Annotated in this window: 49 protein-coding genes and 3 pseudogenes (1 of these 52 running past the window's edge); 27 read left to right on the top strand and 25 right to left on the bottom strand. The window is 74.4% G+C overall.

Translation table 11 applies throughout. The features are described from left to right. Positions 1–122: 122 nt before the first annotated feature. Together ACH4T9_RS26115 and ACH4T9_RS26110 are read left to right on the top strand one after the other, a co-directional pair. Positions 123–530 (top strand): annotated as a pseudogene (locus ACH4T9_RS26115) (snapalysin family zinc-dependent metalloprotease); the annotation flags it as partial. Between the two features lie 3 nt (positions 531–533). Beyond that, a complete protein-coding gene (locus tag ACH4T9_RS26110) occupies positions 534–1,256 on the top strand; it encodes a S1 family peptidase (RefSeq protein WP_396674070.1) in 723 nt (240 codons plus the stop codon). A gap of 815 nt (positions 1,257–2,071) precedes the next feature. On the opposite strand, the gene ACH4T9_RS26105 is transcribed toward ACH4T9_RS26110, so the two are convergent. After that, complete coding sequence (locus tag ACH4T9_RS26105; protein WP_396673976.1) at positions 2,072–4,693, bottom strand: glycoside hydrolase family 9 protein; 2,622 nt, start codon at positions 4,691–4,693, stop codon at positions 2,072–2,074. Positions 4,694–4,913: 220 nt separating this feature from the next. Between ACH4T9_RS26105 and ACH4T9_RS26100 the strand changes: the two genes are divergently transcribed. Then, on the top strand, positions 4,914–5,642 hold the full coding sequence (locus ACH4T9_RS26100; RefSeq protein WP_396673975.1) for a PP2C family protein-serine/threonine phosphatase: 729 nt from the start codon (positions 4,914–4,916) through the stop codon (positions 5,640–5,642). Between the two features lie 15 nt (positions 5,643–5,657). Here the strand turns inward: ACH4T9_RS26100 and hrpB are convergent, their stop codons facing one another. Beyond that, positions 5,658–8,192, bottom strand: coding sequence for an ATP-dependent helicase HrpB (gene hrpB / locus ACH4T9_RS26095; protein ID WP_396673974.1), 2,535 nt, complete (start codon positions 8,190–8,192; stop codon positions 5,658–5,660). Between the two features lie 305 nt (positions 8,193–8,497). Between hrpB and ACH4T9_RS26090 the strand changes: the two genes are divergently transcribed. The 3 genes from ACH4T9_RS26090 to ACH4T9_RS26080 are packed head-to-tail and all read left to right on the top strand — an operon-like array spanning position 8,498 to position 11,282. Continuing rightward, complete coding sequence (locus ACH4T9_RS26090) at positions 8,498–9,124, top strand: GPP34 family phosphoprotein (RefSeq protein WP_396673973.1); 627 nt, start codon at positions 8,498–8,500, stop codon at positions 9,122–9,124. A gap of 41 nt (positions 9,125–9,165) precedes the next feature. Continuing rightward, positions 9,166–10,692: an APC family permease gene (locus ACH4T9_RS26085; protein WP_396673972.1), complete on the top strand. Its 1,527-nt coding sequence runs from the start codon at positions 9,166–9,168 to the stop codon at positions 10,690–10,692. Continuing rightward, positions 10,689–11,282: a GNAT family N-acetyltransferase gene (locus ACH4T9_RS26080; RefSeq protein ID WP_396673971.1), complete on the top strand. Its 594-nt coding sequence runs from the start codon at positions 10,689–10,691 to the stop codon at positions 11,280–11,282. Before ACH4T9_RS26085 ends, ACH4T9_RS26080 begins: the two co-directional genes overlap by 4 nt. Positions 11,283–11,391: 109 nt before the next feature. Here ACH4T9_RS26080 and ACH4T9_RS26075 read toward each other — a convergent pair whose 3' ends face one another. After that, positions 11,392–12,219 carry a SigB/SigF/SigG family RNA polymerase sigma factor gene (locus ACH4T9_RS26075; RefSeq protein ID WP_396673970.1) on the bottom strand — a complete coding sequence of 276 codons (828 nt, stop codon included), beginning with the start codon at positions 12,217–12,219 and terminating at the stop codon, positions 11,392–11,394. Positions 12,220–12,676: 457 nt separating this feature from the next. On the opposite strand from ACH4T9_RS26075, the gene ACH4T9_RS26070 reads away from it, so the two are divergent. Further along, complete coding sequence (locus tag ACH4T9_RS26070; RefSeq protein ID WP_396673969.1) at positions 12,677–13,444, top strand: hypothetical protein; 768 nt, start codon at positions 12,677–12,679, stop codon at positions 13,442–13,444. On the opposite strand, the gene ACH4T9_RS26065 is transcribed toward ACH4T9_RS26070, so the two are convergent. After that, complete coding sequence (locus tag ACH4T9_RS26065; RefSeq protein WP_396673968.1) at positions 13,393–14,982, bottom strand: phospholipase D family protein; 1,590 nt, start codon at positions 14,980–14,982, stop codon at positions 13,393–13,395. The two genes, ACH4T9_RS26070 and ACH4T9_RS26065, sit on opposite strands and share 52 nt — an antisense overlap. A gap of 144 nt (positions 14,983–15,126) precedes the next feature. Here ACH4T9_RS26065 and ACH4T9_RS26060 point away from each other — a divergent pair, with 144 nt between their 5' ends. Continuing rightward, a complete protein-coding gene (locus ACH4T9_RS26060) occupies positions 15,127–15,255 on the top strand; it encodes a hypothetical protein (protein WP_396673967.1) in 129 nt (42 codons plus the stop codon). Between the two features lie 52 nt (positions 15,256–15,307). On the opposite strand, the gene ACH4T9_RS26055 is transcribed toward ACH4T9_RS26060, so the two are convergent. Together ACH4T9_RS26055 and ACH4T9_RS26050 are read right to left on the bottom strand one after the other, a co-directional pair. Beyond that, complete coding sequence (locus tag ACH4T9_RS26055) at positions 15,308–16,294, bottom strand: pirin family protein (protein WP_396673966.1); 987 nt, start codon at positions 16,292–16,294, stop codon at positions 15,308–15,310. 10 nt (positions 16,295–16,304) lie between these two features. After that, complete coding sequence (locus tag ACH4T9_RS26050) at positions 16,305–16,784, bottom strand: MarR family winged helix-turn-helix transcriptional regulator (protein WP_387018878.1); 480 nt, start codon at positions 16,782–16,784, stop codon at positions 16,305–16,307. Positions 16,785–16,938: 154 nt separating this feature from the next. On the opposite strand from ACH4T9_RS26050, the gene ACH4T9_RS26045 reads away from it, so the two are divergent. Next, entirely contained in the window at positions 16,939–17,469 is a 531-nt protein-coding gene (locus ACH4T9_RS26045) for a GNAT family N-acetyltransferase (protein WP_396673965.1), read from the top strand. Between the two features lie 221 nt (positions 17,470–17,690). Here ACH4T9_RS26045 and ACH4T9_RS26040 read toward each other — a convergent pair whose 3' ends face one another. Then, complete coding sequence (locus ACH4T9_RS26040; protein ID WP_396673964.1) at positions 17,691–18,278, bottom strand: general stress protein; 588 nt, start codon at positions 18,276–18,278, stop codon at positions 17,691–17,693. 227 nt (positions 18,279–18,505) lie between these two features. Between ACH4T9_RS26040 and ACH4T9_RS26035 the strand changes: the two genes are divergently transcribed. Together ACH4T9_RS26035 and ACH4T9_RS26030 are read left to right on the top strand one after the other, a co-directional pair. Then, positions 18,506–20,350, top strand: coding sequence for a glycoside hydrolase family 15 protein (locus tag ACH4T9_RS26035; RefSeq protein WP_396673963.1), 1,845 nt, complete (start codon positions 18,506–18,508; stop codon positions 20,348–20,350). Further along, complete coding sequence (locus ACH4T9_RS26030) at positions 20,350–21,129, top strand: glucose 1-dehydrogenase (protein WP_396673962.1); 780 nt, start codon at positions 20,350–20,352, stop codon at positions 21,127–21,129. The genes ACH4T9_RS26035 and ACH4T9_RS26030 overlap by 1 nt, the downstream gene beginning before the upstream one ends. A gap of 120 nt (positions 21,130–21,249) precedes the next feature. On the opposite strand, the gene ACH4T9_RS26025 is transcribed toward ACH4T9_RS26030, so the two are convergent. Continuing rightward, positions 21,250–22,656 (bottom strand): glycoside hydrolase family 6 protein, encoded by a 1,407-nt coding sequence (locus tag ACH4T9_RS26025; RefSeq protein WP_396673961.1) that lies wholly within the window; start codon positions 22,654–22,656, stop codon positions 21,250–21,252. Positions 22,657–22,784: 128 nt separating this feature from the next. Between ACH4T9_RS26025 and ACH4T9_RS26020 the strand changes: the two genes are divergently transcribed. Next, the gene (locus ACH4T9_RS26020; RefSeq protein WP_396673960.1) at positions 22,785–23,297 is read left to right on the top strand and encodes a metallophosphoesterase family protein; all 513 of its coding nucleotides are present in this window, start codon (positions 22,785–22,787) and stop codon (positions 23,295–23,297) included. A gap of 123 nt (positions 23,298–23,420) precedes the next feature. Here ACH4T9_RS26020 and ACH4T9_RS26015 read toward each other — a convergent pair whose 3' ends face one another. Continuing rightward, on the bottom strand, positions 23,421–24,020 hold the full coding sequence (locus ACH4T9_RS26015; protein ID WP_396673959.1) for a helix-turn-helix domain-containing protein: 600 nt from the start codon (positions 24,018–24,020) through the stop codon (positions 23,421–23,423). 282 nt (positions 24,021–24,302) lie between these two features. On the opposite strand from ACH4T9_RS26015, the gene ACH4T9_RS26010 reads away from it, so the two are divergent. Continuing rightward, positions 24,303–25,268 carry an NAD(P)/FAD-dependent oxidoreductase gene (locus ACH4T9_RS26010; RefSeq protein WP_396673958.1) on the top strand — a complete coding sequence of 322 codons (966 nt, stop codon included), beginning with the start codon at positions 24,303–24,305 and terminating at the stop codon, positions 25,266–25,268. 289 nt (positions 25,269–25,557) lie between these two features. On the opposite strand, the gene ACH4T9_RS26005 is transcribed toward ACH4T9_RS26010, so the two are convergent. Further along, positions 25,558–26,835, bottom strand: coding sequence for a cation:proton antiporter (locus ACH4T9_RS26005; protein ID WP_396673957.1), 1,278 nt, complete (start codon positions 26,833–26,835; stop codon positions 25,558–25,560). A 558-nt stretch (positions 26,836–27,393) separates the two neighbouring features. On the opposite strand from ACH4T9_RS26005, the pseudogene ACH4T9_RS26000 reads away from it, so the two are divergent. After that, a pseudogene (locus ACH4T9_RS26000) lies at positions 27,394–27,573 on the top strand (DUF397 domain-containing protein); the annotation flags it as partial. Positions 27,574–27,631: 58 nt separating this feature from the next. On the opposite strand, the gene ACH4T9_RS25995 reads toward ACH4T9_RS26000, so the two are convergent. Beyond that, complete coding sequence (locus ACH4T9_RS25995; RefSeq protein WP_396673956.1) at positions 27,632–29,758, bottom strand: SpoIIE family protein phosphatase; 2,127 nt, start codon at positions 29,756–29,758, stop codon at positions 27,632–27,634. Between the two features lie 211 nt (positions 29,759–29,969). Between ACH4T9_RS25995 and ACH4T9_RS25990 the strand changes: the two genes are divergently transcribed. Then, positions 29,970–30,857 carry a hypothetical protein gene (locus tag ACH4T9_RS25990; RefSeq protein WP_396673955.1) on the top strand — a complete coding sequence of 296 codons (888 nt, stop codon included), beginning with the start codon at positions 29,970–29,972 and terminating at the stop codon, positions 30,855–30,857. Positions 30,858–30,911: 54 nt separating this feature from the next. Here the strand turns inward: ACH4T9_RS25990 and ACH4T9_RS25985 are convergent, their stop codons facing one another. Next, positions 30,912–31,286 carry a DUF6401 family natural product biosynthesis protein gene (locus tag ACH4T9_RS25985; RefSeq protein ID WP_396673954.1) on the bottom strand — a complete coding sequence of 125 codons (375 nt, stop codon included), beginning with the start codon at positions 31,284–31,286 and terminating at the stop codon, positions 30,912–30,914. 164 nt (positions 31,287–31,450) lie between these two features. Here ACH4T9_RS25985 and ACH4T9_RS25980 point away from each other — a divergent pair, with 164 nt between their 5' ends. Further along, positions 31,451–31,897, top strand: a complete 447-nt coding sequence (locus ACH4T9_RS25980; RefSeq protein ID WP_396673953.1) for a hypothetical protein — start codon at positions 31,451–31,453, stop codon at positions 31,895–31,897. A gap of 37 nt (positions 31,898–31,934) precedes the next feature. Here ACH4T9_RS25980 and ACH4T9_RS25975 read toward each other — a convergent pair whose 3' ends face one another. After that, positions 31,935–32,147 carry a hypothetical protein gene (locus ACH4T9_RS25975; protein ID WP_396673952.1) on the bottom strand — a complete coding sequence of 71 codons (213 nt, stop codon included), beginning with the start codon at positions 32,145–32,147 and terminating at the stop codon, positions 31,935–31,937. A 199-nt stretch (positions 32,148–32,346) separates the two neighbouring features. On the opposite strand from ACH4T9_RS25975, the gene ACH4T9_RS25970 reads away from it, so the two are divergent. After that, a complete protein-coding gene (locus tag ACH4T9_RS25970) occupies positions 32,347–33,543 on the top strand; it encodes an MFS transporter (protein ID WP_396673951.1) in 1,197 nt (398 codons plus the stop codon). A 193-nt stretch (positions 33,544–33,736) separates the two neighbouring features. Here the strand turns inward: ACH4T9_RS25970 and ACH4T9_RS25965 are convergent, their stop codons facing one another. The 4 genes from ACH4T9_RS25965 to ACH4T9_RS25950 all read right to left on the bottom strand — a co-directional run bounded on the left by ACH4T9_RS25965 (position 33,737) and on the right by ACH4T9_RS25950 (position 36,107). Continuing rightward, positions 33,737–34,000, bottom strand: a complete 264-nt coding sequence (locus ACH4T9_RS25965) for a hypothetical protein (RefSeq protein WP_396673950.1) — start codon at positions 33,998–34,000, stop codon at positions 33,737–33,739. 111 nt (positions 34,001–34,111) lie between these two features. After that, positions 34,112–34,573 carry an SRPBCC family protein gene (locus ACH4T9_RS25960; protein ID WP_350882248.1) on the bottom strand — a complete coding sequence of 154 codons (462 nt, stop codon included), beginning with the start codon at positions 34,571–34,573 and terminating at the stop codon, positions 34,112–34,114. A 52-nt stretch (positions 34,574–34,625) separates the two neighbouring features. Beyond that, complete coding sequence (locus ACH4T9_RS25955) at positions 34,626–35,042, bottom strand: DUF2795 domain-containing protein (RefSeq protein ID WP_396674069.1); 417 nt, start codon at positions 35,040–35,042, stop codon at positions 34,626–34,628. 84 nt (positions 35,043–35,126) lie between these two features. Then, entirely contained in the window at positions 35,127–36,107 is a 981-nt protein-coding gene (locus tag ACH4T9_RS25950; protein ID WP_396673949.1) for a YihY/virulence factor BrkB family protein, read from the bottom strand. A gap of 251 nt (positions 36,108–36,358) precedes the next feature. Between ACH4T9_RS25950 and ACH4T9_RS25945 the strand changes: the two genes are divergently transcribed. Beyond that, positions 36,359–36,760, top strand: a complete 402-nt coding sequence (locus tag ACH4T9_RS25945) for a ChaB family protein (protein ID WP_396673948.1) — start codon at positions 36,359–36,361, stop codon at positions 36,758–36,760. A gap of 81 nt (positions 36,761–36,841) precedes the next feature. On the opposite strand, the gene ACH4T9_RS25940 is transcribed toward ACH4T9_RS25945, so the two are convergent. Then, positions 36,842–38,275 (bottom strand): aldehyde dehydrogenase family protein, encoded by a 1,434-nt coding sequence (locus ACH4T9_RS25940; protein WP_396673947.1) that lies wholly within the window; start codon positions 38,273–38,275, stop codon positions 36,842–36,844. Between the two features lie 72 nt (positions 38,276–38,347). On the opposite strand from ACH4T9_RS25940, the gene ACH4T9_RS25935 reads away from it, so the two are divergent. Continuing rightward, positions 38,348–39,952 (top strand): phytoene desaturase family protein, encoded by a 1,605-nt coding sequence (locus ACH4T9_RS25935; RefSeq protein WP_396673946.1) that lies wholly within the window; start codon positions 38,348–38,350, stop codon positions 39,950–39,952. Between the two features lie 93 nt (positions 39,953–40,045). Here the strand turns inward: ACH4T9_RS25935 and ACH4T9_RS25930 are convergent, their stop codons facing one another. Together ACH4T9_RS25930 and ACH4T9_RS25925 are read right to left on the bottom strand one after the other, a co-directional pair. Continuing rightward, positions 40,046–40,813 carry a polyprenol monophosphomannose synthase gene (locus tag ACH4T9_RS25930; RefSeq protein WP_350882260.1) on the bottom strand — a complete coding sequence of 256 codons (768 nt, stop codon included), beginning with the start codon at positions 40,811–40,813 and terminating at the stop codon, positions 40,046–40,048. Positions 40,814–40,933: 120 nt separating this feature from the next. After that, on the bottom strand, positions 40,934–41,362 hold the full coding sequence (locus ACH4T9_RS25925) for an SRPBCC family protein (protein WP_396673945.1): 429 nt from the start codon (positions 41,360–41,362) through the stop codon (positions 40,934–40,936). 154 nt (positions 41,363–41,516) lie between these two features. On the opposite strand from ACH4T9_RS25925, the pseudogene ACH4T9_RS25920 reads away from it, so the two are divergent. The 8 genes and pseudogenes from ACH4T9_RS25920 to ACH4T9_RS25885 all read left to right on the top strand — a co-directional run. Next, positions 41,517–43,187: pseudogene (locus ACH4T9_RS25920) on the top strand (HAD-IIIA family hydrolase); the annotation flags it as partial. Positions 43,188–43,267: 80 nt separating this feature from the next. Then, on the top strand, positions 43,268–44,242 hold the full coding sequence (locus tag ACH4T9_RS25915; protein ID WP_396673944.1) for a glycosyltransferase: 975 nt from the start codon (positions 43,268–43,270) through the stop codon (positions 44,240–44,242). Then, positions 44,227–45,444 (top strand): glycosyltransferase, encoded by a 1,218-nt coding sequence (locus ACH4T9_RS25910; RefSeq protein WP_396673943.1) that lies wholly within the window; start codon positions 44,227–44,229, stop codon positions 45,442–45,444. Before ACH4T9_RS25915 ends, ACH4T9_RS25910 begins: the two co-directional genes overlap by 16 nt. Next, positions 45,444–46,202, top strand: coding sequence for an SIS domain-containing protein (locus ACH4T9_RS25905; protein ID WP_396673942.1), 759 nt, complete (start codon positions 45,444–45,446; stop codon positions 46,200–46,202). Before ACH4T9_RS25910 ends, ACH4T9_RS25905 begins: the two co-directional genes overlap by 1 nt. Positions 46,203–46,214: 12 nt before the next feature. Continuing rightward, the gene (locus ACH4T9_RS25900) at positions 46,215–47,717 is read left to right on the top strand and encodes a PfkB family carbohydrate kinase (RefSeq protein ID WP_396673941.1); all 1,503 of its coding nucleotides are present in this window, start codon (positions 46,215–46,217) and stop codon (positions 47,715–47,717) included. Between the two features lie 11 nt (positions 47,718–47,728). Then, positions 47,729–48,415, top strand: a complete 687-nt coding sequence (locus ACH4T9_RS25895; RefSeq protein ID WP_396674068.1) for an SDR family oxidoreductase — start codon at positions 47,729–47,731, stop codon at positions 48,413–48,415. Then, positions 48,412–49,410: a glycosyltransferase family 9 protein gene (locus tag ACH4T9_RS25890; protein ID WP_396673940.1), complete on the top strand. Its 999-nt coding sequence runs from the start codon at positions 48,412–48,414 to the stop codon at positions 49,408–49,410. The genes ACH4T9_RS25895 and ACH4T9_RS25890 overlap by 4 nt, the downstream gene beginning before the upstream one ends. Next, on the top strand, positions 49,394–50,377 hold the full coding sequence (locus ACH4T9_RS25885) for a DNA topoisomerase IB (RefSeq protein ID WP_396673939.1): 984 nt from the start codon (positions 49,394–49,396) through the stop codon (positions 50,375–50,377). Before ACH4T9_RS25890 ends, ACH4T9_RS25885 begins: the two co-directional genes overlap by 17 nt. 306 nt (positions 50,378–50,683) lie before the next feature. Here the strand turns inward: ACH4T9_RS25885 and ACH4T9_RS25880 are convergent, their stop codons facing one another. From ACH4T9_RS25880 to ACH4T9_RS25860, 5 genes are all read right to left on the bottom strand, one after another. After that, on the bottom strand, positions 50,684–51,721 hold the full coding sequence (locus ACH4T9_RS25880) for a helix-turn-helix domain-containing protein (RefSeq protein WP_396673938.1): 1,038 nt from the start codon (positions 51,719–51,721) through the stop codon (positions 50,684–50,686). Between the two features lie 643 nt (positions 51,722–52,364). Then, positions 52,365–53,531, bottom strand: a complete 1,167-nt coding sequence (locus ACH4T9_RS25875; RefSeq protein ID WP_396674067.1) for an RNA polymerase sigma factor — start codon at positions 53,529–53,531, stop codon at positions 52,365–52,367. Positions 53,532–53,539: 8 nt separating this feature from the next. After that, on the bottom strand, positions 53,540–53,947 hold the full coding sequence (locus ACH4T9_RS25870; RefSeq protein WP_396673937.1) for a YciI family protein: 408 nt from the start codon (positions 53,945–53,947) through the stop codon (positions 53,540–53,542). A 282-nt stretch (positions 53,948–54,229) separates the two neighbouring features. Then, the gene (locus tag ACH4T9_RS25865; RefSeq protein ID WP_396673936.1) at positions 54,230–55,447 is read right to left on the bottom strand and encodes a sensor histidine kinase; all 1,218 of its coding nucleotides are present in this window, start codon (positions 55,445–55,447) and stop codon (positions 54,230–54,232) included. Positions 55,448–55,491: 44 nt separating this feature from the next. Beyond that, positions 55,492–55,687, bottom strand: partial view of a response regulator transcription factor gene (locus ACH4T9_RS25860; RefSeq protein ID WP_396673935.1) — the end only. 467 nt of this gene lie beyond the right edge of the window; only the last 196 of its 663 coding nucleotides appear in the window; its start codon lies off the right edge, out of view; its stop codon occupies positions 55,492–55,494.

Below are 55,687 nucleotides of genomic sequence, written 5' to 3'. Positions count from 1 at the left end.
ATTGTCGACGCACATCGATGGAGGCGGCAGCGCCGCCGTGATCCAGAGGAGTGCGTGTGATCCGACGACACCTGCTGCGCACGGTGGGAGCCGTAGCCGCGGTGGTCCTGTCCGCGGCCGGCATGCTGGCCGCGACCGGCACCAGCGCGTCCGCCGTCCGCACCGTCTACTACGACGCGAGCCGGGCCGGCGAGTTCCGTACCAACTTCGACCAGGCCGCCCAGATCTGGAACGGCAAGGTCAGCACCGTCCGGCTGCTGCCGGCCACCCCGGGCAACATCACCATCTACGTCGACGCCGGCTGGCCCCGGGCGCAGACGACCTCGCTCGGCAACGGCCGGGTGTGGATGGGCTGGCAGGCGGTGAACCAGGGGTACAACCGGACCCGGATCGCCACCCATGAGATCGGCCACATCCTCGGCCTGCCCGACAACCGTACCGGGCTCTGCACCGACCTGATGTCCGGCAGCAGCGCGCCGGTCTCCTGCGCCAACGCGAACCCCAGCGCCGCCGAGGCGTCCCGGGTCAACTCGCTGTTCGCCGGCAGCCTCGCCGCCGGGTCGACCGCCGAGAAGACGTACGTCTGGAACGGCGAGGAGGCCGACGGGGACATCTCGCCGAACGTCGTCGGCGGCGTCACCGCCTCGGAGAACTACTCCTTCCTGGTGTACAGCTCCGGCTGCACCGCCTCGCTGATCAAGGCCAACTGGGTGGTCACCGCGAAGCACTGCCCGACGCCGGCCTCGGTGCGGGTGGGCAGCACCAACCGCACCAGCGGCGGCACCGTCGCCGCGGTGAGCAGGGCGGTCAACCACCCGTCGATCGACGTCAAGCTGTTCCAGCTCGCCAGCTCGGTCAGCCACGCGCCGGCCACGATCCCGACCACCTCGGGAGCGGTGGGCACCGCCACCCGGATCATCGGCTGGGGCCAGACCTGCCCGACGTCCGGCTGCGGCTCCGCGCCGACCGTGGCCCGGGAACTGGACACCTCGATCGTGGCCGACAGCCGGTGCAGCGGCATCAACGCCACGTACGAGATCTGCACCAACAACACCGGCGGCGTCGCCGGCGCCTGCTACGGCGACTCCGGCGGTCCCCAGGTCCGCAAGGTCAACGGCGTGTGGAACCTGATCGGCGCGACCAGCCGGGCAGGCAACAACAACCCCACCTGCGCCACCGGCCCGTCCATCTACGGTGACCTGCCGTCGATCCGCACCTGGATCAACACCCAGGTCGGCGGCCTCCCCGTCGCCTGACCCGCACCGCGCCACCGGTCAGCACCGGGGCGCCCGCTCCTGCCGGGAGCGGGCGCCCCACCGCATGCACGGCGAAAACCCGTTGTCGCCGCCGGGGGCGGTGCTGGGGTGTCGGGCATGGATACGGTGCGGGCCGCGACGGCGGGGGAACTGGTTGCGCTCCAGCGGATCGAGGTGGCCTCGGGGGATACGCGCGCTGCCGACACCATCGGCCCTGCCGGGTCGGCCTTTGCCGGGTCGGCCTGCCCTGCGTTGGTCCCTATGGAGCTGCCCCGTTTGTGCTGTCGATGGAGCGGGAGCGTGGACGGGGCAGCTCCATAGGGGCCGAAGGGCAGGTTCCCCGGCCGGGGGGGCATTCGTCAGGCCGCCGCCCGACTGTCCGCTGTGCGGGGCGGCGTAGCGGCGACCTCCCGGGGCATGTGCGGGAGAAAGGACATAACGCAGGACCGGCCAGACCGAGGCCCTAACCAGGGCCTCGGGTCACCCCCCACCCGCCGCTTCCGAGAGCCGCCGCGCCGAATGATCCGCGCAAATACACGGAATTCGTGGCCCTGCAGGGCGGAAAGGCCACTAATTCCGTGAACTTGCGCGGACCGGCGCCTGCGCCGACGAAGGCTGGCAGTTCTCCGTATCCGGGGCACCGTCGCCGTACTGGACGCCTTTACCGCAGCCGCCGACTTCCGCAGCCGTCCGCCAGCATCCGCACGGCGACCCTGGTTGGCCACTGTGAAGCGCAATGTACGAGCCTCTTCCAGTTCTCGGAGCGGGCCGGGCCGGCGCGGCGGTCGCGCCGCGCCGGCCCGGGGTGGGGTGGGTCAGGACAGGGTGCAGGGGGAGCCGTTGACCGTTACCAGGCCGGGGGCGGGGTTGGCGCCGCCGGCGGTGGTCGCGTTGAAGCCGAACATCGCGGTGGCGCCCGGGGCGATCCGGGCGTTGTACGACTCGTTCTTCGCGGTCACCGTGGCCCCGGACTGGGTCACCCTCGCCATCCACGCCTCGCGCACCCGCTGGTCGCCGGTGAACGCGAACCGGGCGGTCCAGCCGTTCACCGCGGCGGGGCCCGTGTTACGGATGGTCACCTGGGCGGTGAACCCGGTGCCGCCGGACCAGGCGCCGTGGTTGGTGTACGACACGGCGCAGGTCGGGGCCGGCACGGCCGCCGCGTCGTCCTGGTCGGCGAGGAACGAGGCCAGCCAGGCCAGCGCCGAGTTCCAGTTGATCGCCACCTCGTTCGTCGAGTACGAGTTGATGTCGTCGATGTAGCAGAACTGCGGCTCGCAGCCGGCCAGCAGGTTCGCCGAGAACGGGTCCTGGAGGGCGGCGTTCGCGCCACCGGCCAGCGAGCCGGCCGGCGGGTTCGGCAGGGTCGGGTCGAACTGGTTGCCGAACATCCGGCTGTGCTGGTTCCGCGCGGCGTGCTCGCCCCACCCGGTCACGTACGAGATGTTGAGCGCGTTTCGGCCGAACAGGTAGTCCGCCGCCTGCACCGCCCCGTCCCGGTACTTCGCGTCCCGGGTCAGGTCGAAGGCGGTGCCCAGCACGACCGCGTTGTTGGCGATGTTGCCGTTGCCGCCCCAGAAGTAGCTGGCCGCGTCGCCGGGCATCGGCAGCCCGTACGCCTGGCCGCGCAGGATCTCCAGGTAGCGGTCGGCGGCGGCGGTCACCGAGGCGCGCACCCGGTTCCGGTCGGCGGTGGGCAGGCCGCTCGGCACGGTGGCCAGGTCGAGCCGGCCCAGCGCGGCGACGCCCTGCCAGCCGAAGCCCTGGTCGCCGAAGACCGCGCCGGTGTGGTGCCTGGAGGCGGTCACGTCGGTCAGGTACGTCGGCTGGCCGGTGGTCAGGTACAGCTCCGCAGCGGCCCAGTAGAACTCGTCGCTGACGTCGGTGTCGTCGTACGCGCCGCCGCCGGTGGAGTCGGCCGGGCTGGCGTACACCGCCGGGTGGGCCCTGGCCGCCGCGTACGCGGTCCTCGCGGCGGTGCCGCAGCGGGTGGCGAACGCCGCGTCGTACGGGGCGAACAGCCGGGCGCACTGGGCGGCGACGGCGGCCAGGTTGAGGGTGGCGGCCGTGGACGGCGGGTGCAGTTCGCGCGGCTGTGGGTCGGCGGCCGGGTCGAGCGGCAGGCCGGTCCAGTTCCTGTCGTGGATCTTGTGGTGGGCCATCCCGGCCAGCGGCTTGCCGGCCGGCACCTGCATGCGCAGCAGGAACTCCAACTCCCAGCGGGCCTCGTCGAGGACGTCCGGCACGCCGTTGCCGCGCTCGGGCACCCGCAGCGAACCGTCGGCCAGACCCGCGCCGGCGTCGGCCGTGGCCGCCGTCTTGGTCCGCTCGAAGGTGTTCAGGAGCTGGTAGGTGGCTATGCCGCCGTTGACCACGTACTTGCCGTGGTCGCCCGCGTCGTACCAGCCGCCGCGCACGTCGAGGGAGTAGTCACAGACCCCCGGCTGGCAGGGCACGCTGGTGTCGCCCTGGTTGGGGGCGACGCCGAGGTGGCCGGCGGGGCGGGCGTACTCGTCGCCGACCAGGTCGCCGTCGATGGCGATGCCGCTGCGCTGGACGTAGAAGAACTGGAGGGCGTCGGCGCGCAGCTTGTCGTAGAGCGTGCCGGAGATGTCGAACGGGTGGCTGGTCTCGCCGTCGGCGACCAGGGTGTAGCCGGTGCCCGGGGTGCGGTAGGCGGAGAATTCGACCGTCTGCACGTTCTGGCCGGACGCCTCGTCGACCCCGCGCGGGGTGCTTCGCCCGCCGGCCACCACGACGCCGGAGGCGGAGCGGAGCTGCCAGTCGAGGGGGCCGGTGGCCTCGGTGACCACGGTGGCGTTCTTGGGGCCGCCGGGCAGGTAGCCGACCTGGTTCACCCGTACCCGGGGGCCGGTGTCCGGCTCGTACGGCTCGGGCGGCTCGCCGCCGCGTAGCGAGACGTTGTCCAGGCAGACCGTCTGCTCGGCGGCGGCACCGCCGACCTGGAAGATGAGCTGCGCGCCCGGGTTGTCCTCGCCGGCGGTGAAGGTCTTGGTGAAGTGCTGGCTGCCGCTGGTGGCGGCGGCGTCCACACTGGCGTACTGCGTGTAGGGGGCGGCGCCGAGCTGGAGGACGGCCTTGACGTTCGCCCCGGGGGTGGCGGAGATGTCGAAGGCCAACTCGTACTCGGCGCCGGCTTTCAGCGGCACGGCGTCCTGGCCGATGCCGGCGTCCCAGGGGTTGGCCAGCCCGCCGGGGACGGTGGCGCAGAGCCGGCCGTCGGTGACGCCGAGCGGGCCGGTGCCGTAGGAGAACCAGGGGGCGACGCCCGCGCCGAAGTCGCCGTTCTTCAGCTGCTCGGGGGCGTCCGGTGGGACCTCGGCGTGGGCCGTGCCGGCGGTGGTGCCGGTGAGGGCCAGGGTGGTCGCCGCGGCGAGTGCCGCGAGGCGGCGTCGGTGGCGTCGGGGTGGCGTCACGGGGGTTCCTTCCGGGGGACGGGCTGCGCCGGCTCTGGGAGCGCTCCCAGTATCGCTCCGATATTTCCAGCGGGTGTCCGCCGTGTCAATTGAGGATGCTGAATAAACTGGACCCGTTCACACCCCTGGTCCGGTCCGCCACGTGAGATTCGCCGCGCCACGCGACGTCGTGGCGATCTCCTAGAGACAACTGCGCCCTCCAACTGGCAGGCTGCCTCCCATGACCCTGAAGCTGCGTTCCGTAGGGGTGAGTGACCGCGGGCTGATTCGCAGCGGCAACCAGGACGCCCTGCACTCCGGCACCTGGCTCGTCGCCGTCGCCGACGGCATGGGCGGGATGGCAGCCGGCGACCTGGCCAGCCGGATCGCGATCGACGCGATCGGGCCGCTGGACCTGGCGACCCCGGAGGACGCCCTGGTCGCCGCCCTGCAGAGCGGGATCGAGCTGGCGACCGCGGGGATCCGCGAGGCGGTGCGGGAGGACCCGGAGCGGCAGGGCATGGGCACCACCCTGACCGCCCTGCTCTTCGCCCGAACCGGAAGCTGCCTCGCCCTTGCCCACGTCGGGGACTCCCGCGCCTACCTCTACCGGGAGGGGGTGCTCAAGCAGATCACCCGGGACGACACCTTCGTGCAGATGCTCGTCGACCAGGGCGTGATCACCGCCGACCAGGCCGCGAGCCATCCCCGCCGGGCCGTGGTCACCCAGGCGTTGCAGGGCGAGCAGGTCTCCCCGGCGTACGCGACGATGGTGCCCCGGGCCGGCGACCGGTGGCTGCTGTGCAGCGACGGGTTGTCCAACGTGGTCCGCCCGGACACCCTCGCCGAGGTGCTCGGCGCCCACCCGGACCGGGACGGGTGCGCCCGGCGGCTGATCGATCTGGCGTTACACGCCGGCGGCCCCGACAACATCACCGTCGTCGTCGCCGACGTGGTCGACGAGGACTGACCCGGGTGCGGCGGCTCAGCGGCGGCGCGGGGCGGCCCGGCGGGTGGGCTCGGCCGTGGTCGGGTCCTCCGGCCAGGGGTGCCGGGGGTAGCGCCCGCGCAGCTCGGCACGGACCTGCGGATAGCCGGTACGCCAGAACGACGCCAGGTCCGCGGTGACCGCCACCGGCCGGCCGGCGGGGGAGAGCAGGTGCAGCAGCACCGGCACCCGACCGTCGGCGATCCGGGGCGCCTCGGCCCAGCCGAAGGTCTCCTGGAGCTTCACCGCCAGGACCGGGGCGGCCGGGTCGGCGTAGTCCACCCGGACCCGGGAGCCGCTGGGCACGGCGAGCCGCTCCGGGGCCAGCTCGTCGAGCCGGGCGGCCTGCTTCCAGGGCAGCAGCCTACGCAGGGCGGCGGTCACGTCGACCCGGGCCAGGTCGGCCCGGCGTCGGGCGGCGGCCAGCTCCGGGCCGAGCCAGGCTTCCACCCCGGCGAGCAGCGCCTCGTCGCCCACGTCCGGCCAGTCCGGGCCGAGGGCATGCCGGCAGAACGCCATCCGCTCGCGCAGCGCCCGCGCGGCCGGAGTCCAGGTCAGCAGCGTCAGGCCGCCGCGGCGCAGCCCGTCGCGCAGCGCCGCGGCCACCAGCGCCGGCTCCGGCCGGACCAGCGCCCGGGCGACCAGCTCGATCGCGCCGAGCCGGACCACCTCCCGGGCCACCACGTCGCCGCCGGACCAGGTCACCTCCCGCGCGGAACGTAGCAGCGGGCCGCCGGCCTCGCGGGCGGTCGCCTCGTCCAGGCCGGTGGCCAGCCGGACCCGGGCGGTCGGCGCGCCGGGGGAGCGATCGGCCACCGCGATGGCCAGCCACGTCGCGCCGGCCAGCCCCGAGCCCGGCGCCAGCTCCGCCTCGGTTCCGCCCGCCATCAGGTACGCCGACCCGCCGGCCCGGCGCACCCGGGCCAGCCGCTCCGGGTACGCCAGCCCGACCAGCAGCCCGGCGGCGAGATCGTCGGGCAGCCGGCCCTCCCCACGTTCCCGGGCGGACGCGCGGCCGTCCTTCCCGGGGGGCAGGGCGGTGCGGAGCCGGCGTACCTCGGCACGCCAGCGGGCCGTGGCACCCGGGTCGGCACCCGAGCGCAGCCGGCGCCACCCGGCGGTCAGGTCGTCGCCCGGCCCGGCGGCGGTGTCCTCGGCGAGCAGCGCCACCACCTCGGCGGCCCGGTCGGCACCGACCACCGCTGCTCCGTCCAGCAGGGCCCGGGCCAGCCGGGGATGCGCCCCCGCGCCGGCGATCGCCCGCCCCCGGGCGGTGATCCGGCCGGCCGCGTCCAGCGCGCCGAGGGTGGTCAGGGTCTCCCGGGCGACCGTCATCGCGGCGGCCGGCGGGGGGTCGGGCAGGGCCAGTCCGCTGCCGTCCGGCTCGCCCCAGGCGGCCAGCTCCAGGGCGAACCCGGTGAGGTCGGCGGTGGCGATCTCCGGCTCCGGCTGCGCGGCGAGCCGGGCATGGGTGGCCTCCGACCAGCACCGGTACACGTGCCCGGGGGCCTCCCGGCCGGCCCGGCCGGCCCGCTGGGTGGCGGCGGCCCGGGACACCGGCACCGTGACCAGCGCGCCCAGCCCTCGGGCCAGGTCCACCCGGGGCACCCGGGCGAGCCCGGCGTCGACCACCGTCCGGACCCCGGGGACGGTGAGGCTGCTCTCCGCCACGGCGGTGGCCAGCACCACCCGTCGCCGATCGGCGGGACGCAGCGCGGCGTCCTGCTCCGCCCCGCGCAGCCGGCCGTGCAGCGGCAGCAGGGCGACGGAGCCACGCAGGTCGGCCAGTCGGCGGGTCACGGCCGCGATCTCGCCCACCCCGGGCAGGAAGACCAGCACGTCCCCGTCCCGCTCGGCCAGGGCCCGGCGTACGGTCGCCGCGACGTGGTCCAGCAGCGCCGGGTCGACGCGGCCGGCCCCGGAAGGGGTGACCGGCCGGGGCGGCGGGGCCCAGACCCGGGTCACCGGGTGCAGGGCCGAGGCGGCCCGGACCACCGGGGCCGGCGTGCCGTCGGCACCGAGTAGCTCGGCGAACCGGTCCGCGTCCGGGGTGGCCGACATGGCGGCCAGCCACAGGTCGGGGCGCAGTGTCGCCCGCGCCTGGACGGTGAACGCCAGCGCCAGGTCGGCGTCGAGCTGCCGCTCGTGGCACTCGTCCAGCAGCACCGCGCCGACCCCGGGCAGCTCCGGGTCATGGTGCAGCCGGCGTACCAGCAGGCCGGTGGTGACCACCTCGACCCGGGTGGCGGGGCCGACCCGGCGCTCGCCGCGCACCGCGTACCCGATCCGGTCGCCGACCCGCTCGCCGAGCAGGGCGGCCATCCGGTGCGCCGCCGCGCGGGCGGCCACCCGGCGGGGCTGGGCGATCACCACCCGGCCGGCGACCGCCCCGGCCACGGCCAGCGGGGCGAGGGTGGTCTTCCCGGTGCCCGGGGGCGCCACGAGGACCGCGCCGCCGGCCGCGCGCAGCGCGTCGAGCAGCGCCGGCAGCACGGGCCGGACCGGCAGGTCGAGGGGTACGTCGTCGAGCACCTACCTACTGTCGCACCGACGGCGCGGGCGTCCGTCGGGGCGTACCGCGTCGAGGCCGGCGGGTGGGTGCGCCGCGTGGCGCTCTCGATCAAGGCCTCGGCGTCGTCCCCGGCGACCCGGTGGAGCGCCGGCGCGGCGCGGACGATCGGGTCGGCGGTCACCCTCCGAGTCGGTCCCGACAAGATCCGCAGGTCGCATGTGCACGGAGTGCAACTGCCAAGACCGGGAGTTGCGTTGCAAACAGAGGGCGTGCATCCTTTCACCCGGCGTTGATCTGTTGTGGACAATCCGTTCGGGAGGCTCGTTTGCTCACCGCCGACGAGTTCTATCTGATCGCCCACAACGACAGCCGGGGCCGGGCGAAGCTGCACCCCAGCGCGGTGGGCATCTGCCTGGCGGCCGGTCTCCTCGGCGAGCTGGTCCTGTCCGGCCGGATCACCGTCAGCGCCGGCAACGTGACGGTGATGGACCGCCGCCCGCCGGCCGACGCCTTGGCGCACACCGTTCTGGACCAGCTGATCGGCGAGTCCCAGCACCAGGCGGTCCGCACCTGGCTGAGCTTCCTCGGGCAGTCCGCGGCAACGTCGGTGGCGGAGCGGCTGGCCCGGGCCGGGGTGCTGCACCGGCAGGAGAACCGCCGTCTGCTGCGCACCACCATCGGCTACGTACCGATCGACCTGAACGCGGTGGCCTGGCCGGCCACCCGGCTGCGGGCCCTGCTGGACCGGCCGGAGCCGCCGGCCGTGCCGGACGCGCTGCTCTTCGGCCTGGTTTCGGCCGCCGGGCTCACCCGCGAGGTGCTGTGGAGCGCGAACCCCCGCGCCCACCACCGGCTCGGCGTCCTCATCCCCGCGTTGCCCCCGCCGCTGAAGGAGCTCGTCGCGCACGCCGAGGCCGCCGTGGGCGCGTCGGTGCTGCGCGGCATGCCCTGACCGGCCGGGCCCTCACCCCTCCCTGGAACCGGAGCACCCCAATGTCCCCAACAGCGACCGTCCAACGACCGAGCAACGTCTCCGACGCGTTGGCCCGCGGTCGGCTCGGTGTGCCGTCGGTGATCTTCTTCGTGCTGTCCGCGGCCGCCCCGCTGACCGTGGTGGCCGGCGTGGTCACCACCGGGTACGCCGTCACCGGCGTCACCGGCATGCCGCTGGCCTTCCTGGTGGTCGGGGCGGTGCTCGCCCTGTTCTCCGTCGGCTACGTGGCGATGGCCCGCCGGGTGGAGAACGCCGGTGCGTTCTACGCGTACGTCTCCCGGGGGCTGGGCCGGCCGGCCGGCGTCGGCGCGGCCTGGATCGCCATGATGTCGTACAACGCCCTCCAGGTCGGGCTGTACGGCGCGATCGGAGCGGCGGCCTCCCCGGTGCTGCAACGGCTCTTCGACGTCGATCCGGCCTGGTGGGTGGTGGCGCTGGCCGCCTGGGCCATGGTCGCCGTGCTCGGCCTGCTCCGGATCGACGTCAACGGCATGGTGCTCGCGGTGCTGCTGGTCGCCGAGATCGTGGTGATCCTCGTGTTCGACCTGGGGCAGCTCAGCCACCCGGCGGGCGGCTCGGCCAGCTTCGCCGCCCTCTCCCCGGAGAGCCTGTTCGTCCCGGGCGCGGGCGCGCTGCTGGTGATCGCCGCGACCGGCTTCGTCGGCTTCGAGTCCGCGGTGGTGTTCAGCGAGGAGAGCAAGGACCCGAAGCGCACCGTCCCGAGGGCCACCTACCTGTCGGTGGCCGTCATCGCCGGGATCTACGCCCTGTCGTCGTGGACCATGACCGTGGCCACCGGCCCGGACCAGGTCTCCGCGCAGGCCGGCGAGCAGAGCGTCGAGCTGATCTTCAACCTGGCCGGGGCGCACCTCGGCGACACCGCCGTCGCCATCGGCCAGGCGCTGTTCATGACCTCCGTCCTGGCCGCGATGATCTCGTTCCACAACACCACCGCCCGGTACATCTTCGCGCTCGGCCGGGAGCGGGTGCTGCCGGAGGCGTTCGGGCGGACCTCGCCGCGCACCGGGTCGCCCCGGGTGGCCTCGCTCGCGCAGAGCGTCCTCGGCCTGCTGGTGATCCTGCTGTACGCGATCAACGGCTGGGACCCGGTGCGCCAGCTCTTCTACTACACCGGCGTCGGCGGCGGCTTCGGCGTGCTGCTGCTGATCGCCACCACCTCCATCGCGGTGATGGTGTACTTCGCCCGCACCCGCGTCGAGGAGAGCCTGTGGCGGCGGTTGATCGCCCCCGGGCTGGCCGCCGTGGCGCTGGTCGCCATCATCGTCGTGGCGTTGGACAACTTCGCTGTCCTGCTCGGCGTGGCGCCCGACTCACCGTTGCGCTGGGCGGTTCCGGCGGCGTTCCCGGTGGTGGCGCTGCTCGGCCTGCACTGGGCGCTGGTGCTGCGTGGCAGACGGCCGGACGCCTACGCCCGGATCGGAATGGGCGCGGAGAGCGCGGCCATGCTGGTCACGCCGGATCCCGCCGGTGAGCAGGCCCCGGTGGGGGCGGGGAGTCGGCGGTGAGCGACGTGCGCGTCGACCGCCTCGGCGCGGCCGGGACCCGGCTGGTGGCCGAGCGGATCGCCCGGGCGTTCCTGGTGCTCCCGGCGACCCGGTGGCTGGTGCCGGACGACTCCGAGCGGGAGGCCGTGCTGGCCGACAACTTCGAGATCCTCGTCGGGCACGCGATGGTGCACGGCCACGTGTACGCCACCGCGGACCGGGCGGCGGTGGCCGTGTGGTTTGCGCAGGTCGGCGACGAGGTCCCGCCGCCGGTGGACTACGACGCCCGGCTGGCCGCCGCCTGCGGGAAGTGGGTCGAGCGGTTCCGGCACCTCGACATGCTGTTCGCCGCCAACCACCCGCACGCCGACCACCACCACCTGGCCTTCCTCGCCGTCGCGCCGGACCGGCAGGGGCAGGGGCTCGGCTCCGCATTGCTGCGGCACCACCATGCCAGGCTGGATGCCGACGGGGTGCCGGGCTACCTGGAGGCGAGCAGCGAGATCGGCCGGGACCTGTACGCCCGGCACGGCTATCGGGCGCGGGAGAGCTTCCGGCTGCCGGACGGCACCCCGTTCTACCCGATGTGGCGGGAGCCGGCGGGGGCCTGACCCGGCGCGGGAAGGGCCGGCACGAGGAAGGCCCGGTCGGCGCATCGCCGACCGGGCCTTCCGGGCTCACCGGTGGTCGGGCCTGCCGACCGGACCACCGGTGGTGCCCCTAGTACGTGCCGTCGAGCTGCCCGCGCAGCTTGGTCAGCGCCCGGGCCAGCAGCCGGGACACGTGCATCTGCGAGACGCCGATCTGATCGGCGATCTGCGACTGGGTCAGGTTGCCGTAGAAGCGCAGGGTGAGGATCTTCTGCTCGCGCTCGTCCAGCGTGGCGAGCGCCGGGCCCAGGGCCACCCGCAGCTCGGCCAGCTCGAACTCGCCGTCCTCGCCGCCGAGCATGTCGCCCAGTTCGGTGGCCCGGTCGCCGTCGCCGGTCGGGGTGGACAGCGACACCGCGTTGTACGCGCGGGCGCCCTCCAGGCCCTCCAGGACCTCTTCCTCGGTGACCTTGAGGTGGGCGGCGATGTCGGCGACCGTCGGGGAGCGACCCAGCGTCTGCAGCAGCGAGCTGTTGGCGTCGGAGATGGCCAGCCGCAGCTCCTGGAGGCGACGCGGCACGCGGATGTCCCAGGTGCGGTCGCGGAAGTGGCGCTTGAGCTCGCCGATGATGGTGGGGATGGCGTAGCCGGCGAAGTCGACGCCGCGGGACGGGTCGAACTTGTCGATGGCCTTGATCAGGCCGATGGCGGCCGTCTGCGCCAGGTCGTCGGTGGGCTCCCCCCGGCCGCTGTAGCGGTGGGCGAGGTGGTTGGCGAGCGGCAGCCAGGCTTCGATCGCCCTGTCCCGCAGTGCGGGGCGCGACGGGTGGTTGGCGGGCAGCGCTGCCATCGCGTTGAGGACGTCGGCCGCGCTGTCGGTGAGCGCTCGCGGGTCCAGCTTCTTGGTGGCGACGGCCGGCGCTGTCTTCGTCTGCTCGCTGATCGTTGGCGCGGTCATTCGGTGGTCCTCCCTGCACCTCGTCCGCGGATAAAGACGTGACGCTGTGGTTTAGATTCAGATCGTCCGTTCGGGACTCACCTTAACCTGATCGGCTCCCTGAAATCTAGCCGAAAGTACGATGTACTTAAGGTATTTCTGGGAACAAACCCCGTGAAAGGTGCGTAGAGACCGGAAGATGTGATCGTGATTACTGGTTCGCTGGCCGATCGGCTAGTCCGGGGGTGGGCCGGACGGCTCGCGCCTCGCAGCCGTCCGGCGGTCACCCCCGCCCTATGGCGAGGGGCGCGCGGCAGGTCGGGGACTGCGCGCGGCTGGCCCGCCCGGTCGCGGTGTCCGATCGGCCGATGTGCACGTGGCTCCCGTCAACACGAAAGCCGACAGACGGGCGTGCCTGTCGGCTTTCCGTCCTTGTCCCGCCCGAGGGGCCGCCCGTAGCGTCGCGGGGAAATCCCCCTTGCCCGGAGGCAGCGTGCTCGACCCCGCCGATCCGCACCTCGTCGTGCACAGCCGGATGATCTATTTGAGCTGGCTGCCGGCGGACCCGGACGTGATCGCCGCCCTGCTGCCGGCAGGTCTGCGCGCCGGGGAGGACCGCCGGGTCTTCATGAACCAGTATGTGGTCGACGACGAGACCCAGACCTCCGGGTTCGGCGCGTACTCGCTGACCTATCTCGGCGTGTCAGTCGCCGGCCTCGACGCCCCGGACCGTCCCCTGGCGGGCGGCTGGTGGACGCATTACCTGTGCTCCAGCCCCCGGGTGCGCGGTTACGCCGCCGCGCGTGGCGCCCCGGTCGCCGCCGGCCGCACCTGGCTGGAGCAACGGGGCGCCACGCTGGTGGCGCAGACCGAGGTCGACGGGGTGCCCCTGATCCGCACCCGGGCCCGGGTCGGCGACACCGGGCACGTCATCCGCAGCGGCCACCACCGCTACCTCACGGGCCGGGGCGATGCCCTGGTCAGCGGCGTCTATCCGTACCTGGCCGAGCCGGTGGCCCCGTTCGAGGTCGAGTCGGTGGACTTCTTCGACCCGGACCACCCGGTCTACCCGCTCCGCCCGGCCAACCCGCTGGTCATCACCGCCGGCTTCTACTCACCGCGAGCGTCGTTCGCGTACCCCGGCGGGGAGAGCGTGCTCGCCCGCAGCCCGGCGGCGACGGTCGGCCGGGCCGGTCACCAGGTGCCGGCCAGCCGGGCCCGCAGCGGCCTGCCGTCCGGGTCGTAGACCAGCCGGTACGCGGGCAGCGCCCACGCCCGGGTGTACCAGGGCAGCCGCTCCGGGCGGTGCGGGCGCAGCCGGCCCGGCGGCCGGGGACCGACCCGCCCCGAGTCGTGCCACAGTTGTAGCGCGTCGGCCGTGGCCACCATCGTCTCGACCGCCGACCCCGGGTCCAGCAGGCCGTCGTCCGAGCCGCCGTCCGGGTCCCGGTCCAGGTGCTCGCGCCACAGCCGCAGCCGCAGCTCCCGGGCGAACAGCCGGGCCCCGTCGCCGAGGCCGCCCGGGTCCAGCGGGGCCCGCTCGTCCCGGGTGTCGTCGAGCACCGCGCAGGAGAGCTCGCTGTCGTGGGTCCACGAGCGGCGGTTGAAGTTGTCGCTGCCCACGCTGGCCCACGCGTCGTCGACCACGCACACCTTGGCGTGCACGTACACCGGGTCGCCCGCGTGGTTCTCCACGTCGAAGACGTGCACCCGGCCCGGGGCCGCCCTGCCGCACAGCGACAGCGCCTGCTCCCGGCCGACCATGTTCGGCGGCAGTGCGAACCGGCCGTCCACGTCGGGGTGCCGCGGGACGACGGCCACCAGGTGCAGGTCGGGGTTGTCGCGCAGCGCCCGGGCGAACAGGTCGGCCACCTCGGTCGACCAGAGGTACTGGTCCTCCAGGTAGATCAGCCGGCGGGCCCGACGTACGGCCTTGGTGTAGCCGCGCGCCACCGTGCGCTCGCCGTCGGGGGCGAAGGAGTAGCGCGGGCGTACCGCCGGGTAGGTGCGCAGCACCTGGATCCGGTGCGGGCCGCACGGCTGAGGGTCGGCCGGCTTCTCGGGCAGCGGGTCCGGGCTCAGGTCCGAGCCGCGCAGCCGGTCCCGCAGGTACGCCAGCGGGTTCTCCGAGTCCAGCGGCATCGGGTCGGTCCACCGTTCCCGGAAGACCGTGTCCAGCGCGCCGACCACCGGCCCGCGCAGGGCGAGCTGCACGTCGTGCCAGGGCGGGGTGTCGCCGTACCGGGGGGACATCCCGACCGCCTGCGGGTCGCCGTGGTGCTCGGCGTCGTCCCGGCGGCTGTGGCACAGGTCGATCCCGCCGGCGAAGGCGACATCCCGCTCGGGGGCGGCGGGATGGCGCAGCACCACCAGTTTCTGGTGGTGCGAGCCGCCGCGGCGGACCCGCTGGTCGAGCAGCACCTCTCCGCCGGCCGCGCAGATCGTCTCGCTGAGGCTGCGGTTCTCGGCCTCGCTGAACGACAACGAGTCCAGGTGCGAGCGCCAGAGCAGGCCCTTGACCACCACGCCGCGCTGGGCGGCACGGCTGAAGAGCTGGGCCACGGTCGGCCCGTCAGGGCGCATCCGCTCGTCGGGGTCGCCGCGCCAGTCGGTGAAGAAGAGGTGGTCGCCCTCCTGGAGCGCCTCCACCTCGCTGACCAGCCGGTCGAAGTAGGCCGCGCCGTGAATCAGCGGCTCGGCGAGGTTTCCGGTCGTCCAGACGGGTAACTCGGAGGCTGGGTTGGCGCGTTCCTGCGCGGTGAGGAACCAGTCCCGCATCGGCACGCTCCATCCTCCCGAGGTCGACAACGTCCTCACGGTAGGCCGCCCGCGCCGGGTCTGCACGCCCGGCGGGCACCCCCGGTGACCTGGCCGACGTTTCCCGCGCGACGCCCGACGACCCTGACCGAACACCGAGGAGGCCACACGATGCCCGCCGAGACGACCGACGCCGTGACCGAGGACCGCGAACAGCCGGTGGAGAGTGAACGCGGGGCCCTGGTGGCCGTGTTGGTGATGGTGCTGCTGGGGGTGGCGGGGATCTTCGCGGTCTCCTGAACCCGCCGGCGGGCGCCACCGGGGCACCCGGTGACGCCCGTCACGTCCGCGGTCAGGGGCGGTCGCCCTGGCCGCCGGTGTGCGGCAGCCGTTCGGCCGGGACCACCCCGAGCCGGCCGGCCTGGAAGTCCTCGAACGCCTGGATCAGCTCGTCCCGGGTGTTCATCACGAACGGGCCGTAGTGCGCCACGGGCTCCCGGATCGGCTGCCCGCCCATCACGTAGAGCTCCAGGGCGGGGGTGTTCGAGTCCTGCCTCGCGTCGGCGGTGACCCGCAGCGCGTCGCCCGGACCGTGGGTGGCGAGCTGGCCGGTGTGGAAGGGCCGGCGGTCGGTGCCTACCGTGCCGCGCCCGGCGAGCACGTAGACCAGCGCGTTGAAGTCCGGCTGCCAGGGCAGGCTCAGCTCGGCGCCGGGCTGCACCGTCACGTGGGCGATGCTGATCGGGGTGTGGGTCGAGCCCGGCCCCCGGTGCCCGGCCACCTCGCCGGAGATGACCCGGATCAGCGCGCCGCCGTCCGGGGTGGTGAGCAGCGCCGACTCCCGGCCGCGGATGTCCTGGTACCGCGGCGGCATCATCTTCGCCACCCTCGGCAGGTTCACCCAGAGCTGGAGGCCGTGGAAGAGGCCCCCGCTGGCCACCAGCTGCTCCGGCGGCGCCTCGATGTGCAGCAGGCCGCTGCCGGCCGTCATCCACTGGGTGTCGCCGTCGGTGATGGTGCCGCCGCCGCCCTGCGAGTCCTGGTGGTCCATGATCCCGTCGATCATGTAGGTCACCGTCTCGAAGCCGCGGTGCGGGTGCCACGAGGTGCCCTTCGGCTCGCCCGGCGCATAGTCCACCTCGCCCATCTGGTCGAGGTGCAGGAACGGGTCCAGCTCGTGCGTCGGCACCCCGGCGAAGGCCCGGCGGACGGGGAAGCCCTCGCCCTCGTGCCCGCTGGGGGCGGTGGTCAGCCGGCGGACCGGCCGGTAAGCGGTGGTCTCGTCGAGCCGGGGCAGGCGGGGCAGGACGAGGACGTCGTCGACGGTGATGGCGGGCATCTCGAACTCCTTATTCGCTCAGGGTGGACGAGTCGTCGCGGTCGGCGCGCAGGCGCCGGCCGAGGCGTTCGAAGACCCGGTTCAGGCAGGCGATCTCGGCGTCGTCGAGGTCGTCCATCAGGTGGGTGCGGGCGGAGCGCAGGTGGTGCGGCGCGGCCTCGCGCAGCGCCAGCAGCCCGGCGGCGGTGAGCACCGCCTCGCTGCCGCGCCGGTCCGCGGGGCAGGCCTCCCTGGCCACCAGGCCGCGCTTCTGCATGGAGGAGATCTGGTACGTCAACCGGCTGGGTGAGAAGACCAACCGGCCGGCCAGCTCACCCATCCGCAGCCGCTGCCCCGGCGCCTCGGAGAGCAGGACCAGCACGTGGTAGTCGGCGAAGCTCAGCTCACTGTCGGCCCGCAGGTCGTCCTCGAGTTGGGTGAACAGCCGCTGGCTCGCCTCGATGTAGGCACGCCAGCAGGCCATCCGCTCGCCGTCCAGGCTCTCCGTCATGCCAGAACAGTAGCACTCTTTCAAAATTTAACAACTGACTCTGCGCTGCCTCAGAGGCGTGGGCATGTGGGTGAGGCTGTGAAGCTTCGGATTTGAAGAGTCGCGGCCGGGGAAACCTCCGGGTGGCCGGCCCGGCGGCGTGTCAGACTGCCCCGTGGACCACGTCGTACTCGCCGCCCCCGGCCTGCTGCTGCGCCCCTGGCGGGCGGCCGACGCCCCCGACGTGCTGGCCGCCCTGGGTGACCCGGAGGTGGCGACGTGGAACCCGCAGGGCGACATGGACGAGGCGCGGGCGCGCGACTGGGTGCGCCGGCGGGCGGACTGGTCGAGCGGCGAGCACATGTCCCTCGCGGTGGCCGACCCGGGCGACGCCGAACTGCTCGGGGCGGTGTCGCTGCACCGGATCGGCGGCGGCAACGCCAGCATCGGCTACTGGACCGTCCCCGCCGCCCGGGGGCGGGGCGTCGCCACGGGCTCGGTCCGGCGGCTCACCACCTGGGCCTTCGCGGCGCTGGGCCTGCACCGCATCGAGCTCTGTCACGCCATGCCGAACGTGGCGTCCTGCCGGGTGGCCGGCCGGGCGGGCTACCTCGTCGAGGGCACGCTGCGCGAGTCGTACCGCTACGGCGACGGTCGCCGCCACGACGAACACCTGCACGCGCGCCTCGCCACCGACCCGGACTAGCTTGATGCCGTGGGCGTCGCACCTTGATCGTCTGCTGATTTTCGAGACGACCCGCCGGGCGAGTTCTCCATAATCAGCAGACGATCATGGAGAGCCGCCCCGGACCGGGCGAGGTGAGGCCACCCGTCACCTGCCGTGATGCCTTACCCGGCGAGGGGTTCGGGCGGAGCGCCGGCCGACAGCCCCGGGGCCAGCCCCGGGGCCGTCCGGTGGCGTCGACCTCAGCGGGCCGTCGCCCCCGTCGGCGTCAGGTGCATCCGGCCCAGCAGCTGCCGGGCCTGCTCGGCCTGGTCGGCATCGACGGTGACCGCGTACTGGCTGGCCCGCAGGGAGCTGGCGGACGTGAAGTCCCGCTGCCCACCGGTCATCGCGTGCGCGACCGCGCCGAACACCGCGCCCCAGATCGCGCCGACCACCAGGCCGACCAGGATCACGGCCACCCAGTTACCGGTGGTGAAGATGCCGAAGAGCAGTCCGATGAACAGTCCGAACCAGGCGCCGGTGCCCGCGCCGACCAGGGCCGACCGGCCCGTGGTCATCCGGCCCAGCACCGTCTCGACCAGGGTGAGGTTCGTCCCCACGATCGCGGTGCGCTCCACCGGGAACCGGTTGTCGGCCAGGTAGTCCACCACCCCCTGCGCGGACGGATAGTCCGGGTACGACCCGATCGTCACGGTCGGGGCCCCGGTCGGCGGGCCGTGGCCGTGGCCGCCGGGTGGGGTGGGGTGGCCTGCCGGGCCGGACGGGAGGTTGTTTCCGCCCGACGTTCCGGATTGCAGGGTCGCGGTGGGATTCGAGGGCCTGGTCATGAGCATCCTCCTTCGTCGACCTCCCGCCTTCCCCCGGGCAGCGGCCGGGTAACGCGCCGCCTTCCCCCGGCCGGGGAGGTCCCCCGCCGCGATCCGGATGCCCGACGCGCCGGACCGGTCTCCGGTCGCCTCGCCCCCGACCGGGAGGGACGACGCGTGGGACCGGTCCGGCCGCATCCGGCGGTGCCCCGACGAATGCTGGTCGGCGCCGCCGGGTAGGCACGGCCGTGGACAGCGGACGGATCAGCGAGCACGGCTTCCTGGCCGACGGCCGCAGCGCGGCACTGGTCGACCGGGCCGGCTCGGTCAACTGGTGGTGCCCGGCGCGGATCGACGCCCCGTCGGTCTTCGGACGGCTGCTCGACGACGACGCGGGCCACTGGTCGATCCGGCCCGACGGCGACTTCACCACCGAACGCTCCTACCTGGAGGACACGCTGGTGCTGCGGACCGTCTTCACCACCCGGGACGGGTCGGTGGCGGTGACCGACACGCTGGCGCTGGAGCCCGGCGCGCGTGGCCACGACATCGGGTTGCATTCGCCCCGGGTGCTGGCCCGGCTGGTGGAGGGCGTCTCCGGCGCGGTGCCGGTGCGGCTGCGCTACCGCCCCCGGTTCGAGTACGGCCGGGTCGTCCCGTACCTGGTGCCCACCGACGACGGGGTGGAGGCGACCGCCGGCGCGGCCCGCCTGCGACTGCGCGGCGACGTGCCCGTGCGGTGCGGCGAGGGCGAGGCCGCCGCGACGTTCGTCGTCCGGGCCGGCGAGTCGTACGGCTTCACGCTGGGGTACGGGCCGACCTACGACGCCGACCCGCCCGCGACGCCGGACGCCGCACCGACGGTTGCCGAGGCGGCGGCGGGTTGGCGGTCCTGGGCCGGGCTGCACCCGTACCACGGCCGGTTCGCGGAGCAGGTGCGCCGCAGCGCGCTGGTCGTGCAGGGCATGACCTACCAGCCCAGCGGCGCGATCGTCGCCGCGGCGACGACCTCGCTGCCCGAGCAACTCGGCGGGGACCGCAACTACGACTACCGCTTCGTCTGGGTCCGCGACTTCAGCCTCACCCTGCAGGCGCTCTGGCTGGCGGCCTGTCCCGACGAGGCGAACCGGCAGTTCGCCTGGGTGGCCCGCGCGATGGGCCGCATCGGGAACCAGCCCGTGCCCATCATGTACGGCGTGGAGGGGGAGCGGGACCTCACGGAGCACCGCCTCGACAACCTCGCCGGGTACGCCGGCAGCCGGCCGGTCCTCGTCGGCAACGACGCCTGGAAACAGCGGCAGACCGACGTGCTCGGGGAGGTCCTCGACGCGGCGTGGCTGATGCGCCACTACCTCGATCCGATGGATCCCGAGGTGCACCAGCTCCTGCGCGCCCTCGCCGACCAGGTGGTCGCCGACTGGCACCGCCCGGACGCCGGAATGTGGGAGGCCCGGGACGCGGAGCGGCACTACGTCTCGTCGAAGGTGCAGTGCTGGACCGCGCTGGACCGGGCGGTGCGCTTCGGCCCCCGCCTCGGTGACTCCGCCGACCTGGCCCGCTGGGCCGCCGCCCGGGACGAGGTCCGCGCGGCGGTACTGGACCGCGGCTGGAACGACCGGCTCGGCGCGTACACGGGGGCCTTCGGCTCGGACGAGTTGGACGCCTCGGTGCTGATCATGCCGCTGGTGGGGTTCCTGCCCGCCGACGACGACCGGATGCGTTCCACCATGGACGTCGTCGAGGCCAGGCTGTCCCACGACGGCCTGCTGCGCCGCTGGGACGGGGATCCGGCCGGCTTCGTCATCTGCTCCTTCTGGCTGGCGAGCTGCCTGGCGCTGGCCGGCGAGCTGGACCGGGCCGAGCGGATGTTCACGTCGCTCGCCAGCCGGACGAACGACCTGGGCCTGTTCGCCGAGCAGATCGACCAGACCACCGGGGAGCAGCTCGGCAACTTCCCCCAGGCCTTCTCGCACATCGGACTGATCAACGCCGCCGGCTGGCTGACCGAGGCCGGCGAGCGGCGACGCCAGGGCGCGGACGGCCCGCGCCGGACCGTGCCGACAGGCGCGGGGCGAACGGAGGGAGCACGCTGATGACCGGACGGCTCGACGGAAGGACCGCCCTGATCACCGGCTCGGACTCGGGCATCGGCCAGGCCACGGCGATCGAGTTCGCCCGCGAGGGCGCCGACGTGGTGGTGCACTACCTGCACGACCACGCCGGGGCCAACCACACCAGGGACAAGGTGGCGCAGGCCGGCCGGCGGGCGGTGGTGGTGCAGTGCGACATCACCGACGAGTCCCAGGTCGAGGCGATGTTCGACGAGGCCCTGGCGGAGTTCGGGGCGCTCGACGTGCTGATGAACGACGCCGGGGTGGACGCCTCCGGCATCCCGGTGGCCGACCTGGACACCGAGACCTGGGACCGGGCCATCCGGACCAACGTCTACGGGGCGTTCTTCTGCTCCCGCCGGTTCGTCCGGCACCGCCGGGACCAGGGCGGCCACGGGAAGATCATCAACATCACCTCGGTCCACCAGGAGGTGGCCCGGGCCGGCGGCTCCGACTACGACGCAAGCAAGGGCGCGCTGCTGGAGTTCGCCAAGAGCCTGGCCCTGGAGGTGGCGCCGATGCACCTCAACGTCAACAACATCGGGCCGGGGATGGTGCTCACCCCGTTCAACCAGAAGGCCATCGACGACCCGGCGTACCTCCAGGAGCAGGTGCAGAGCATCCCGTGGAAGCGGGCCGCCCAGCCGGAGGAGATCGGCAGGCTCGCGGTCTTCCTGGCCAGCGACGACGCCGACTACGTGACCGGTTCGACGTATTTCATGGACGGCGGGCTGATGCAGAATCAGGGCCAGGGCGCCTGAGCGCGTCCCCTCGATCGCCGACGCGAGCCGGCTGGCCCTCGGGCGTTCCCCGGTCAACGGCCGGACCGGCGGGGCACCGCACGGTGCCCCTCCGGTCCGGCCGGCGTCGTCGGCGTGGGGTCAGGAGCAGGCCGCCCCGTTGAGGGTGAAGCCGACCGGGGTGGGCAGCGTGCCGCCGGGGTAGGTGCCCTGGAATCCGACGCTCAGCGTGCCGCCGGCCGGCAGGCCGCCGTTCCAGGGCGAGCTGCGCACGGTGATCTGCTCGCCGCCCTGGCTCCACTCGCCGTTCCAGCCGCCGGTGAGCCGGACGCCGGGGCCGGCGGCGAAGGCCACCGTCCACGAGCTGAGCGCGCCGCCCCGGTTGGTCACCCGCAGTTCGGCGGTGAACCCGCCGGGCCAGGTGTTCGGGGTGAAGGTGACCGCGCAGCCGCGGGCCGGCGTGGTCGGCGGGTCGACGGTGGGCGAAACGGTGGCCGGCGGGGTCGTGGGCGGGGGCGCGGTCGTGGGTGGTGCCGTGGTGGGCGGCGCCGTGCTGGGGGCGGCGGTGGTCGGGACCGGCCCGGCGGCGACCGCCAGGTCGTACGCCCGCTGCGGGACGAACTGGCCGGCCCCGGCGAGGCAGCCGTCGGCCTCGCCGGGCAGCTTCACCCAGAGGTACGCGTCGATCGCGCCGTCCCCGGTGGCCGTGGTGCTCGGCGTGCCGATCGCCCGCCCCGGCGGGTCGCACCACTCCGAGCCGGCCGGACCGTTGCCGTTGCGGCTGGTGTCGATCACGGCCTTCAAGCGGGGCACGCCGGTGGCGGCGATGACCTGCTTGGCGTACCCGACGGACTCGGTGGTGGTCCGGTAGTTGGAGACGTTGAGCGAGATGCCGTCGGCGCTGTTGGCGATGTCCGCGCCGGTCAGCCGGGCGGCGATGTCGGCGGGGGAGAGCCACGCCGAGTGCCCGGCGTCGAAGTAGACCTTCGCCTGCGTCGAGCCGGCCTTGAGCTTCTTGCCGGCGTACGCCATGGACGCCTTCGTCTCGGCCTGCTGGGCGGCGCTCTGGCAGTTCGTCATCAGCGGGAGCACGTCGGGCTCCAGCACGATCGAGGCGGGTCGGCCGGCCAGTCCGGCGGCCACCTGGTCGACCCACTGCCGGTAACTGGCGTGGTTCGGCGCACCGCCGCCGCTGGCGCCGCTGCAGTCGCGGTTCGGGATGTTGTAGACCACCAGGATCGGGATCTTTCCCGCCGCGGCGGCGGCCCCGACGAACTGGTCCACCTCGGCTCGTACCGTGGCGGTGTTGGTTCGGGTGTACCAGCGGGCCTGCGGGACGGCGGCGATCCGGTCCCTGATCACGGCGGCGCGCTGGTCGCCCGGGTTGGTGGCCACCCACTGGGCGGCGTTGGTCTGCGGGTCGACGTAGAACACGGAGTCGGCGGCCACGGCCGGCGCGGATCCGACGAGGCCGACCGCGACGGTGGCGGCGGCGGTGAGTGTGGTCGCGCCGGCGGCCAGGGCCGCGAGCGCCGGTCTGCTTCGCATGGGGCTCCTCCACGGATCGACGAGCGTGCGTGGAAGCGCTCCCACGCGTTCCCGTCAAGGTACGCGCCCGTTGCCGACCTGTGAAGACCCGGTGCCCCTCGTCGGCCCCCGGGGCGAGAATTGCGGGCATGCTCCTGGTGATCACGGCCGACACCCACGTGCCGAAGCGCGCCCGCGACCTGCCGGAGCCGCTCTGGGCGGCGATCGATGACGCCGACGTGGTGCTGCACGCCGGGGACTGGGTGGACGTCGCGCTGCTTGACACCATCGAGGCCCGCGCCCGCCGCCTGATCGGCGTGTACGGCAACAACGACGGGCCCGAGCTGCGGGCCCGGCTGCCCGAGGTGGCCCGGGTCGAGCTGGACGGCCTGCGGGTCGCCGTGCTGCACGAGACCGGCCCGCGAGCCCGCCGCGAGGAGCGCTGCGCCGCCGCGTACGGCGACGCGGACCTGCTCGTCTTCGGCCACTCGCACATTCCGTGGGACACCGTCGCCCCGGGCGGGCTGCGACTGCTCAACCCCGGCTCGCCGACCGACCGCCGCCGCCAGCCGTACGCCACCTACCTGACCGCGCGAGTGGCGGCGGGACGGCTCGACCGGGTCGAGCTGCACCGCCTGCCGCCCCGTCGGGGTGACCGTTGATCGTCTGCTGGGTACGGGCGGTTCGCCCGGCGGGTCGTGCCGGTGAACAGCAGACGATCAAGGAAGTCATCCGGAGGGGGCCAGGCGGGGGCACCGGACACGGCCCCTGGACCGACCGCGGGGTCAGCGCTCCGGCGGGTCCTGCGCCCTCGGTCGGGCGCGCAGGTGGGCGCGCTCTCCCTGCCTGCCGAAGAGGCTGAGGAACTCGACCGGCTCGCCATCGGCGGCCCCGAACCAGTGCGGCACCCGGGTGTCGAACTCGGCCGCCTCGCCGGGGGTCAGCTCCATGTCCCGCTCGCCGAGGACGAGGCGCAGCCGGCCGTTGAGCACGTAGAGCCACTCGTAGCCCTCGTGGGTCTGCGGATCCGGTTCCCGCCGGCGACTACCGGCCGGGATCACCAGCTTGTACGCCTGGATGCCCCCGGCCCGGCGGGTCAGCGGGAGCATGGTCAGATCGTGCCGGCTGACCGGGCGCAGGTGGACGCGCGGGTCGCCGGTGGGCGGGGCGCCCACCAGGTCGTCGAGCGTCACGCCGTGCGCCCGGGCCAGCGGGAGCAGTTGCTCCAGGGTCGGCCGGCGGGTGCCGGACTCCAGCCGGGACAGGGTGCTCACCGAGATCCCGGTCGCCGCCGACAGGTCGGCCAGGGTGGTCTCGCGCTGCCGGCGCAGCGCACGCAGCCGGGGCCCCACCCCGGCGAGCGCGCGGTCGAGGTCGTCGCCCATGCCACCAGCTTGCCAGAACGGCAATTGAGTTTGCAGTCCTTGCGGCCGGGTGTACCCGGTGGCCGGGGAGGGCGCGGCCGGGCGTACCGCCCCGCCGGTCTGCCCGGCCGGTCTGCCCCGCACGCCGCTTCCGTACGCCGTTTCCGCACGCCGTTTCCGCACGCCGTTTCCGTACGCCGTTTCCGTGCGCCGTTTCCGTGCGCCGTTTCCGCACGCCGTTTCCGCACGCCGGCCGCGTGTGCCGGGCCGCGGGCCGGTCGCGAACGCCCTACCATCCCCAAGATGGATGCGGACCGGACACGGGTCGTGGTGGTCGGGGCGGGGATCGCCGGGGTGGCGTGCGCCGCCGAGCTGGCCCGGGCGGGCGTCCCGGTGCAGATCCGCGAGCGTGCCCGGGTGGCGGGTGGCCGAATGGCCAGCAAGCGGTTCGACGGACGCCCGGCGGACATCGGTGCGGCGTACTTCACCGTCAGCGACCCGGACTTCGCCGAGGTGGTGCGTGGCTGGGCGGCCGCCGGGCTGGCCCGGGAGTGGACCGACACCTTCGTGGCGTACTCCGCACAGGGCCGGCGCGAGGTCCCCGGGCCGATGCGCTGGGCGGCCCCGCGCGGGCTGCGGTCGCTGGTCGAGCACCTGGCCGCCGACCTGCCGGTGGTGGTCGACCGGCTGGTGCTCGGCGTCGACCCCGGGCCGGCCGTCGACGGCTCGCCCTGCGCCGCCGTGGCGCTGGCCGTGCCCGGCCCGCAGGCGGCCCTGCTGCTCGACCCGGCGCTCGCTGCGGCCACCGCCGCCGTGCAGGCGCAGCGGTGGTCGCCGACGCTGAGCGCGGTGCTGCGCTTCCCGGCCCGGTCCTGGCCCGACTTCCGCGGCGCGTTCGTCAACGACCATCCCCTGCTCATGCTCGTCTGCGACGACGGCGACCGGCGCGGCGACGGCGCCCCGGTGCTGGTCGCGCACACCACGGCGACGTTCGCCGCCGGTCACCTCGCCCAGCCGACGGGGGCCGGCCGGGCCATCGAGCAGGCCGTCCGCGACCTGCTCGGCCTGCCCGAGCCCGCCGCGTTCGTGCACGTGCACCGCTGGACGTACGCCACGCCGACCGTGCCCGGCGGGGCCGGGACGTACCACTTGGACGCCGACGGCATCGGGCTGGCCGGCGACGCCTTCGGCAAGCCCCGGGTGCAGAGCGCCTGGCGCTCGGGCCGCGACCTGGGCCGCGCCCTGGCCACCCGCCTAACCGCCACCTGACCCACCCACCCCGCCCCCAGCCCACCCCGCCCCCACCTCGTCCTCGTCGATCTTGCACTTGCGGCCCGCGTTTTGCGGCTTTGGCCCGTTATGCTCGGGCCGCAAGTGCAAGATTGCGGGTGGGGCCGGGCGGGGCCGGGCCGGGCGGGGCCGGGCCGGGCGGGGCCGGGCGGGGCCGGGCGGGGCCGGGCGGGGCCGGGCGGGGTCGGGCGGGGCCGGGCGGGGCCGGGCGGGGCCGGGCGGGGTCGGGCGGGTCGGGTGGGGCGGGGCCGGGTGGGGTGGGGTGGGGTCAGGCGGGGGTGGGGGTGGGGGCGCGTTCGGAGGGGTCCTCGGTGCGTTCGCCCGCGCGGTCGAGGAGCTGCATGACCGGGGTGGCGGCGACCCCGTGCACCACCACCGAAACGATCACCACCAGCCCGACCGTGGCCCAGATCAGGTCGGCCTGCGGGAAGTCCGCCTTCGTCGTCGCGTAGGCCAGGTAGTAGAGCGAGCCGACGCCCCGGATGCCGAACAGCGAGATCACCCAGTGTTCCGCCGGTCGGCCCGGCGCGCCGCGCAGCGACAGCCACCCGGCCAGCGGGCGGACCACGAAGACCAGCGCCAGCCCGACCAGCGCGGCCGGCCAGGTCAGCGGTGCGAGTAGACCGCCGACCACCGCGCCCCCGAAGAGCAGCAGCAGCAGGACGGTCAGCAGCCGCTCGATCTGCTCGGCGAAGTCGTGCAGCACCGAGTGGAACTCGTGGGTCCGCTCCGCCGCCCGGATCGCCCGGGCCGCCACGAAGACGGCCAGGAAGCCGTAGCCGCCGACCACCTCCACCAGCCCGTACGCGAGGAACGTGGCGGCCAGCGCGAGGAAGCCCTCGGCGTGCCGGGCGAGCCGCAGCTTGCTCGGGGCCCGGAAGAACAGCTTGCCGAGCAGCCAGCCGACCAGCAGCCCGCCGCCGACGCCGGCGGCCAGCTTGTACAGCACGTCCACGGTGAACCAGTCGGCGAACCAGTCCGCCGGGGCGAGGCTGGTGCTGGCGATCGCGATGGCCGCGTACACGAAGGGGAAGGCCAGGCCGTCGTTGAGGCCGGCCTCCGAGGTCAGCGCGAAGCGCACCTCGTCCTCGGAGTCCTCCACGTCGGTCGGCTCGCCGACCTGCACATCGGCGGCGAGCACCGGGTCGGTCGGGGCCAGCGCCGCGCCCAGCAGCAGCGCGGTGGCGGGCACCAGGCCCGCCCACCACCAGCCGAGCAGCGCCACGGCCGCGATGCAGATCGGCATCGCGATCGCCAACAGCCGCCAGGTGGACGACCACCTGGCCCAGCTCAACGGCCGGTCAATCTTGAGACCCGCGCCCATCAGCGCGACGATCACGCCGATCTCGGTGAGGTGGGTGGCGACCTCGGGATGCGCCAGCGGGTCCGGGCTGGGCAGCCCGGTGGGCAGGATGAAGATCAGCATGCCCAGGCCGAGGAACGCGATCGGCATCGACAATGGCCGGCGCTCCAGCAGCCGGGGGAGGATCCCGGCGAGCAGAGCGCCCAGCCCCACCACCGCGAACGCGACGTCTACCGGTTCCACCGCACCACCCTTCGCGACCTCGCCCACGGTCGTGGGCAGGTGGTGACGGACCTTGCCCCGTCGGCGGTCCCGGTATGCGTGCCGCCCGCAACTGATCCGCCGGCCCTGCCGGCGCGCAGGCTCCGCGCGGTCAGCCCCGGGCCCCGGGCCCGATCGAAGCAGATGCTGATCCCGGGGCGGTCGGTCCCGCTGGTCGCGGTGCCCGACGCGATGGTGCCGCGCCGCCCGACGCGATGGTGCCGCGCCGCCCGATCGAGACACCCGGCGCGCTGCCCGAACAGCTCATCCACCTGGCCAGGGTCGCTGATCTGCCGCCGTACGGAATCTCGTGGTGCCGGAGGGCACCGAGATCTACTCTGGACCGCAGGGCGGCTCCGTTCTGGTCACCCTGGCGGACGGATCGGTGGTCGCGCACCTCGATCACCAGGTCCCGCAAGCCGGGGTGACCCAGACGGACGACCTTGTCGCCCTTTAGCGCAGGTAGGAGGTCGTCCGGGGCGAAGCCCTCTCGCGGCGGCAGTCACTCGATCTGATCAGGGAGGCGGTGCAGGCATGGACGTGACCGGGGCCCGGTGGCACAAGTCGACCCGATCCGGCACCAACGGTGGGTCCTGCGTCGAGGTGGCGGACAACCTGCCCGGGGTGGTCCCCGCCCGGGACACGAAGGGTCGGGACGGCGGGACGCTGCGGTTCGACCCGGGATCGTGGCAGGCGTTCGTCGACTTCGTCCGGCGCCACCGGGTTCTCGGTGGCCGTACGTCCGCTCCTGCCCGGTCCGCCCGCCGCCGACGCCCGGCTACCTGGACGGGACGAGGATCTCGAACCAGACCGTCGAGCCGCGCACCGTCGGGTCGGTGCCCCAGGCGTCGCTGAGCTGCTCGATCAGGCCGAGCCCGCGGCCCCGACTGCTCAACGTGTCGGTGCGGGCCCGGGTCACCGTGCCCCGGGTGCCGGAGTCGGCCACCGACACCAGTAGCCGCTCCGGGCTGAGGTCGATCTCGACCCGGGCGGCGGTTCCGGCGTGCAGCAGCGCGTTGGTGGTCAGCTCGCTGGTGCACAGTACGGCGGCCCCGACCACCGCCTCGGGCACCTGCCAGCCGGTCAGCTGGGCCGTCAACCAGTGCCGCACCCGGCTCGGCGCGGTCGGCTCCGCCGGCACCTCCATGCTCGCCGAGCGGCTCGGCATCAGCGCGTGCTCCACCGCCAACACCGCGACGTCGTCCTCGGTGGCGCCTTCCACGGCTGCGGTCGCGACCGCGCACAGCGCCCGGGGGTCGCCGCTGGGGGCGCCGGCCACGGCGGCGGCCAGGTCGTTTAGCCCCGCGGTGAGGCTCTGCCACCGCCGCTCCACCACCCCGTCGCTGAACAGCAGCAGGGTGTCCCCCGGGGCGAACGGGACCGTGGTGGTGCGCGGAGCGCAGCCCAGCCCGAGCGGGGCCCCGGGCGGAACGTCCAGGTACCGCGCCACCGGCTCGCCGTCGGGGCCGGCGCGGCGTACCAGCGGTGCGGGGTGCCCGGCGCTGGCCAGGGTGAGCAGCCCTCGCTGCGTGTCGACCACCCCGAAGACCACGGTCACGAACAGCTCGTACGTGCCGGTCTCGGTGCCGAGGCTGCCCACCAGGCGGTCCAGCCCGGTGAGTACGGCGTCCGGCCGGGGATCGGCCAGGGCCAGCGCGCGCAGCGCCGCCCGGACCTGGCCCATCCTCGCCGCCGCCTGCACGTCGTGCCCGGCCACGTCGCCGAGCACGATGCCCAACTCGCCGGTGGGCAGCAGGAACGCGTCGTAGAAGTCCCCACCGGCGGCGTTGCCGTCGACGCCGGGGTCGTACCGGGCGGCGATCCGCAGCCGGGGCAGGTCCGGCAGGCGCGCGGGCAGCATGCTGCGTTGCAGGAGTTGGGCGGTGCCGTGCTGGGTCTCGAATCGGCGGGCGCGCTCGGCGGCCTGACCGATCAGCTCGGCCGAGGCGGCCAGCAGGGCCCGTTCGGCGGCCGGCCATGGGTGGGCCTCGTGGTAGCCGACGGTCAGGCCGCCGCGCAGAACCGACGTCCGCAGCGGCTGGGCGGCCAGCGCCCGGACCTTCTGGTCATGCCGGTCCACCGCGATGTCCCGCAGCGGCTGCCCGTCGCCGACGAACTGGGGCACGCCGCTGCGGGCGGCCACGACCAGCGGCCCGGGGGAGTCGGCGGGCGATCGCCGCCAGAGCGGGGGCAGCCGTTCGTCGGCCTCGTCCAGCAACTCGCCGCGCACCCGCCGAACCGTGCGCCAACCCGCGCCGTCGTCCACGCCGAAGGTGACCCGGTCGGTGTCGAACGCGGTCAGCAGGTAACGCAGGGCGACCCGGGCGACGTCGTCCAGGGTGAGCGTGCTGGCCAGCGCGGCGGCCACGTCGCTGAGGCTCTGCAACTGCTCGGTGACCTGGCTGGTCTCGGCGGCGACGGTCAGCACCCCGACGATCCGTCCCGCGCTGTCCCGCACCGGGGAGTGGCCCCGGGTGAACACGGCCTGCTCGCGGGAGCCGGGGCGGTGCCGGTCGAACGGGAGCGCCGCCTCCTTCTCCAGGGACGACTCGCCCTGCCGGTAGGCGCGGTCGATCACGTCGCCGACGCCCGGCTCGGCCCACACGTCGGCGAACACCTCGGCTGCCGGCCGGCCCACCGCGCCCGGGTGGCGGTCACCGATCAGCGCCGCGTACCCGTCGTTGTAGAGCAGTAGGTGGTCGTCGCCGTACGTGAACGCCATCGGCACCGGCGAGGCGAGGATCAGATCCACCACCCCGCGTAACCCAGGGTCCCAGCCCTGGGGCGGGCCGAGCGCCGTGCCGGCCCAGGGATGGCCGAGAACGACGCTCGCCGCCCCGGAGGCCCCTGTCTCGGACGCGGCGCGCGTTGCTGGCGTGGGCACTCGCCCGACCGTGCCTGACATGCCCGCAGCCTAGCCGGAGCGCCCTGTCGGCGGCCCGAGCGCGTGCCGGGGTGGCGGCAAACGGCCCGCCCTCGCCCGCGCCCGGTACGCATCAGTGCAGGTCAGGGTAGTTCTGGACGGAGATGCCGGGAAAATCGTTGCCCGTCGCGCGGCGTGCTGCCAGGCGGACCGGGTATGCGCGCGCCGAAGTCCATGCGACAGGAGGGACACCATGCAGAAAACCCTCGCGGTCGGGCAGGTAGACATCGGGGACGCCCTGACCGATATGTGGAGGTCGGTGCTGCTCTTCATCCCGAGGGCGATCGCGTTCATCGTGATCCTCGTGGTGGGGTGGCTCGTCGCCAAAGCGGTTCTCAAGATCGTGGACACGGTACTGGAACGGGTGGGGTTCGACCGCGCGGTCGAACGGGGCGGCATCCGGCGCGCGCTGGAACGCACCAAGTACGACGCCAGCGACATCCTGGCGAAACTGGCGTACTACGCCGTGCTGCTGTTCACCCTGCAGTTCGCCTTCGGGGTGTGGGGGCCGAACGCGATCAGCGACCTGATCCGGGGCGTGGTCGCCTGGCTGCCCCGGGCGTTCATCGCGATCATCGTCGTGGTGGTGGCCGCGGCGATCGCCAACGCGGTGCGCGACCTGGTAACCGGCTTCCTGGGCGGGCTGTCCTACGGCCGGGTGCTGGCCGACCTGACAGCGATCTTCATCCTGGCGCTCGGCGTCATCGCCGCGCTGAACCAGGTGGGCATCGCCACCACCGTCACCACCCCGGTGCTGATCGCGGTGCTCGCCACGGTGGCCGGCATCCTGATCATCGGCGTCGGCGGCGGCCTGGTGCGGCCGATGCAGAACCGCTGGGAGGGCTGGCTCAACCGGGCCGCCGAGGAGTCCCGGGCGTTGCGGGAGCACCGCCAGGCCCAGGCTGCCGGCCGGGGCGACGTCGAGCGCCGGATGGCCGACCGGGCGGGCGCCGAGCGCACCCAGGCCATGCCCCAGCCCGGGGGTTCGATGTCCGGCGCTCGCGGCGGGCAGCAGGGCATGCACCGCTCCGGCGGCACGCCGGGCGACGAGACCCAGCAGTTCGGCCGCCCGGGTAGCTGACGGGAGGAGCACGGGGGAGGGGGTCCGCGCGGGCCCCCTCCCCGCTCGCGTACGTCAGAGGGCGGGCAGCGGCGCCGGGCCGGTCTCCAGCGAGCGGGCCAGGGCGCAGACCGCCAGCAGGCGGGCCAACGTCCAGTCGGGCTGCGACCAGTCCGTCGACCGGGTGGGCGGCTGCCAGCCGTGCTCCCGTGCCGCGTCCCGGACGCCCTCGGCGTACCCGGCGAGCGCGGCCGGGCTCAACGGCCGGCGATCGCCGTCGAGGCTGTCCCGGACGGCCGCGGCGTGCTGGTCGATCTCGGCGAGCAGCCCGGGCCGGGCCGCCGCCGCCGTGAGCCCGGCGGTGCCGATCACGACGGTCAGCCGGGCGAGGACGGTGTTGGCGGAGTCCGCTGCGGAACGGCTGACCACCTGTTTCGACGGCACACGCATGAGAGACGAGGTTAACCGGCGGGTAATCCGGGCGGAGTCGGCCGCTCGGCCGGTACCGGGTCGTCCGCTCATCGGCCGGCAACCGGCCGGGGGGATTGACCCGGTCGGGACGGGGCAGAAGGGAGGACCCGCGTACGCCGCGCGGCCGACACGTGGAGGGACGGATGGGACACCAGGACGGGCCCGACGAACAGCACCGCCGCCCGCCGGGGGTGAACGACGCCACCGTCGTGGCGCTGGGCCGGCTCAGCGAGGCGCTGGAGACCGTGGAGCGGGCCCGCGGGCACCTCTACTCGATGCACCAGCTCATCGGCCACGCCGACCTGATGCTCGACGACGCCGTGGCGAAGTTCCGCGCGGCCGGGCACGACGCGATCGCCGATCGGATCGCCACCGATCTGCTCGGCCGCAACGTGATCGCCGGCCGGTGGACCTTCCAGATCGTCGAGGACTTCGACGACGGGTACCACGCGCTGTTCCGGGACCTCGACCGCCGAGCCCGTGAGGAGCTGGTCGGCGGTCGGCGGCACCTGTACGAGGCGGAGATGAAGGAGCGGCGGCGCACCCGGGGCCGGGCCGGGCACGAGGCGCGGCCGGACGGCGAAGGCTGAGCCCGCACCCCGTGCCGGGCACGGGGCCGGCCGGGGACTAGTCGGAGGAGGGCGCGCCGGCGGGGCGGCGTCGCGAGGCGTCGTCCGCGAGGATCACCGTGGCCACCATCAGGGCGACACAGAGGCTGAACAGCCAGGAGTCGTCGGTGGCGAACCTGGCGGCCACCGGTGCCTGGACGGCGGCGAGGAGGAAGCCGAGCCAGGCGAGGCGGCGTTGACGAAGGGTGAGGAACCCGGATGCCTGTTGCATTCCGAAAGTCTTGCGCGGCACCCGTCGATCGCCGTCACCCGATCGGTCGATTCTGGATGACCTGTCCGCCTTTACGGCCGCCCGTACCGCGAATTTTGTCGTTTCGGGGGTAGCGATCGCCGCAGGCGCTTGTTCCCCATGGACATGGTCGGACCGGCCCGTGGCGTGGCCGGCCGGGGGTGGGGCAGGATGGGCGGCCGTGTCCACCCCCGCCCCGCCCCGCGCCTCACTGCTCCTGCTCGCCTACCTCGCGTTCGTCAGTCTGGGCCTGCCAGACGGGCTGATCGGGGTCGGCTGGCCGTCCATCCGGGCGGACTTCGACGTGCCCACCGAGGCGGTCGGCCTGGTGCTCACGGCCGGCACCATGGGCTACCTCACCTCCAGCGTGCTGGCCGGGTTCACCCTGGCCCGCCTCGGCGTCGGTCGGCTGCTGGCCGGCAGCACCCTGCTGGCCAGCCTGGCCCTCACCGGCTACGCCACCAGCCCCGTCCTGGCCGTCATGGCGGCCTGCGCGCTGGTGCTCGGCCTCGGCTCCGGGGCGATCGACTCCGGGCTCAACGCGTACGCGGCCGGGGCGTTCGGGCCGCGCCACATGAACTGGATGCACGCGTTCTTCGGCCTCGGTGTGGCCATCGGCCCGCTGATCATGACCGGGGCGCTCGCCACCGGCCTCTCCTGGCGCTGGGGGTACGGCCTGGTCGCCGCCGCCCAGCTCGCCCTCGCCGCCGCGTTCGCCCTCACCGTGCGGGCGTGGCGGGACCGGGGGGCGGCGGGTGCGGGTGGGCCGGGATCACCCGACCCCGGGCCGCAGGAGGCCGCCGCCCCGGTCCGGGTACGCGAGACCCTGCGACTGCCGGCCGTCTGGCTGGGCTCGCTCGCCTTCGCGGTGTACGTCGCGATCGAGGTCGCCGCCGGGCTCTGGGCGTTCCTGCTGCTCACCGAGGGGCGAGGGCTGACCGCCGGGGTGGCCGGCGCCTGCGTCTCGGGCTACTGGGGGAGTTTGTTCGTGGGGCGGGTGGTCCAGGGCATCGGGTCCGAACGGCTCGGCGCCGCGAAGGTGCTGCGCGGGAGTCTGCTCGGCATGGCCGCGGGCGCCGCGCTGATCGCCCTGCCCGCCCCGGCCTGGGTGGCGGTGGCCGGCCTGCTGGTGCTGGGCTTCGCCGCCGCGCCGGTGTTCCCGCTGCTCATGCTCACCACCGCCGAGCGGGTCGGCGCCGCCCACGCCGACCGGACCATCGGGGTGCAGATCGCCGCCGCCGGGCTGGGTGGCGCGCTGGTGCCCACCGGGATCGGCGTGCTGGTCGGCAACACCTCGGTCCAGGCCCTCGGGCCCGCGCTGACGGTCCTCGCCGTGGTGCTGCTGGCCCTCGTCGCCGCCGCCTCCCGGCGGCGCTGACCGCCCCGCCGCCTCCCGGCGGCGCTGACCGCCCCGCCGCCTCCCGGCGGCGCTGACTGCCCCGCCGCCTCCCGGCGGCGCTGACTGCCCCGCCACCTCCCGGCGGCGCTGACCGCCCCGCCACCTCCCGGCGGCGCTGACCCGCCTCGCCACGGTGGCGCCGACCCGCCCGCCCGTCGTCGGGGCGGGGGCATCACATGTTGTCCGGGCCGGTCCGTCCCATGGTCGACGCCCGGTACGCCCGGTCGGCGTCCGTGCGCTCGCGCTCCCGCTCGGCCGGCGCCGCGCCGCGGTCCACCGCCTCCGGGCCGTGCCCGAAGGTGGCCTCCTCGCCGGCGTCGTTGGCCGTCACGTCGTCGGACTGCCCGTCGAGCGTCGACCGGGCGATCGCCCGGTCCAGGTCCTCCAGCGGGAGCCGTTCCTCGTCGCGCCACACGTGGCTGTCGTTGTCAGTCATGCTGTCGCGGTACCCGGGGTCGGTGATCGCAAACGGCCGCGCCGCCGCCGTACCCGGACACGGCGACGGCCGCCGGAAGCCGGCGGCCATCGTCAGCGCGTTCCCGGGGGATCAGGGCTGGGGGCGGTCGACGGCGCCCCGCCAGGCGCCGGTCTCCTGACCGCGCCGCTCGATGAACTGCTTGAACCGCTCCAGGTCGCCCTTGGCCCGGCGGTCGACGACGCCGAGCTTGTCGCCGGCCTGCTCCACCACGCCGTGCGGCTCGAACTCGAGCTGGAGGGTGACTCGGGTCTTGCCCTCGTCCAGGCGGTGGAAGGTCACCACGCCGGCCTGCTGGGTACCGCCGGTGGACCGCCAGGCGACCCGCTCGTCGGGCAGCTGCTCGGTGATCTCGGCGTCGAACTCGCGCTTGACCCCGGCGATCTCCACCGTCCAGTGGGTCTTCGTGTCGGAGACCTGCCGGACCTCCTGCACCCCCTCCATGAAGTGCGGGAACTCCTCGAACTGGGTCCACTGGTCGTACGCGGTCCGGATCGGGACGGACACGTCAACATGTTCGGTGACGCCACTCATCGACAATCCTCCTCAGTGCGCCGGTGTGTCGTCGGATCGTGGGCCGATCCGGTCACCAGCGCGTCGTCTCGTTCTTGTGCCCGAGGGCGGCCCACACCTCGGAGATCGTCTGGTAACGGGTGCCCGGCGGCAGGCCCTCCAGGGCGGCGACGATGTCGTCGGGCGCGTCGTTGTCGCGCGCGTTCGCGACCAACGTGTCCCGGTCGCCGGGCAGGGCGGTCATCGTGATGAACCGCCCGAGCCGGCTGCGCGCCTCCACGTCGGAGGAACTCATGCCCTGCGGGGAGCCGGTGCGCAGCTCGCCGGCCGGCGCCGTGGTCGGCTCCGGCTGGTCCTCGCCCGCGGGCTCGGGCTGCCGGGACTCGTCGACCCGCGAGCCACCGGTCCCCGGGCCCTGTACCAGGCCGTTGACCTCCTGGCTCATCTGCTCGTCGACCCTCGGGCTGTGCTTGCTGCTGCCACGTTCCAAACGTTCCATGTCTCTTGCGCTACCCGAGGGGGCCGCCGGTAAACCGAAGGGGACGCCCGGAAGGCGGCAGAAGGCGGCAAACAGTCACGAATCGGCCGGCGACCGGGGCTTTAGCACCGGCTCGCCCGGGTCGGGGTCGCCGGCCTGGATCTGCCGGCCCCGCTGCAGCTCGGCGTTCATCTGCACGCCGAGCATCAGCGCGCAGTTGGACAGGTAGAGCCAGACCAGGAACGCGATCACCGCGCCGAGGCTGCCGTAGGTGACGTCGTACGAGCCGAAGTTCGCCACGTACAGGCCGAAGCCGAAGGAGGCCAGCGCCCAGGAGACCAGGGCCACCGTCCCGCCCGGGGTGAGCCAGCGGAACCTCGGCTGGCGCACGTTCGGGGCGATCCAGAACAGCAGCGACAACAGCACCATCATCACCATGGCCAGCACCGGCCACTTCACGACGCTCCACACCGTCCGGGTCAGCCCGCCGGCGTTGATCAGGTCGCCCACCGCGTCGGTGACCGGGCCGCTGACGATCAGGCCGGTGGCCACCACGGCCAGCAGCACCAGCGTCACGGCGGCCAGGCCGATCTGCAACGGGCGCAGCCTCCAGACCGGCCGCCCCTCCTGTACCCCGTAGATGGCGTTGGAGGCCCGGGTGAACGCCCCGATGAACCCCGACGCCGACCAGAGCGCGCCGAGCAGACCGAAGCTGAGCAGCACCTTCGCGCCGCTCTGCTGGTCCACCACGCCCCGTACGACGCTGACGAAGCCGTCGTTGCCGACCACCGACCCGGCCCCCACCTCGCGGGCCAGGTCGATGACGGTGTCCACCGTCCGCTCGCCGTCGGAGACGAGCCCGACCAGGGCGACCACCACGATGGTGGACGGGAACAGCGCGAGCACCCCGTAGTAGGTGAGCGCGGCGGCCCAGTCCGCGCAGTTGTCCTTCACGAAGTTCCGACCGCTGCGCACCAGCACCCCGCGCCAGGTGTGCCAGCTCAGTTGGCGTACCCGTCGGGGGAGCCGCAGCGGCCCGCCGCGAGGAGCCGTGCCCGGTTCCGTCGTCGCTGTCATGACTGCCCCCTGCGCCCCGGCAACCCGGGTGCCGGCCACCCCGTCGCTCGCCTGGCCCCGCCGTTACCCAACCCCAAAACTCACCAAACCCGCCGCTCCCGCCCCTCCCGCTGTCCCCGGTGCGCGCACCTATGGCGCGCGCCGATGCCACACATTCCGTGAAAGTGCGCGCAGGGGAGGTGGGTGGGTGGGGTGGGGGAACGGTCCGTGGGTAGTCCGTGGGTAAGGAGTCGAGGCGGAGGAGGAATCACATGCCCGGGCGCGAGGTACTGCCCAGCACGCTGCGGCGCTCCCCGGACAAGGCGCAGCGCACCTGGGAGAAGACGCACGACTCGGCGGTGGAGACGTACGGCGAGGGGGAGCGGGCGCACCGCACCGCCTTCGCCGCCGTGAAGCACCAGTTCGAGAAGGTGGGCGACCACTGGGAGCCCAAGGGGCGCAAGGGACCCAGCGACCGTCAGGCGGCCGGCGGCGGCCCGGAGCGGCGGGCCCCCACAGCGGGCGGGGTGGACGCCAACGCCACCAAGGAGCACCTGATGGGGGTGGCCCGCAAGCTGGACGTCCCCGGCCGTTCCCGAATGACCAAGCCCGAACTGGTCAAGGCCATCGAGAAGGCCAACGACCGGCAGACCCGCAGGGCCCGCGGCGACTGACCCGCCGATCGCCCAGGGGCGCCGGGGGTACGACAGCCGCGAGGCGGCCGGACCACCCGGCGCCACTGCGTAGGGGGTCACTCACCAGTGGCCGCCGCCGGGGGCCTGTAGGTGGACGGCCTTGGTGGCGGTGAACTCGTCGAGGAGTTCCGGGCCGTAGCCGAAGCCCTGGCCGCTGGCGCGGCGCGGTTGGGCGGCGCCGCCCGGAGCGCCGCCGAAGACGGCGTTGACCTTGACCGTGCCGACGGGGAGTTCCCGCCAGGCCCGATGGGCGTGGCTCATCGACGCGGTGAGCACCGTGGCGGCCAGCCCGTACGGCGAGTCGGCGGCGCACCGCAGCGCCTCGCTGAACGAGTCCACCACGACCACCGGGGCGACCGGGCCGAACGTCTCCTCGCGGACCAGGGCCATGTCGTGCCGGCAGTCGGTGACCACGGTCGCCGGGTAGAACGCCCCCGGCCCGTCCGGCAGCGCGCCCCCGGTGCGCACCCGCGCCCCGTCGGCCACCGCCGCCGTCACCTGCCCGTGTACGTGGTCCCGGTGCCGCCGGTCGACCAGCGGCCCGAGTTCGGTCCCCGGGTCCCGCCCGGGTCCCGTCCGCAGCGCGTCGGCCCGCCGCACCAGGGCGTCGGCGAAGTCCTCGGCGACGTCGCGGTGCACGTAGATCCGCTCCACCGCGACGCAGATCTGCCCGGCGTTGGCGAACGACCCCAGCGCCGCCTGCTCCGCCGCCCAGATCGGGTCCACGCCGGCGTCGACGACGAGCGGGTCGCTGCCGCCGTTCTCCAGCAGCGCCTTGGCCCCGGTCCGGGCCGCCGCCGCGGCGATCGACCGGCCGGTGGCGGTGGAGCCGACGTGCGCCACCACGTCCACGTCGCCGGCGGCCAGCGCCGCGCCGACCTCGCCGCCCCCGGTGAGCAGCGACAGCACCCCGGGCGGCAGCGCGCCGTCCAGCGCCCTGGCCAGCAGCCACCCGGTCGCCGGGGTCCGCTCGCTCGGCTTGTACAGCACCACGTTGCCGGTCACCAGGGCCGCGCCGAGCAGCCCGCAGGCGACCGCAACCGGGTCGTTCCACGGGGTGATCGCCGCGACCACCCCGCGCGGCTGCGGCGTCATGAAGTCGATGGCGTCCGCGCCGCCGAGCAGGGTCCGACCCCCGCGCAGCGGGGCCAGCTCCGCGTACTGTCGCAGGGTGCCGACACCCGCCTCGACGCCGCCCCGGGCGTCCGCCAGGGGCTTGCCCATCTCGGCGGTGACCGCCGCGGCCAGTTCCTCCGTCGTGGCCTCGACCGCGTCCGCGGCCCGGTGCAGGGCAGCCGCCCGCTCGGCCGGGGCGGTCGCCGCCCAGTCGGCCGCCACGCCCCGCGCGGCCTCCACCGCCTTGCCGACCTCGTCCGTTGTCGCCACCGGCACGGTGCTGACCGGTGAGCCGTCGGCCGGGTCGCGTACGACCAACTCGCCGCCCGTGCCGCCCGCGCCCCACACTCCACCTATGAGCTGCGAAACCGTGTACATGCGGCGGTGGATGCCCCGGTCCCCCCGACGCAAACGCGTTTCACCCGGTAACCGGCCGGGTAGCCGGATCGGATGATCTCGACCGGGGTGCAGACGGCGGACGCCGTGGTCGTCGGCGCGGGCCACAACGGCCTGGTGGCCGCCAACCTGCTGGCCGACGCGGGCTGGGACGTGCTGGTGCTGGAGGCGACCGGCGCGCCCGGCGGGGCGGTGCGCTCGGCCGAGGTGACCGCCCCCGGCTACCTCAGCGACCTGTACAGCTCCTTCTACCCCCTCGGGTACGCGTCCCCGGTGCTGGCCGGCCTGGAGCTGGACCGGCACGGTTTGACCTGGACCCAAGCCCCCGACGTGCTGGCCCACCTGCTGCCCGACGGCCGGGCGGCGGTGCTGAACCGGGACCTCGACGCCACGGCGGCCTCGCTGGAGGCGTTCGCGCCCGGCGACGGCGAGCGGTGGCGCCGCTCGTACGCCGACTGGCTGGACGTCGCCGGGCCGATGCTGGAGGCCATCACCACCCCGTTCCCGCCCGTGCGTGGCGGGCTCGGCCTGCTGCGCCGGCTGAGGGTGGGTGGGGCGCTGCGGCTGGCCCGCCGCCTCGTCGTGCCGGTGCGCAAGCTCGGCGACGAGATGTTCGACGGCGAGGGCGGCACCCTGCTGCTGGCCGGGTGCGCCCTGCACACCGACCTGTCGCCGGAGGAGGCCGGCTCCGGCGTGTACGGCTGGCTGCTGGCCATGCTCGGCCAGCAGGTCGGCTGGCCGGTGCCGGTCGGCGGGGCACAGCGGATCACCGATGCGCTGGTGGACCGGCTCACCGCCCGGGGCGGCCGGATCCTCTACGACGCCCGGGTGGACCGGGTGCTCACCGCCCGGGGCCGGGCCATGGGGGTACGCACCGTCGGCGGCACCGCCTGGCGGGCCCGCCGCGCGGTGCTGGCCGACGTGCCCGCCCCCGCGCTCTACCTGGACCTGGTCGGTTCGGCGGCGCTGCCGCCCCGGCTGGTGGAGGACCTGGCGCACTTCCGGTGGGACGGGTCCACCCTGAAGGTCGACTGGGCGCTGTCCGGGCCGGTGCCGTGGGTCAACCCGACGGTGGCCACCGCCGGCACCGTGCACCTCGGCGCCGACCTCAACGGCCTGACCGGCTACGCGGCCGAGCTGTCCCGGGGCGAGATCCCCCGGGACCCGTTCCTGCTGCTCGGGCAGATGAGCGTCGCCGACCCGAGCCGCTCGCCGGCCAGGACCGAGTCGCTCTGGTCGTACACCCATCTGCCGTTCCGGCGGAACTGGCGGGCCGAGGACGTCGCCGCGCACGTGGACCGGATGGAGGAGGTGCTGGAGGCGGCCGCCCCCGGCTTCCGGGCCCGGATCGTCGGGCGGCACGTCGCCGGCCCGGCGGACCTGGAGCGGGGCGACCCGAGCCTGGTCGGCGGGGCGCTGGGCGGCGGCACCGCCGCGGCGTACCAGCAGCTCTTCCTGCGGCCGATCCCCGGCCTGGGCCGCGCGGACACCCCGGTGGACCGGCTGTACCTGGCCAGCTCCTCGGCGCATCCGGGCGGCGGGGTGCACGGCGCGCCGGGCGCGAACGCGGCCCGGGCGGCGCTGGCCCGCGACCGGGCCCTCACCGGCGGCCTCTACGCCGGGGTGATCGGCGCGGCTCACCGGGCGGTCTACCGCTGAACTCGCACGGTCCGCCGGAGCCCGCCGGCTCGTGGCCGAGCGGCGACAAGGTGGCGCGGGCCCGGGCGCTTCGGACGCCCGGGCGGCGGGCCGTCAGCGCTCGATGTTGCGGTGCCGGGTACGCAGCTTGAACGGCATCAGCGCGCTCTCGATCTTGGTGGCGGTGGTCATCTTCGAGTCGCCGTCGCGGCGCTCCTCGAAGCGGATCGGCACCTCCAGGATGGTGTGGCCGAGCTTCGTGGCCAGGTAGTGCATCTCCACCTGGAAGCTGTAGCCGTTCGACTGCACCCGCTCCAGGCCGATGTCGCGCAGCGCGTCGGCCCGCCAGATCTTGAAGCCCGCCGTGAGGTCGCGGATGCGCACCCTCAGCAGCGTGTGTACGTAGAGGTTGGCCCAACCGCTGAGCGCGCGGCGGTACAGCGGCCACGCCTCGTCGAGCTGGCCGCCGGGGACGTAGCGGGAGCCGATGACCACCCCCGCCCGGGTGGACAGCAGCGCACCGAGCATGCCGGGCAGCGCCTCCGGCGGATGGGACAGGTCGGCGTCCATCTGCGCCACGTACTCGGCGCCGCCGTCGAGCGCCCGGGTGATTCCGTCGACGTACGCCCGGCCGAGCCCTTCCTTGCCGGCCCGGTGCACCACCCGCACCCGGTCGGGGTGTTCGAGCGCCAGCTTGTCGGCCACATCGCCGGTGCCGTCCGGCGAGTTGTCGTCGGCGACCAGCACCGTCAGGCCCGGCAGCGGCAGCGCGAGGAGCCGCTCGACCAGGACTGGCAGGTTGCCCGCCTCGTTGTAGGTGGGGACCACGACGGTCAGGCGCGCGTCTCGCCACGGCTCGGGCAACAGCACGGGTTCGATCATGACGGACATCCTCGCTTTGCCGACAGGTTCACCAAGAGGGTATCCAGTTACCCATTCCCTGTCGTAAGGGCTCCCCGTCCGGCACGTGTGACGTGGTGTGTTTCCCGGTTGGGCGGCCGGTCACCGGTCCGACTTCTGCCGGGTCGAGATGTCGGCGAGGCGGCGCAGCGTCTCCTTGTTGCGCTGGTGCAGCACCAGGTCGTTGAGCTTGTTCCGGATCCAGCGCAGCGGGCCGGCGGCGAAGTCCTCGCCGATGCGGACCCGGGTGGCGTGCTCGCCGACCGGTTCCAGGGTGAACACCACGATCGCCTCGCCGGCCGGCCACAGCCCGGCCCTGAGCACCAGCTTGCGCGGCGGCTCGTGGACCAGCACGGTGGAGACGTCCTGGAGGGAGAACGGCCACGGCCCGGCCTTGTGGTGCAGCCGGGCGCCGACCCGGGGCCAGGCGTCGTCGACGTCGCGCACGTGCACCGTGCCGACCACCCAGTCGCTGTACGTCCAGCCGTCCGCGAGGACGTCGAAGACCCGCTGTGGGGATGCTCCGATCACTTTCTCCACAATCGCCACTGCGCTCCCATACCCGGCTCCGGGCGGGGCTAACGACCCGGTGGGTCAGCTTCTCCGGTGCGGCGGGTACCGCCGCGGCGGTGGTAGCGCGCCGAGGTCGACGTTTACTCCTCGGGGCGCAGGGAACCCGCCGCCCGTGCGACGGGACCAGTTGGAGCCGGATCGGCGCAGGTCAGCCCGGGTGGACCCGGGTGCTGACCGCGGTCGGCCCGGCGGTGTCCTGTTCGACGCTGTGCTGTTGGACCGGGACGGGACGTTGGTCGAGGACGTGCCGTACAACGGGGAGCCGGAGAAGGTACGGCCGATGCCGGGGGCGCGGGAGGCCCTCGACCGGTTGCGGGCGGCGGGGCTGCGGCTGGGGGTGGTGACGAACCAGTCGGGCCTGGCCCGGGGGTGTTTCACCGCCGGGCAGATGGGTCGGGTGCACGCGCGGATCGAGGAGCTGCTGGGGCCGTTCGACACCTGGCGGGTGTGCCCGCACGACGACGGGGCCGGGTGTGGGTGCCGTAAGCCCGCGCCGGGGCTGGTACGCGCCGCCGCCGCCGATCTGGGCACGACTCCGGGGCGGTGCGTGGTGGTGGGGGACATCGGTCGGGACATGACCGCCGCCCTCGCGGCCGGCGCGTCCGGGGTGTTGGTGCCGACGCCGATGACCCGGGCCGAGGAGGTCGCCGCCGCCCCGCACATCGCCCCGACGCTGCCGGCCGCGGTGGAGGAGATCCTGCGCCGGCAGGCTGCCGTCGTTCCCGCCGTGCCGCGTACGGCGGGAACGGTGTTGGTGGTGCGGTCGGACTCGGCGGGGGACGTGCTGGTGACCGGGCCGGGGGTCCGGGCGGTGGCGGCGCACGCGCGGCGGGTGGTGCTGTTGTGCGGCCCCCGGGGGCGGGCGGCGGCGGGGTTGCTGCCGGGGGTGGACGAGGTCGTCGAGTGGCCCCTGGAATGGATCGACCCGAACCCGGCCCCGGTCGACCCGCAGCGGACCGGTCGGCTGGTGCGGCGGCTGGCGGCGGTGGGGGCGGACGAGGCGGTGATCTTCACCAGCTTCCACCAGTCGCCGCTGCCGCTGGCCCTGCTGCTGCGCCTGGCCGGGGTGCCCCGGATCGCCGCGATCAGCGACGACTACCCGGGGAGCCTGTTGGATGTGCGCCACCGGGTCCCGTCGGGGGTGCCGGAGCCGGAGCGGGCCCTGTCGTTGGCCGCCGCCGCCGGTCACGCCCTGCCCGCCGACGACGAACCCCGACTGCGCCTGCGCCGGGACGCGGTGCCGGCCGCGCCGTCGCAGCTCGGCCCGCCCGGGTACGTGGTCGTGCACCCCGGCTCGTCGGCCTCGGCCCGGGCCTGCCCGCCGGAGTTGGCCGCCCGGATCGTCCGGGTGCTCGCCGACGCCGGTCACCGGGTGGTGGTCACCGGCGGGCCCGGCGAGCGGGGACTGACCGCCCGGGTCGCCGCCGCCGGGGGCACCGACCTCGGCGGACGTACCGGACTCGCCGAACTGGCCGGGGTCATCGCCGACGCCGGCGCCCTCGTCGTCGGCAACACCGGCCCCGCCCACCTCGCCGCCGCGCTCGGCATCCCCGTGGTCAGCCTGTTCGCCCCGACCGTCCCGTTCGGGCAGTGGGGGCCCTACCGGGTGCCGACCGTCCGACTCGGCGACGCCGACGCCCCCTGCCGTGACACCCGCTCGACGGGCTGCCCGGTCGCCGGGCACCCCTGCCTCGCCGGGGTCGACCCGGCAGCGGTCCTCGACGCGGTCCGGCTCCTCGGCGTGCCCACGGCGGGGGCCGCCCGCGCCGCCGCCACGGCCGGAGCCGGCGGCGTGGCCGGCGCCGACGCCACGGCGGGCGGGTCGCCGGCGTTCGCCGTGCCGGCCGGTGGCGGGAGCGGCCGATGAACGTCCTGGTCTGGCACGTGCACGGCTCCTGGGCCACGTCCTTCGTGCACGGCCGGCACCGCTACCTGGTACCGGTCACCCCCGACCGGGGCCCCTACGGCCTCGGCCGGGCCCGCACCTACCCGTGGCCCGCCGGGGCCGTCGAGGTCACCCCGGCCGAGCTGCGCCGGGCCGAGGTGGACGTGGTGGTCCTCCAGCGCCCCGAGGAGTTCGACCTGGCCTCGGAGTGGCTCGGCCGCCGGGTCGGCCGGGACGTGCCGGCCGTCTACGTCGAGCACAACACCCCCAAGGGGGACGTGCCCAACACCCGTCACCCGATGGCCGACCGCGACGACCTGCTGCTCGTCCACGTCACCGGATTCAACCAGCTCTTCTGGGACAACGGCGGCACCCGCAGCACCGTCGTCGAGCACGGCATCGTCGCCCCGGACGTCGAGTGGACCGGCGAACTCGACCGGCTCGCCGTCGTCATCAACGAGCCGGTACGCCGCTGGCGGGTCACCGGCACCGACCTGCTGCCCCGGTTCGCCGCCCTCGCCCCGCTGGACGTCTTCGGCATGGGGGTCGCCGGGCTGGCCGACCGGCTGGGGCTGCCCGCCGACCGGGTCACCAGCCACGACGACGTGCCGCAGGACCGGATGCACGCCGAGCTGGCCCGGCGGCGGGCGTACCTGCACCTGTGCCGGTGGACCTCGCTCGGGCTCAGCCTGATCGAGGCGATGAGCATCGGCATGCCGGTCGTCGCGCTGGCCACCACCGAGGCGGTGGTGGCGGTGCCGCCGGAGGCCGGCGCGCTCTCCACCCGCGTCGACGACCTGCTGGCGGCGACCCGTCGGTTCCTCGACGACCCGCCGGCCGCCCGCCGGGCGGGCGCGGCGGCCCGGCGGGCCGCCCGGGACCGCTACGGCCTGGACCGTTTCCTCGCTGACTGGGACCGGCTGCTGGAGGAGGAAGTATGCGCATCGCGATGATCTCGGAGCACGCCAGCCCGCTCGCCGTCCTCGGCGGCGAGGACGCCGGCGGCCAGAACACGCATGTCGCGGAGCTCTCCGCCGCGCTCGCGGCCGCCGGTCACGACGTGCGGGTGTACACCCGTCGGGACGCGGTGGACCTGCCGGTGACGGTCCGCAGCCCGGACGGGTACGACGTGGTGCACGTGCCGGCCGGTCCGGCCGAGCCGGTCGCCAAGGACGCGCTGCTGCCACACATGCGGGCGTTCGGTCGTCGGCTGGTCGACTGGTGGCGCCCCGGGGACTGGACGCCCGAGGTGATCCACGCCCACTTCTGGATGAGCGGCCTGGCCGCGCTGGCCGCCGGCCGGCAGACCGGGGTGCCGGTGGTGCAGACGTACCACGCCCTCGGCGCGGTGAAGCGCCGCCACCAGGGCGTCCAGGACACCAGCCCGCCCCGTCGGATCGCCCACGAGCGGGAACTGGGCCGGGCCGTCGACCGGGTGGTCGCCCAGTGCCAGGACGAGGTCGGCGAGCTGGTCCGGCTCGGGGTGCCCCGGTCCCGGATCACCGTCGTCCCGTCCGGGGTCAACCTCGGGACGTTCACGCCGCTCGGACCGGCCGTCGAGCGGGACCCGGGGCGGGCCCGCCTGCTCACCGTGGGCCGCCTGGTGGAGCGCAAGGGCTTCCAGGACGTGATCCGCGCGATGCCGCTGGTGCCGGACGCCGAGTGCGTGGTGGTGGGCGGCCCGCCGGAGGGGCTGCTGGAGACCGACCCGCACGCCCGGCGGCTGCGGGCCCTCGCGGAGTCCAGCGGGGTGGCCGACCGGGTGACGCTGGTCGGGGCGGTGCCCCGCGAGGAGATGAGCCGCTGGTACCGCTCCGCCGACGTGCTGGTGGCCGCCCCCTGGTACGAGCCGTTCGGGCTGACCCCGTTGGAGGCGATGGCGTGCGGGGTGCCCGTGGTCGGCACGGCCGTCGGCGGGCTGACCGACACCGTGCTCCACGGGGTGACCGGCGACCTGGTGCCGGCCCGGGACCCGCGCGCGCTGGGCGTCACGATCCGGCGGCTGCTCGACGACCGGATCCGCCGGTTCTCCTACGCCGGGGCGGCCCGTGACCGGGCCCGGCGCAGCTACTCCTGGGCGGCCACGGCCGAGCGGCTCACCGACGTGTACGGCCAGGTGGCGGCGGTGCGTCGGCCCACCCGGGTGGTCGCCTGATGGCCGCCGCGCCGCCCGGTCCCGCCGGCCAGCCCGGTCCCGCCGGCCCGGCCGCCCCTTCGGTGCTCGACGGGCACCTGGCCAACCTGGCCGCGGCCCTGCTGCCGTACCGCAGGTCGGAGGAGGTGCTGGCCCGGTGGGGCGGGGAACTGGCGCACCGGCTCGCCGCCGGCGGCCGGTTGCTGGTGGCCGGCAACGGCGGCAGCGCCGCAGAGGCCCAACACCTCACCGCCGAACTCGTCGGCAAGCTCCGCGACGACCGGCAACCCCTCTCCGCCATCGCCCTGCACGCGGAGACCTCCGCCCTCACCGCCATCGCCAACGACTACGGCTACGACCACACCTTCGCCCGTCAGGTCCGTGCCCACGGCCGGCGGGACGACATCCTCCTGCTCATGTCCACCAGCGGCGCCAGCGCCAACCTCCTCGCCGCGGCCCGCGCCGCCATCGAGGCCGGCCTGCGCTGCTGGGCCCTCACCGGTCCCACCCCCAACCCCCTCGCCGACGCCTGCCACGACGCCATCGCCATCGACTCGCCGGACAGCCAGGTGGTCCAGGAGCTGCATCTGGTCTCCGTCCATGTGCTCTGCGAGTACGTCGACCGGGTGCTCCCCGCAGCCCTCGCGGCGGCGGGCGAGCGTGGCCCGGGCGGCGTGGTGCCGGCGGTGGGCGTGGCCGGCGGGCCGGACCGGCCGGTGCGTGCCGGGGTCGAGGTGGTGCTGGACGGCGAGGCCGGCCGGCAGGTCGAGGCGGGCTGAGGAGGCGAGCTGATGGCGGGACCTGTGGTGGTGGTCGGTGACATCCTGCTCGACCGGGACGTCGAGGGGGTGGTGAACCGGCTCTGTCCGGACTCCCCGGTGCCGGTGCTCGACGAGTCGACGGCCGTGGACCGGCCCGGCGGCGCCGGCCTGGCGGCGGTCTTCGCCGCCGGGTTGGGCGCCGAGGTGGCCCTGGTGACCGCCCTCGCCGACGACGAGGGCGGGGCCCGGCTGAGCACGCTGCTCGCCGCCGCCGGGGTGCAGGTGTACGCGCTGCCGCTGCGCGGCGCCACCCCGGAGAAGATCCGGCTGCACGCCCGGGGGCGGGTGCTGCTGCGGCACGACCGGGGCGGCCCGGCCGGGGAGCCCGGCGAGCCGAGCGAGGCCGCCCTGCGGCTGCTCGCCTCCGCGTCCGCCGTGCTGGTCAGCGACTACGGCCGGGGGGTGGCCCGGCAACCGGCCCTGCGCTGCGCGCTCGCGGCGACCCGCGCGCCCGTGGTGTGGGACCCGCACCCCCGGGGCCCGGCGGCGGTGCCGGGGGTGCACCTGGCCACCCCGAACGAGTCGGAGGTGCGCGAGCTGGTGAAGACCGGACCGGGCGCGTCCCGGCTGGCCACCGCGTCCCGGGGCGCGCAGGAGCTGCGCCGGCGCTGGCGGGCCGGCGCGGTCACCGTCACCCTGGGCGGCGACGGGGCGCTGCTCTGCCACGCCGGGTCGACGCCGCTGGTGGTGCCCGCCCCGGCCAGCGCCGAGGGGGACACCTGCGGTGCGGGCGACCGGTTCGCCGCGACCGCCAGCATCGCCCTGTCCCGGGGCGCGCTGGTCTCCGAGGCGGTGCAGGCGGCGGTCACCGAGGCGTCGGCGTACGTCGCGGCCGGGGGAGTGGCCACGGCCCTGCCGCCACCGGCCCGGACGGTCCCGGCGACCGGGTCCCGCCTCGGCGGCGGCGACCGGGTCGGGGTGGGCGCCGCCGCCGCGGTGGTCGCGGCGGTCCGCGCGGCCGGCGGCACGGTCGTCGCCACCGGCGGGTGCTTCGACCTGCTGCACGCCGGGCACGTGGCCACCCTGGAGGCGGCCCGCCGGCTCGGTGACTGCCTGGTCGTCTGCCTCAACTCCGACGCCGGCGTGACGGGGCTGAAGGGGCCGGACCGGCCGGTGGTGCCGCAGGGCGACCGTGGCCGGCTGCTGGCGGCGCTGGGCTGCGTCGACGCGGTGCTGGTCTTCGACGAGCCCACCCCGCAGGCGGCCCTGACCTGGCTGCGCCCCGACATCTGGGTCAAGGGCGGCGACTACGCCACCGGTGGCGGCGAGCCGGGGCTGCCCGAGGCGGAGCTGTTGAGCCGTTGGGGCGGGCACACGGTGGTCGTGCCGTACCTCGACGGGCGCTCCACCACCGACATGATCGCCGCCGCCCGCGCCGGTGGCGGGACGCCCGGGTCCGGCGACCGGGTGCCCGGGCCGCCGCCGGGCGTGGCGGTGGGCGTGGACGTCGCGGCGGCGAAGGGGGCACGATGACCGGCAACGCTGTGGGGACGGGGCCGACCGTCCTGGTGACGGGCGGGTCGAGCGGGTTGGGGGCGGCCGTGGTGACGGCCGTGGCCCGGGCCGGCGGCCGGCCGCTGGTGCTGGACCGCAACGCCCCGGCCGACGGGGTGCCGTGGATCGAGTGCGACCTGGCCGACACCCGCGCCGCCGAGGCGGCCACCCGGCGGCTCGCCGAGCGCTCCGGGGGCCTCGACGCCGTCGTCACCGCCGCCGGCATCGACGTGCCCGGCCGGCTCGCCGACGTGCCCGGGGAGACCTGGGACCGGATCATCGCCGTCGACCTGCTCGCCACCGCCGCGGTGATCCGGGCGGCCCTGCCCTGGCTGGAGGAGTCGCGGGGCAACGTCGTCACGGTCGCCTCCACCCTCGGCGTGAAGGCCGTCAGCGACGCCACCGCGTACTGCGCCGCGAAGTTCGGCGTGGTCGGCTTCACCCGCGCCCTCGCCGCCGAGCTGGCCGGGGCGGTCGGCGTCACCCTGCTCGTCCCCGGCGGGATGCGCACCGCCTTCTTCGACGAGCGGGACGCGCAGTACCGACCCGGCCCGGACGCCAACCTGAACGAACCCGCCGACACCGCCGCCGCCGTCATGTTCGCCCTGTCCCAACCGCCCGGCAGCGCCGTCCGCGAGCTGGTGGTCTGCGCCGAGCGGGAGTCGTCGTACCCGTGATCCTCGTGCTCCGGGCGCTCGGCGTCGGCGACCTCGCCACCGGGGTGCCGGCGCTGCGTGCCCTGCGCGCCGCGTACCCCGACCGGGAGCTGGCCCTGGCCGCCCCGCGCTGGCTGGCTCCCCTGGTCGACCTGGTCGGCGGCGTCGACCGCCTGGTGCCGGCGGACGGCCTGGGGAACCTGGGGTGGTCCGGGCCGCCGCCGGAGCTGGCGGTCAACCTGCACGGCCGTGGCCCCCGGTCGCACCGTGTGCTGGCCGCCACCCGCCCCGGCCGGCTGCTCGCCTTCGCCAGTCCCGACGCCTGCCACGCCGACGGCCCCGACTGGCGGGCCGACGAGCACGAGGTCAACCGGTGGTGCCGCCTGCTCGGCTGGTACGGCCTCCACGCCGATCGCGCCGACCTCGCCCTGTGCCGTCCCGCGCCCGGCGGCGTGCCGACCGGGACGACGGTGGTGCACCCCGGCAGCAAGGTCGCGGCCAAGCGCTGGCCGGCCCGGCGGTTCGCGGCGCTGGCCCGGGAGTTGACCGGCCGGGGACACCGGGTGGTGGTCACCGGCTCGGCGGGTGAGCGGGAGCTGGCCGGGTGGGTGGCGTACCACGGGGGGCTCGCACCGGACGCGGTGCTCGCCGGCCGCACGGACCTCGGCGACCTCGCCGCCCTCGTCGCCCACGCCCGGCTGGTGGTCAGCGGGGACACCGGCGTCGCCCACCTCGCCACCGGGTACGGCACCGCGTCGGTGGTGCTCTTCGGCCCCGTCGCGCCGGCGCGGTGGGGGCCGCCGCCGGACCGCCCGTGGCATCGGGTGCTCTGGCACGGCGACGGTGGCCCGCGCGACCGGCCCGCCGTCCGGTCTTCCGGAGCGCGGGGCGATTGGACGGTGTTCGATGGGGTAACAACCGATTCGACACTGGCGGCCGTCTGCCTCGACGAGGTGCTGGCGGCCGTGGACGACGCGGAACGGGCGGTGCGGATCTCCGGTGCGGTTACGGCGTAGCGATCCGGGCAGGCCGGGATACGGCCGCCGGCGAAGCGGCAGGGGCTGGACCTTCCTCGACCCCAGGGGCGAGCCGGTCCGCGAGCCCGGCGAGCTGCCCCGGCTGCGGGACCTGGTGATCCCGCCGGCCTGGCGGGAGGTGTGGATCTCGCCGCACCACAACGGGCACATCCAGGCCACCGGGATCGACGCCGCCGGCCGCAAGCAGTACCTCTACCACCCGCAGTGGCGGCGCAACCGGGACGAGGCGAAGTTCGACCACGTGCTGGAGGTCGCCCACCGGCTCCCGGTGCTGCGCGAGCGGGTGGAGCGCGACCTGTCCGGCCACGGGCTGAACCGGGACCGGGTGCTCGCCACGGTCGCCCGCCTGCTCGACATGGGAATGTTCCGGGTCGGCAGCGACCAGTACGCGGTCGGCGACGACGCCACTTTCGGCGTCTCCACCCTGCGCCCGGAGCACGCCCGCAGCCGGCGGGGCTGCGTGGTGTTCGAGTTCCCCGCCAAGGGCGGCATCGACCAGGTGCGGCGGATCGAGGACCCGGAGCTGTGCCGGGTGCTGATTAACCTGCGCCGCCGGCGGCGCAGGGCCGAGCGGCTGTTCGGCTACTGGGACGGCCGGGACTGGCGGGACGTGCGCAGCGACGAGGTCAACGAGTACCTGCGCGCCGCCAGCGGCGGTGAGATGACCGCGAAGGACTTCCGCACCTGGCACGCCACCGTGCTGGCGGCCACCGAGCTGGCCACCCGCGGGCCGGCCCGTTCCGTCACGGCCCGCAGGCGGGCGGTGGCGGCGGTGATGCGCGAGGTCGCCGAGCTGCTCGGCAACACCGCGACCGTGGCCCGTACCTCCTACGTGGACCCCCGGGTGGTCGACCTGTTCCACGACGGGGTGGTCGCCCCGGTGGAACCGGGCACGCCCCGGGCGGAGGCGGAGCGACGGGTGCTGGAACTGCTGGAGGACGCCTGACCGGCCCCGTCGACGGTCCTGGGGGAGAGCGACGGGGCCGGTGGACCGACGCACGGGGATCGTCGCGTCGCGCGGCTGGGGACGCGGACGGACGGCACCGGGCGGTCGCCCGCGACGGTGGGTCGCGGACGCCTCGCCACGGCCCCCCGTTACGTGTGGGCCGCCGCAGCGGTGGTCCCGCTCGCCGGCCCGCCCCAGTATCGGTGGGCGGCGGCGGAACCGAGTTGACAGTGGACGCCGGGAGGTTGACGATCCGTGCCGTTGCGGGCGGTGCGTCCGGGTAAGCGCCCCGGCGGGTGGTACGGGTCACTCCGGCGGTGCGGCACCGGCCGTGGGCCGGTCGGGCCGGCCCGTCTCCTGCCACCGGCTCTCCCGGAAGGCGCGCGGGCTGGTGCCGTACGCGGCGCGGAAGGCGCGGCTGAAGTGGGTCTTGTCGCGGAAGCCCCAACGCGCCCCGATGGCCTGGACGGTCTGGTCGCGCAGGAGCGGGTCCGCGAGGTCGCGGCGGCAGCGTTCGAGGCGGCGTCGGCGGATGACGCCGCTGACGGATTCGTCCTGGTCGGCGAAGAGGCGGTGCAGGGTGCGCAGGGCGACGTGGTGGGCGTCGGCGACGGACTGGGGGGACAGGTCCGGGTCGCCGAGATGGCGCTCGACGAAGTCGCGTACCTGGGTGAGCAGGACCTGTTGGCGCATCTCGGTGGGGAGGGCGGCCTCGGCGTCGAGGTGGCGGGCGAGCAGCAGGGAGACCAGGGTGAGGGTGACGTCGGCGAGGTGTGGGGCGTCGGTGGCGCGGAACTGCTCGGGATGACGGGTGATCCTGTGCAGGTGCTGGGCGAGCAGCGCGCCGGGCCCCTGCGTGCCCGAGATCCGCACCGCCGAGAGCCGGTCGACCTTGTCCGCGTCCAGCGGCAGCAGCGCCCTGGAGATGACCACGGTGGCCGAGGCGGCGTCCTCCCGGCCGTGTTGCCGGCTGGCGTGCATGATGTCGTGCGGCCGGCCCCAGTCGATGAGCGCGAAGTCACCGCTGCCCATCGCGGTGTCCCGGCGCCGGGCGCTGATCGCGCTGGTGCCGGCGACCGTCAGCGGGATCTGGTAGACCTCCGGGTCGGCCTGGCGGATCAGTCGGGCGGTCCGCCGCCCGATCAGGGACTGGTAGCGGAACCGGGTCAGCTGGATCCCACCGCCCAGGTCGACCAGCCGGGCGCGGCCCCGGAAGTCGGCCGCGTGGTCGCTGGCGAACGCGATCGGCGCGGAGACCCGTGCCGACATGTCGACCCAGAAGGGCCACCGCTCGGCCGGCGGCAGCGTCGCCGTGTCCACCGTCTCGGCCCGCAGCGTGCCCATCACCGACCTCCCCGTGTGGTGCCCGTGCCGGGCGACGCGGCCGGCCGCCTCTCACCGTCGGTCGGCGCGTCCATCGCCCACCTCCCCGTCCGTGGCAGGGCTCCATTGTCGACACAAAGAGCGGCCGGGCCGCCACCGGAGCCCCACGACGGTTCGTTCCGTTCACGTGCCGACTGGCCCGGCCGCCGTACCTCGCTACCGAACCGCGGCTCTGCCGCGGCTCCGCGAGGAGGGGCAAGATCCACGCACTTTCACGGAAAGAGTGGTCATTTCGCGTCCGGAGGCCACTCTTTCCGTGAAACTGCGGGAGGCCGACACACGGCGGTGCTGGGGCGGTGAGGCGCGGTGCTCGACCGGCAACCGCCCCCACCCGCCGCGCCCGACGCCTTCATGCCAGGCGACCGCCACTCCACCGCCACCACCCGGGCCAACTCGGCCGTCGTGGGCCCGAAGCTGGCCCCGTGGCGGTCCTGGCCCTCGCCGATCCGCTCGGCGATCTCGGCCGCCTGGTCGATCAGCTCTCCCACGCTGAGTACATCACCGCACGCGGCTGCGGATCGCCGGGAGCCACCGCCGATCGGGTAACCGATCGTGGCGAGGTAGCGGCAAACTCGGCAAGCCACGCGTGGAGCGACAACGCCCGTCACGCACCGGGGAAGCCGGTCGGCGGCAGAAGGAGGGCGTTGAGCCGGGCGGCTTGGCGCGTCAGGTGGTCCCGTTCGGCGAGGTTGGGTGCCTTCTGGGCTGCCTCGGCGTACAGGCGTGCCGCCGTCGCCAGGTCGCCGTCGCGCTCGTGGAGGTGCGCGGCCACCGCGGCGTGGCGGGGCAGTGACTCGTTGAGCGCCGCGAGCGCCGCCAGGCCGGCGCGCGGTCCGTCGGCCTGGCCGACGGCCACCGCGCGGTTGAGCCGGACGACCGGGCTGTCGGTCAGGCGCGCGAGCTCGTCGTACCACTCGACGATCTGCACCCAGTCGGTCTCCTCGGCGGTGGGCGCGTCAGCGTGGAGTGCCGCGATGGCGGCCTGGGCCTGGAAATCGCCCAGCCGGTCGCGGGCGAGGGCCGCCTGGAGGATCTCGACGCCCTCGGCGATCGACTTGGTGTCCCACCGGCGGCGGTCCTGCTCGGCGAGCGGCACCAGGCTGCAGTCGGGTGCGGTCCGGGCGGCGCGCCGGGCGTGGTGGAGCAGCATGAGGGCGAGCAGCCCCGCCACCTCGGGGTGGTCGAACGCGGCCGCGAGTTGCCGGGTGAGCCGGATGGCCTCGGCGGCGAGGTCGACGTCGCCGGAGTAACCCTCGTTGAAGACCAGGTAGAGGACGCGCAGCACGGTGGCGACGCCGCCGGGCTGGTCCAGCCGCACGCCGGAGACGGTGCGCTTGGCCCGGCTGATGCGCTGCGCCATGGTCGCCTCGGGCACCAGGTACGCCTGGGCGATCTGGCGGGTGGTCAGCCCGCCGACGGCGCGCAGCGTGAGCGCGACCGCGGACGACGGCGTCAGCGACGGGTGGGCACACAGGAAGTAGAGCTGGAGCGTGTCGTCCACCGTGGGCCCGGGCCCGGGCGCCGGCTCCTCGTCGACGAGGTCCTCACGCCGGCGGCGGGCGGCGTCCGCGCGGGTCGCGTCGAGGAACCGGCGCCAGGCCACGGTGACCAGCCAGCCCTTCGGGTCCCGAGGCGGGTCCGCCGGCCAGACGCGTACCGCCTCGACCAGCGCGTCCTGCACGGCGTCCTCGGCCGCCGCGAAGTCGGCTCCGCGGCGGACGAGGATTCCGAGCACGTTCGGCGTGAGGCTCCGGAGCAGGACCTCGAACACCTGCGAGGTCACTCCGTGATGGTGGGCGGCGCGGTCAGGAACGGGCGCACCTCGAGCCACTCGTGGATCGGCTTCCCGCCCGCCCCGGGGGCGGCCGACAGGTCACCGGCCAGCTCGACGGCGCGCTCGTAGCTGTCGACGTCGATCACCATCCAGCCGGCGATGAGGTCCTTGGTCTCGGCGAACGGGCCGTCGGTGACCGGCGGGCGGCCCTCGCCGTCGTACCGGACGAACGTCCCCTCGGGGGCGAGTGCCTGACCGTCTACGAACTCGCCGGTCTTCTCGAGCCGGGCCGCGAAGTCGTTCATGTACTGCATGTGGGCCGAGATCTCCTCCGGCGTCCACCGGTCCATGGGCACGTCGTTGACCGCAGCCGGGGCGCCACGGTAGTGCTTGAGCAGCAAATATTTGGCCATCGTGTTTCTCCTCGGTGCTGGTGCGACCCATTTTGGTCGTGTTCACCTCGGGGACGAAGCCAGTCCCGGAATCTCGACATCGCCGTCCGGATTCTTTCGGTTCCGTAGGTGAACCTGTCGGGGAAGCCTCTGGCACCGGTGGGGCGTCGGCCATGGCGGTGATCGTCTGTTCGAGGTGGCCCGGGGTGCAGGCGGTGGCGCGCCAGGTGTCGAGCGGGTCAGTGGCTGCTCCACATGGCGTGCGCGATGCCTACGGCCAGCCACATGTCGCCTGGCGGAACTTCAGCTGCACGCTCGACTTCGGCGTGACCAGTCTCTGCGCGGCTGGCGGGCGAGGTCCGGTACGTGGGCATGGACGACGAGGCCGCCGTCCTCTCGGGGGGTGATGGTCAGTATGCCGTTGTGGCGTTCGATTATGCGCTTCATGATGGCCAGGCCCAGCCCGTAGCCCGGGTTCTGCTCTTGTGCGAGCCGAGTGGTTTTGCCGTGGTTGAAGGGTGCGGTGAGATCGTCGATCGTGTCGGGATCGATGGACTCCCCGGTGTTTGAGATGGTGATGTCGATGCCGCCGGCGTGGGCCAGGGTTCGGATGTTGACCTGACCTTTGTCGATGTTGTGTCGCACGGCGTTGATGATGGCATTGCGAAGGAACTGTTCGATCAGCGTCTTGTCAGCGGTGAGCGGCCTGTCCGTTGTTTCGACGGTGATGTCCAGGCCGCGGGTGACGATCAGCCCGTCGAGGTCGGTCAGGGCTTCGCGGATTGCCGCAGCCAAGTCGACCGGCTCTGGTTTCCCCAGCCGGGAAGTCTCGGCGCGGGCGAGATCCAGAAGGGCGTTGAGGATGGTCTCGCTGCGCTTGGTCGCGGTGAGCGCGCGGGTGACGGCAGGTTCGAGTTGGGTTGGGACCCGTCCCTGTTCGAGGGGGATTTCGAGGGCCGTGCGGGCCGTGGCGACCGGGGTACGGAGTTCATGGGATGCGTTGGCGATGAACTCGCGTTGCCGGGCGAAGGAATCTTCGAGCCGGTCGAGCATCTGGTCGATCGTGTCGCCGAGTTCCTTGATCTCGTCGGTCGGGCCGGGCAGGTTCAGTCGTGCGTCGAGTTGGTGTTGGGTGATGGAACGGGCGGATGAGGTGATGTCGGCGATCCGGGTGAGGGCGGCGCGGGAGAGCCTGGATGCGGCGAAAGCAGCGAAGACGGCGAAGACGGCGAGGATTCCCAGGCACCACCACACAAGGCCGGCGAGTATGTCGTCGCGAAGCGTGATCTGGGTCCGATCAATAACTCCTTGGATTCCCCCCGTTGGCAGCTCGCCGGGGTACGTGACGGAACCCGGTTCGAGTAGCGGGTCGCCGCTCTGCCAAGCAACCACTGTGCCGTCGGTGCCGATGAACTCATTGACCCCGCCGTGCTGAGCGGTGTCGAACAGGTGAGCCACAGCGATATAGACGACGGCGAGCAGGACGATTCCGGCGGTGAGAAACGCTGCGGTGAAGGTCACCGTGAGTCGGGTGCGGAAGCTGTGCAGGCGGGGCGTCCGGCGACTCATGACGGGGCCTCGATTCGATAACCGCGTCCATGCTCAGCGACAATCAGGTCCGGTGTGCCGAGCTTACGGCGGAGGGCGTAGACGACCATCTTCACGGCGGCGCGTTCGGTGTCGTAGTCCTCGTCCCAGGCATGGTCGATGAGCTGCCGATAGGTCACGAGACCTCCGTTTGCCACCACAAGGGCTTCGAGT

Source organism: Micromonospora sp. NPDC020750, from assembly GCF_044334565.1.
In the GTDB taxonomy this organism is placed as follows: Bacteria; Actinomycetota; Actinomycetes; order Mycobacteriales; family Micromonosporaceae; genus Micromonospora.
The sequence above is the reverse complement of the archived record's forward strand: the minus strand, read 5'-3'. Positions and strand labels throughout refer to the sequence as shown.

What these genes read in the sequence shown, in the direction of transcription:
- ACH4T9_RS26100 (WP_396673975.1), top strand. Translation starts at nt 4,914, where the DNA reads ATGACCCTGAAGCTGCGTTCCGTAGGGGTGAGTGACCGCGGGCTGATT.
- ACH4T9_RS26085 (WP_396673972.1), top strand. Translation starts at nt 9,166, where the DNA reads ATGTCCCCAACAGCGACCGTCCAACGACCGAGCAACGTCTCCGACGCG.
- ACH4T9_RS26075 (WP_396673970.1), bottom strand. Translation starts at nt 12,219, where the DNA reads ATGACCGCGCCAACGATCAGCGAGCAGACGAAGACAGCGCCGGCCGTC.
- ACH4T9_RS26060 (WP_396673967.1), top strand. Translation starts at nt 15,127, where the DNA reads ATGCCCGCCGAGACGACCGACGCCGTGACCGAGGACCGCGAACAGCCG.
- ACH4T9_RS26055 (WP_396673966.1), bottom strand. Translation starts at nt 16,294, where the DNA reads ATGCCCGCCATCACCGTCGACGACGTCCTCGTCCTGCCCCGCCTGCCC.
- ACH4T9_RS26050 (WP_387018878.1), bottom strand. Translation starts at nt 16,784, where the DNA reads ATGACGGAGAGCCTGGACGGCGAGCGGATGGCCTGCTGGCGTGCCTAC.
- ACH4T9_RS26040 (WP_396673964.1), bottom strand. Translation starts at nt 18,278, where the DNA reads ATGACCAGGCCCTCGAATCCCACCGCGACCCTGCAATCCGGAACGTCG.
- ACH4T9_RS26030 (WP_396673962.1), top strand. Translation starts at nt 20,350, where the DNA reads ATGACCGGACGGCTCGACGGAAGGACCGCCCTGATCACCGGCTCGGAC.
- ACH4T9_RS26025 (WP_396673961.1), bottom strand. Translation starts at nt 22,656, where the DNA reads ATGCGAAGCAGACCGGCGCTCGCGGCCCTGGCCGCCGGCGCGACCACA.
- ACH4T9_RS26020 (WP_396673960.1), top strand. Translation starts at nt 22,785, where the DNA reads ATGCTCCTGGTGATCACGGCCGACACCCACGTGCCGAAGCGCGCCCGC.
- ACH4T9_RS26015 (WP_396673959.1), bottom strand. Translation starts at nt 24,020, where the DNA reads ATGGGCGACGACCTCGACCGCGCGCTCGCCGGGGTGGGGCCCCGGCTG.
- ACH4T9_RS26010 (WP_396673958.1), top strand. Translation starts at nt 24,303, where the DNA reads ATGGATGCGGACCGGACACGGGTCGTGGTGGTCGGGGCGGGGATCGCC.
- ACH4T9_RS25995 (WP_396673956.1), bottom strand. Translation starts at nt 29,758, where the DNA reads ATGTCAGGCACGGTCGGGCGAGTGCCCACGCCAGCAACGCGCGCCGCG.
- ACH4T9_RS25990 (WP_396673955.1), top strand. Translation starts at nt 29,970, where the DNA reads ATGCAGAAAACCCTCGCGGTCGGGCAGGTAGACATCGGGGACGCCCTG.
- ACH4T9_RS25985 (WP_396673954.1), bottom strand. Translation starts at nt 31,286, where the DNA reads ATGCGTGTGCCGTCGAAACAGGTGGTCAGCCGTTCCGCAGCGGACTCC.
- ACH4T9_RS25980 (WP_396673953.1), top strand. Translation starts at nt 31,451, where the DNA reads ATGGGACACCAGGACGGGCCCGACGAACAGCACCGCCGCCCGCCGGGG.
- ACH4T9_RS25975 (WP_396673952.1), bottom strand. Translation starts at nt 32,147, where the DNA reads ATGCAACAGGCATCCGGGTTCCTCACCCTTCGTCAACGCCGCCTCGCC.
- ACH4T9_RS25965 (WP_396673950.1), bottom strand. Translation starts at nt 34,000, where the DNA reads ATGACTGACAACGACAGCCACGTGTGGCGCGACGAGGAACGGCTCCCG.
- ACH4T9_RS25960 (WP_350882248.1), bottom strand. Translation starts at nt 34,573, where the DNA reads ATGAGTGGCGTCACCGAACATGTTGACGTGTCCGTCCCGATCCGGACC.
- ACH4T9_RS25950 (WP_396673949.1), bottom strand. Translation starts at nt 36,107, where the DNA reads ATGACAGCGACGACGGAACCGGGCACGGCTCCTCGCGGCGGGCCGCTG.
- ACH4T9_RS25945 (WP_396673948.1), top strand. Translation starts at nt 36,359, where the DNA reads ATGCCCGGGCGCGAGGTACTGCCCAGCACGCTGCGGCGCTCCCCGGAC.
- ACH4T9_RS25940 (WP_396673947.1), bottom strand. Translation starts at nt 38,275, where the DNA reads ATGTACACGGTTTCGCAGCTCATAGGTGGAGTGTGGGGCGCGGGCGGC.
- ACH4T9_RS25935 (WP_396673946.1), top strand. Translation starts at nt 38,348, where the DNA reads ATGATCTCGACCGGGGTGCAGACGGCGGACGCCGTGGTCGTCGGCGCG.
- ACH4T9_RS25930 (WP_350882260.1), bottom strand. Translation starts at nt 40,813, where the DNA reads ATGATCGAACCCGTGCTGTTGCCCGAGCCGTGGCGAGACGCGCGCCTG.
- ACH4T9_RS25915 (WP_396673944.1), top strand. Translation starts at nt 43,268, where the DNA reads ATGAACGTCCTGGTCTGGCACGTGCACGGCTCCTGGGCCACGTCCTTC.
- ACH4T9_RS25910 (WP_396673943.1), top strand. Translation starts at nt 44,227, where the DNA reads ATGCGCATCGCGATGATCTCGGAGCACGCCAGCCCGCTCGCCGTCCTC.
- ACH4T9_RS25905 (WP_396673942.1), top strand. Translation starts at nt 45,444, where the DNA reads ATGGCCGCCGCGCCGCCCGGTCCCGCCGGCCAGCCCGGTCCCGCCGGC.
- ACH4T9_RS25900 (WP_396673941.1), top strand. Translation starts at nt 46,215, where the DNA reads ATGGCGGGACCTGTGGTGGTGGTCGGTGACATCCTGCTCGACCGGGAC.
- ACH4T9_RS25880 (WP_396673938.1), bottom strand. Translation starts at nt 51,721, where the DNA reads ATGGGCACGCTGCGGGCCGAGACGGTGGACACGGCGACGCTGCCGCCG.
- ACH4T9_RS25870 (WP_396673937.1), bottom strand. Translation starts at nt 53,947, where the DNA reads ATGGCCAAATATTTGCTGCTCAAGCACTACCGTGGCGCCCCGGCTGCG.